Genomic DNA, 57671 nt, shown 5'->3' on the forward strand with positions numbered 1-57671 from the left:
AGATTTTAATATTGCATATTCACCATTGGATGGGACAACAAATAAAATAGGTAAATTATGTTGTACTGCTGTCCACAGGCCTTGAATTGAATATTGTAGCGAACCATCTCCTATAACTACAAGAACCGGTCTATTTCTACCGCTATCTCGTTCCGCTAATGCGATCCCTATACTGGCAGGTAAATTCCAACCTAAACTTCCACTGGCAAAAGTATAAAATGAATCAGGGCTTCCAATTGGCCAGGCTTTATGTAAATCCCCTAAATTAGACGGAGACTCTTCGACCAGTATAGTGTTATCAGGTGTGAACTTACGTAACCCCTGAAATAATTCTAAGGCCGAAAGCGTCTCTCCTTGTGGCTGCACAGAAAACTCAGATTGACGCAGTGGAGAGTAATCTGATGCTTTAGAAGACGTCGTTGATCGTTCTTTCACTAAATTAAATAATGCTTCTAATGCTAATACTGGACTGGATAATAAACTATCACCAACCGGTGCTCTCCCTGCTTCACTCGCATCATCGGTAATATGCAGTAGCTGTAATCCCTGAGGAATATATTCACCCTCAACATAGGGATAATAACGAAATACTGGGGCTCCAATCACAATTGCGACATCATAACCGATTAACTTTTCAGCCAATGGTTTAATGGCGAAAGGCAAGGCACCGGCATAGAGAGGATGGTTCTCTGGAAAAGGTGTAACTTCTGATGCGGGGGCAGCCCAAACATCACAATTTAGTTTTTCCGCCAACTTAATTCCGATATCCCACCCTTGCCCGCGTGCAATTCCTGCGCCGTATATTAATACGGGATTTTGTGCGTTAGATAATTGATCAGCAAATGAAGCTATACGGCAAGGATCAGGGGCGAATTGAGATGACACACTACGAATGGTTGCATCACTCAATGCCGGTTTATCCCAATCATCTAAAGGTATCGACAAAAAAACTGGCCCCGCAGGAGGTTGTACAGCCATCGCATAGGCTCGCATAAACGCCGCAGGAACATCTTCGGCTCTAACGGGCTCATAACTCCATTTAATCCATGGTTTAGGAAGTTCGGTAGGAGACACATTGGTCAACCAAGGTTCCATTAATAGCATTTCACGAGTTTGATTTCCCGCAGTAATAATGAGCGGCGTTTTGTTTTGTGCTGCCGTCATAATATTACTCATCGAGTTACTCAAACCCGCGGAAGTATGCACATTAACGATTGCCGGTTTTCTTGTAGATTGAGCATAGCCATCTGCGGCACCAACAGCAGAAGATTCATGTAGCGTTTGGATATAACGAAAATCTTGCGGGAAGTTTTTTAAAAATGTTTCTTCTGTCGAACCTGGATTTCCAAATAATGTAGTTAACTCAAGTTGACGCAATAGTTCAAAAGTAACGTCTCTAATCGTTTTCTCTGCCATGGAGTTAATTCCTTATGCTGAAAATAAATAGACTGACTCAATTAAAAATTCGACTATTCATAAGATGAGCGGAATTCAATTATCTGGTTATCAATAGATAAATTTATTTAAATCATAGATTTGATCATCAGTCTAATGTAAAAATCTAACTAAATTTCATTTTGAATTATCATCGCTTATTAGCTCATTAGAAATAGTCTTAAATATATTTGGTAGATTATACTGCTTTTTCTGAAGGTAACTTTCTGATAATTATTTAAATTCAATTAAAACTAAACTACATCCAGTTAACTAAAGTAGTTTAGTTATCATTTACACTAAAAACAATCAGTCAATCCAAATAAATAATATTTTATTAATTTTAATAATCACATTAAAAAAACAATCTTATTTTGATAATTAATCATCTGGAAAAATAATATCATATAAAATATCGACTCTTTCTATCTTAAATCTAAAATAGATGAGTCGGTAAAATTGATCATTATTTTTAGTTTATTTATTGAGAAAAAATTCATTTTATTTTACAGCATTTTTTTGATAATTCCGCCCCTAGTAATGCCTAATGATAGCAATGAGATACATTAAATAACTCAAACTGATTAAGCCACACAGAAATAAAAAATGATTGAAATAAATATTAGGCAGTCTTAATTATCTGCCTAATATTAGAAAAAATGATGAACTAGTGAGGGGAAATATATCGCGTTAATACGCAGATTATTTCGGTAAATTAACTAAAGAATCACGCGAGATATCGGCAATAGTTTTGGCTCCAGTTAAGGTCATCGCCACACGCATTTCTTTATCAAATAAGTCCAGCAGATTCGCGACGCCCGCTTCACCGGCAGCGGCTAATGCATAAATAAATGCGCGGCCTAATAATACACTGTCTGCACCTAACGCCAACATACGCACCACATCTAAGCCATTACGGATCCCTGAATCAGCTAAAATGGTTAAATCACCTTTTACTGCATCGGCAATTTCGGGTAGCGCTCGCGCGGTAGATAACACGCCATCTAACTGGCGACCACCGTGATTAGAAACCACAATCCCATCTGCGCCAAATCTGACCGCATCTTTAGCATCTTCTGCATCCAGAATTCCTTTAATCACCATTGGACCGTCCCAGAATTCACGGATCCATTCTAAATCTTTCCAGGAAATCGAAGGATCGAAATTCGCGCCTAACCAACCAATATAATCTTCTAATTTGGTTGGCTGGCCACGATAGGTTGAGATATTGCCTAAATCATGCGGACGACCAAACAGACCAACATCCCATGCCCAACGTGGATGGCCTACCGCTTGTAGAATACGGCGCACCGCGGCATTAGGGCCGCTCATGCCTGAATGTGCATCACGATAACGAGCCCCAGGGGTTGGCATATCCACGGTAAATACTAAGGTTTTTACGCCCGCGGCTTTGGCGCGTTCTAATGCATTTTTCATGAAACCACGATCTTTCAGCACGTATAACTGAAACCACATAGGTCTGTCGATAGCCGGAACCACTTCTTCAATCGGGCACACAGAAACTGTGGATAAGGTAAAAGGAATTCCTTTTTTAGCCGCCGCACGCGCCGCTTGAACTTCACCACGGCGAGCATACATGCCCGTTAATCCGACTGGCGCTAATGCAATTGGCATCGCTAATTTTTCGCCAAATAATGTGGTTTCTAGGCTGAGCTCAGACATATTACGTAACACACGTTGGCGCAAAGCAATATCCGCCAAATCTGCCGTATTACGCTGTAAAGTATGCTCTGCATAAGCGCCGCCATCAATATAATGGAATAAAAAAGGCGGTAATTTAGCTTGTGCTGCGGCCCGATAATCAGTTGATGCGGAAATAATCATAATAAAAATCCTATAACATGCCCGGCTCACCACAGCTCTCGCTGCCTATATATCTCTATATTATGTAAGCTGGGGATACTTATTTATACTAAGCTGACAGTATCAGCGCCATAATTGCGGCAATCACCCCATAAAGCATCATAGGTAAGACTGTCTTTTTGAGGATATCCCCCTCAGATTTAGAGATCCCCAAGATGGTACAAACCGCGATAATATTATTCAGGCACACCATGTTACCCATCGCGCCACCGACCGATTGCAATGCCAGTGTTAGATTGATATTCAACCCTAACGACTGCGCAATAGATTGCTGAATACCACCAAAGGTTAGATTCGATACAGTATTCGAACCCGAGAAAAAGGTCCCTAACGCCCCTAAATAGGAAGAGAACAATAACCAGCTATGCCCGGTAACCCCAGCTAAAGAGCTACCAATAATTATTACCGGAGACAAATTTCCACCCTGCATCATTAAGTTGACCATAATGAGTGCACCAAATAGGGCTATGAATGGTTTTTTAATTTGATTAGCGGTTTGGCTAAACATCTCGCTGATTTGCTGTCTATTCAATCTAAATAAGCCGATTGAAAAGAACACCACCACGAAAAATGGCAGCAAAGCTGGCACATATAAAGTTTTATAATTGGCAGAAGCACCGGTATCAAATACATTACTCAGCTCGAAAATTAACGCCTTACTAATAGTAACATTGCCGAGGAAACCTAAATTGAACTGCCACATCACTGCGGTGCTATTTAATAAATCTTTGATACCTAATTGATGGATACGAGTGATTATCAAAATAACAATTAGTAACAATGTTGGAGTCATTGCTTTAATTATTTTAGCGAAAGGAATATCTTGTTTCTGATGCTTACGTTCACATTTTTTTAACCCAATTCCCATTCTAGCAATTAATACCGACAACATTAAACCAATCGCACCACCGACTAAGGCTGGGAATTCATAATTTATTTGTGCCAGTAAAAAATAAGGTAAGCTGCAACTCACCACACTCAACAAAATATAAACAATATTCTGTTTAATCTGTTGTGTACTAACAATAAAACGTAATGCCACTAACGGAATAATAAAACCGGCAACGAAATGGATCAGCGCGGTATAATGACTAATCGCAAAAATACTGTCATCACTTAATCCTAACATGGCAAAACCAAACCATGTCGGAGTGCCAACCGCACCAAATGAAACCGGCACGGAGTTCATTATTAAGGTCAATAATACCACCCGTATGGGTGGGAATCCAATACCGACTAAAATAGGGGCAGCGATAGCAGCAGGCGTACCAAAACCACTCGCACCTTCAATAGTAAAAGCAAACGCCCAGCCGATAATCATTATTTGCGCCACAGGATTTGGGCTGATATTTTCTAGCCAAGCTCGTAGTGTGTTTTCGGCACCACTAATTTGCATTAATTTATTAAGTAATATTGCCCCTGCTATAATAGAAATCGGGGTTAATACAGCAATAAACGCAGTAATAATATTGGCATTTAATAATACATAGTCATTTTTAAACCAGATTAATTGAATGCCATAAATCACCAACGCGGTTAAAGGTAAAGCAATATAAGATGGTAAACTGCGACGCTTGGTCATCATCCAGATCAGCATGATAATAGGCGTGACACTTAAAAATAGAGACATAGGTTCCCCTGACATTATTATAGTTTTATGTCATATGAGTTAATGCTTAAGTAACGTTTTTTTAACTTAGTTATTTTAATCACAACCCTATAATTAATTCTATGCTTCATTTATTTAACATTTGGATTGTGGGGTTAAAATATCGTATTTAACTTAAACATGGGAGCTGGGGAGATAAATAAATATGTTTTAAAACAATAGATTAAATATTTTATTTATATGACAAAAGCCTAATGTCACATTAATTAAGCGATAAAAATCAAAACATCATGTCTAAAAACGGGGTAATAAAAAATAGATTATAATAAGCTAGCGAGTTTGCTCGCTATTTTCTATATGGCATAGATTGATTAATTGCAAAATAGATAAACTGCCACAACATTTCGGTAGCAGTATTATGATTAACCAAAGTAAGGTTTTATATTTTGATAAGATTCGGTTATATGCTCAATTAATAAGCGTATTTTTAGTGGTAAATTACGAGTGTAGGGATAAACCGCATACACGCCTAATTTTTTCCCCCCATATCCTTTAAGTATTTCGACTAAACTGCCGTCTTCTAAATCTTCGTGCACCATACAACGCGGTACCATTGCGATACCATGTCCACTCAAAATAGCTTTGCGTATACCGCGAGCATTATTCACCGCTAAACTGCCATTAACTTGCAATTCATACACATCATCACTGTCAGGATGTTTAATTAACCAATTATCCGTTCCGCCTTGCTGATAGGTATAAGTTAAACAATTATGTTGCAATAAATCGTCGGGAACTTTAGGTTCTGAGTGAGTGGCTAAATAGACTGGCGAGCTAATAATAACCCAATGCGAATCAATAATATGCCGAGCAATTAAACTGGAGTCATGCATTAATCCGGTTCTAATGGCTAAATCAATACCTTCATTAACCAGATCAACAAATCTATTTTCTAACCGCATCTCGACTTTTACTTTAGGGTATTTTTGGCAAAACTCTGCCACGCTTTCACTTAAAATAAGCTCCCCTGAAATAGTTGGAACCGACATATGAATAAGCCCGGTTAGCTCGTCACTGGTTTCACTAACCGTTTGCAATGCTTGTTGCGTTTGTTCGCTAATTAACTTGGCATGGCGATATAATAAACGTCCATTTTCGGTGACTGATAAACTGCGCGTGGTGCGATACAGTAAACGCGCGCCCAAATCTTTCTCTAATCTACTAATTCGCTTACTTAGTACGGAACTACTAATACCCGCACTTTCCGCTGCTTTACTAAAAGATCCACAATCAACAATTAACGAAAATAGAATTAGATCGTTCGCATAATCATGTGTCGATATCATAAATAATCCCTAATAAACTGATCCAATTTTCAGTCAACTATCAAAATTATACCTCTTTCGCTATTCAAAGGGCATTATCGTTACTCTTGTGACAATAAATCTAGTGGGAGAGTTAAATATTATGATAAAAAACACATAATCTATGGCCAAAAATCACTGGTCTTTGATCAATCTCAGCCCATGCGAGCCCATTATTATTTATACTAGCTTCACGCTATTAAATAGGATAAATAACCGCTATGTCAGACTCACGCGACGCCAATTATTATCGAGCTTTACTGTCTCATCGTAGTGTCAGCCGTCGGGGTTTACTGCGTGGATTATTTGGTGCGGGCAAAAAAATCCAACAACAAATCGATGAGAGTGTGATAAAACGTAGTGATGGTCGCCCTCCCCAAGCTGTCGCTGAAGCGCTATTTATGCATTTATGTAGCGGGTGTGGCGACTGTGTTACCGCCTGTCCTTATGGCATTATTTCCCTACAAAATAATCGCCCGGTACTGAATATTGATTTTAGTGCCTGTGATACGGGCAGTTGTCTAAAATGTACAGAAGCTTGTGCTACTGGCGCCTTAAATTTTGATATTGTCGCAGATACTAGTTTTAACCCTATAATATCAAGTAGTTGCTTTGGTCGACGTGATGCTAGCTGCCGCATGTGTAGCTATAGCTGTCCATCTGAAGCTTTAACATTTGATCCTCTCAATCAACCTATAATAGATGAAACAAATTGTGATGGTTGTGGCCAATGTAAAACTGCCTGCTATCACGGCTATATTAGTCTCGAGCCAGGAATACCTAGATTAACCAATTAAAAATTTTGTTTAAATAACCGTAATTAACTAATATATTATTTTTATCTTTTATTAAACATTTAAATAAAAATAATTATTTACTTAGTAAATATTATTTTTATTAGTGAATATTTACATTAATTACTATTTATATAGATTAATTCTTTTTACGAAATATATTTTATTTTTATAAAAATGATGTAGACCTGTATTTACTCATAATGTGAGCTACCAGACAAATTGCACATTGCCTTATTTATTGAATAACTTCTGTTGATTTTGATCAATAAGTCACTCACCCTCTGATAGGTATGATGAGCCTATCAAAAAGCAAAAACACCCTCTATGCCACCCCTGTATTTGCATCCCTTATGCTATATATCAAGGAGCAGAGAGTAAATCGTATTATTCTTGATTAATTCAGTTTCACTAAATATTGTCTTAGTTAATACAGTCTTACTTAAAATAATTAGCTATAAATTTGTATTAATAGAGATATATACAACATAATAAATTTTTACCCATGTTTATTATAATTTAGCAAACAATTGTTCATTAAAAATAATTATTCATTAATTTGTAACCTACTTAGTTTAACGAGGCAATCATGAAATATAAAATAAATGCCTTGATTGATTATGATCCCGCTGATGGCTCGCTAACATTAAACGATGGCCAGCCCGAAATACGATTAACCATCACAGCAAATTCATTACTGTATTTTTTTATCCAACATCCAGGGATTATTACTCGAGATGAGGTACTTAAGAAAGTTTGGGATGATAATGGATTAGTTTCATCAAACAGTAACCTTAATCAATATTTGAGTTTATTACGTAAAACATTTCGTCATTACGGTATTGATAATATTATTGTTACTATTCCTAAAGGTAAATTAGAATTAAACCCAGACGTTAAATTTGAGCTGATCAATGAGACTACTTTACTCTCAAACACGAATGAATCAACAGAATACCCAGAAAGTAACCAGCCAATACTGCATCAAGATTTGGTACAAGTAGCCGAGAATAGCGCCGATATTCCTTCAGATATTGAGCATATTTCTGACATATCCAATACCCTAAAATCATCGGTAAAACCTGATATTTGCTGGTATCTAGCCAGTGCTGTCTTTCTGGCCTGTACCGCTTTATTAACCCTACTGGTCGTATTTTCTCAACCAGAAATAAAACCTATCCCTCTGTTATCATTAATAGAAAAAAATTGTGAATTGTCATCTACCGAGGAAATGATTAACTCCGTAGTTAAAGAAAACTACACCAATAATTTTAATGCCGTCAAAGATAATTTGGCGATTAAATGTGGAACCGATGAGCGCTTTATCTTTTTCTATGGTGACAAATTACAAACTAACGGGTTAGGCCGGGTTTTCTTGGCTCACTGTGCCAAGCATGAGGATAATCCCTTTAGTTATTGTGATAACTATTTTTATTACTCTTGGAAATATCAATGAAAATAACAGGCAAAACACTCTGTGTTCTATCCATAATTATTTTTATCATCGTGACAATCCCCTGTGTGATGGCATTATTAGAGCGTAATGATGGCGGTATTATGAACTGCTCGACTAAAGCGATTATGCGGTTTGAAAATATGGACAATGAGAATGTAAATGGCAATATTCATTTTAGTTTTGCCAAAAATGGTCAAGGATCAATTGTGGTCGAAGGCTATACAGATTCAGCTGCTGGTTGGTTATATCTTCAGCGCTATGTAAAATTGAATTATACCTCACGCCGTGTTTCACCGACTATTCGCCAATATCATATTAGCCAATGGGAATCTAGCGCGTCCTCTATTGATGAATCGCCCAATGTTATTTTTGATTATTTTATGCGAGAAATGTCAGATAGCCACGATGGGCTGTTTCTTAATGCTCAGCTATTAAATGATAAAACATTGCTATTAAGCTCCTTAAACTCACCGCTGTTTATTTGTACTTTAAAACCGGGCAGCAAATTTAATTAATCGCTCTAGAGCTAGTTCTAATTATGGTTAATAAACTCATTGCTGTTTGAGCTAGCTATCTGCCAGCCTAATAATATTCCTTCTCAATATCAGCCTTTCAACCTTACCTTATCAATATAGCTTCATCACAAAGATGCTACCAATTATATGCCCTCACGGTTATAGGCAGCTGATCCACCGTTCAACTCTCATTATTTATAAGCCATTATTCATCATCAATCAGTGAGTCCCGATTATTACGCTGATTCTTTTCAAGACCAACAAGTGATCTATCTCTCAAAATTTATTATTGATGATTTTCTTATTTTTTAAGCCATTTATTTCCGGCTAAAAAAGGCCAAAAACAGTGAGCCATCGCACACTCTGTCCTCTGCCCTGAACCTATCTGTTTGCATATTTTTAGCAGCTTGTTAACACATTTGCTGGCGTTAATTTTAACGATAAAAACAGCTAATCCAATAAAATATCAACGTATAAAAAAAACCAAAAAATAAGATCAAATAAATAAAAAATATCAAATTAAGATTTATTTTAAAGATTTTTTATCTAAATAATTGATTCTTACGAATTTATATTTTGTTTTATTTTTGCCGGACTATAGTGGCTATGGAACGTAAATCTGCCATCACGTAAATGAATCAACCCAACCGTGATTAGGCAGAAAAAGAAAGAGAGACAGCTATAAAAACAACTGTGAAAACCGACTCCTCGGAGGAAATAAAAATGGGTGATGCATTAGGTCTGATAGAAACCAAAGGTCTGGTGGCCTGTATTGAAGCTGCCGATGCCATGTGTAAAGCCGCCAATGTCGAGCTTATCGGCTATGAAAATGTCGGCTCTGGTTTAGTCACCGCTATGGTGAAAGGCGATGTTGGCGCAGTAAAAGCAGCGGTGGATTCCGGTGTTGAATCTGCTCAGCGCGTTGGTGAAGTTGTCACTTCTCTGGTGATTGCTCGTCCTCATAACGATATCAACAAAATTGTTATTAAACATAAAGCGTAATCGCTTTGGAGAAATCAACGATGGGTGATGCATTAGGATTGATTGAAACTCAAGGTTTAGTGGCTTGTATTGAAGCCGCTGATGCCATGTGTAAAGCCGCCAATGTTGAACTGATTGGTTATGAAAATGTGGGTTCTGGTTTAGTCACCGCTATGGTGAAAGGTGATGTTGGCGCAGTCAAAGCGGCGGTTGATTCAGGTATCGAATCAGCTCAACGCGTCGGTACTGTGGTGACTTCATTGGTGATCCCTCGCCCTCACAATGATATTCAAAAAATCATTGCTCAGTACAAAGTCATTGACTAATAAGGAATTACCTATGAAAGAAGCACTCGGTCTAGTCGAAACTAAAGGTCTCGTTGCCTGTATCGAAGCCGCTGATGCCATGTGCAAAGCTGCCAATGTTGAATTGATTGGTTATGAAAACGTCGGCTCGGGTTTGGTTACTGCCATGGTCAAAGGCGACGTAGGTGCAGTCAATGCTGCCGTAGAGTCTGGCGTTCAAGCTGCACAGCGCATTGGCACCGTGGTGAGTTCGCGCGTTATTGCCAGACCTCATAATGATATTGAGAAAATCGCTGCGCAGCACAAAGCCTAAATATTTGGCTTAAATACTTAGGTTAAATAAATAAAAACAATAAGTTATTCAGCTAAAAACTTTTAACTCCCGCCCGGAGGAAGACCATGGTTGTATTAGATAAGGATTTGCAATCCAGACAGCTTGCCCGTGATTTGGTACGTAATGCCAAAGCCGCACAAGCTATCTTTGCCAAATTCTCACAACAGAAAATCGACAGTGTGGTTAAACACATTGCCATGGAGTCAGCGAAGCACGCAGAAGAATTAGCCAAATTAGCGAATCAAGAAACGGGATTCGGTAACTGGCAAGATAAAGTGCTCAAAAATATTTTTGCCTCAGTGCGTGTTTATGAGCATATCAAAGATATTAAAACTGTCGGTATTATCCGCGATGACCAAATCAACAAAGTGATGGATGTTGGTGTCCCACTCGGCGTAATTACTGCACTGGTTCCTTCGACGAATCCGACCTCCACCATTATTTATAAAACACTGATTGCGTTGAAAGCCGGGAATGCGATTATTTTTTCACCGCATCCCAATGCTAGAAAATGCAGTCAACGTGCGCTAGAAATCGTTAAACGCGCCGCCGAAGAAGCCGGTGCGCCAGCAGGGATCGTTGATGCTGTCACACTATTAACCTTAGACGCCACTAAAGAATTGATGCACAGCAAAGATGTTTCGCTGATCCTAGCTACCGGCGGCGAAGGTATGGTACGTGCCGCCTATGCTTCAGGAACTCCGACTATCAGTGGTGGCCCCGGCAATGGTCCGGCATTTATTGAACGCAGCGCCAATATCCCTCAAGCGGTAAATGACATTATTACCAGTAAAACGTTTGATAACGGTGTAATTTGCGCCTCAGAGCAATCAATCATTGTCGAACGTTGCATTCAAGATGAAGTCCAGCGCGAATTACTGGCGCAAGGGGCTTACTTCATGAATGAAGAAGAAGCCGCCAAAATCGCCGCACTACTGCTGCGCCCTAACGGCACGATTAATCCTGAAGTGGTCGGTAAAACCGCTGTTCATCTTAGCCAAATTGCAGGATTTTCAGTACCGGCGACCACACGCGTATTAATCGCTATCCAAACTACGGTATCGCATAAAAACCCTTATTCGCGCGAAAAACTGTGTCCTATTTTAGGGATGTATATCGAAGAAGATTGGCAAGCGGCTTGTGCGCGAGTGGTTGAACTACTGACCAATGAAGGCCTTGGTCACACATTAGTTATTCACACACAAAATCAAGATGTTATCCGAGAGTTTTCCCTAGAAAAACCAGTTAACCGTATGTTAGTTAATACCCCTGCGGCCTTAGGTGGTATTGGTGCAACCACTAATATTTCTCCTGCCCTAACCTTAGGTTGTGGCGCTGTGGGTGGCGGTTCAAGTTCTGATAATGTCGGCCCGATGAATTTACTTAATATTCGTAAAATCGGCTATGGCGTACGTTCAATTGATGAGCTAAGACACCCTAGCCAAGCCGCACAAGTACCGGTTTGTCAGGCACATCAAACTCACCAGCCACAAACCAGCATCTTTGATGATACTCGCTTCAATAATTATGCACTCACGCCAGTTCATGCTGAAAATACAGCTGCGGATCTGTACGCGCAGGGTGATAACCGTTTTGCAGCATCGGCCACCAGCACCACGGCTCCAGCAGCTTCTCAACGTCAGATTACAGAAGAGAATGTCGAACGCATCATTAAAGAAGTTCTTGGGCGTCTTACTCAGTAATTTTTACTGCGTAGCGTGTTTATCAATTTCTTAAACCATAGGCGACATAACCATGATCTTGGCAAAAGTGGTCGGCCATGTAATAGCAACACAAAAATGCGATGCACTGAAAGGCAGTAACTTGCTGATCCTCAACGCGCTGGGGGACGATCTTACTCCATTAAAAGACCGTACCTATGTGGCTGTTGACTGCGTTGGTGCCGGACAAGATGACATCGTACTGGCTGAAAAATACTTGGCGCTCAATAAAGAGAGTTACAAGGCCATGTCTATTGTCGCCATTGTTGAGAAAGTTTACCGGGATGTTAAGGGATCAAAAACCCATGAGTGAATTTCTGATAAAACCCAAAGTTTATTTCGGCACTGATGCATTGCAGAGCCTAAATACACTCAATGCCCGCCGCGTATTTGTCGTCACGGATCAAGCGATGGTGAAGTTTGGCTTCGCCGAGCAAGTACTTAATTTGCTAGAAAAAAAGGGTATCGAATATCAAGTTTATGCTGATGTCGCATCAGATCCTGATATTTCAGCCATCGTCAATGGCATGAAAGTAATGGATAGCCATTATCCAGATGCGGTAGTGGCCCTTGGGGGAGGTTCAGTCATTGATGCCGCTAAAGCCGTCATGTTCTCCCTTTGGCATACCCGTAAGGACCCATCGCGTCAAAAACCGTGCTTTGTTGCCATCCCGACGACCAGCGGAACCGGATCTGAAGTCACCTCTTTTTCTGTGATTAAAGCTAAATCTGAAAAATGGGTGCTGGTTGATGAATTTATGCTACCCGATATCGCTATTCTTGACCCGGCATTAGTCAAATCGGTCCCCCCAAGTATCACCGCAGATACGGGAATGGATGTGCTATGCCATGCACTAGAAGCCTATGTTTCACGTCAAGCCACCGATTTTACCGATGGATTAGCCGAGAAAGCGGTCAAATTAGTTTTCAGCCATCTCTACGATTGCTGGCGCAAAGGTGACAATCTGTTGGCTCGAGAAAAAATGCATAACGCCTCATGTATCGCGGGCATGGCATTTACCAATGCCTCCCTAGGGATAACTCACAGTTTAGCCCACGCATTAGGTGGTGTATTTAGAGTCCCACATGGTCGTGCCAATACCCTACTTATGACCCACGTAATTGCTTTTAATGCTGATTTTCACGGCAACTGCGATAACGCGATTGCTAAACGCTATGCCGCATTAGCTAAATCACTTGATTTACCTTGCAACACAACACGCGAAGGCGTGCACAGCCTGATAGTCGCCATCGATGTGCTCAAAGAGGAAATGGCTATGCCGGCCAGTATTGCGGATAGCGGTGTGAGCGAAACCGACTTTAACTTACGACTGACTGAAATGGTCAATCAAGCGTTACGGGATAGCTGTACTCCCACCAATCCACGCCATGTCAGAGCACATGACTTGGAAACGCTTTATCGACAGGCATTTTCCGGGGTATCTCACGCTTAATGCCCACGGCGGTTAATAGCACCTACAACTTAAAAATAACGGGCTACTGCCTTGGGGCAGTCAAAGAAGAATATCAGGAGAGCCAATATGGCCAAATACTCTTTAACGCCACGCGTGAAAATGCTGGCAGAACGTTTAGTATCACGTAACAGTTCAATCAGTACCGAACGTGCGAACATTCTCAGTGCCTTCAATGGCGAGATTGCCGGTGTTCCACAGGCTATCAAACCTGCACAACGTTTTTATGAATTAATCAAAAATTTACCGCCTTTTATTGCCCAAGACGAATTGATTATCGGCAGTCAGTCATCCACCCCTCGTGCCGCTATTTTTCATACTGAAGATGAGCTAAAAAGCCCTTCTATCTTTAACTTCCTGGCGGGCGATAATGCCACACCGTCGCCAGACTATATGGCGGTGATCAGCCAAGGCTACGGTGCGATTAAATATCAATTAGAAAACCGTGTCCGCAATATTGGCAGTGCAGTGAATCGTAGCAGTATGGACGAAGCTAATTTGGGTCGCGCGGCAATTTATGCCTGCGATGCCGCCAGCTATTTTGCTCAATCTTTAGCACGCCAAGCTGAAAACCAAGCTAACGCAGAAAGCAATCCATACCGCAAAGCAGAATTACACGATAGCGCGGTGGTATTAGCTAAAATCGCCACAGGCCCAGCAGAAAACTTCAAACAAGCCTGCCAAGCCTTTTACCTGTTCCAATTGATTCTGCACCTCGAAAATGGCAGCTATGCGGTCAATCCTGTCGGCTTTGATAAGGCACTTTATCCTTATTATCAACGTGATATCGATGCAGGCCACTTAACACCCACCCAAGCGTATGAATGGATTGAAAATCTGTGGTTAAAACTGGCAGAGCTTTCTGAAGTGCGTACCACTAAACTGATCGACGGCTATCCGATGTTTGATGCCATGCTCCATGGCGCACACTTGCATGATCCACGTGTTTGCATCAATCCATTGTCTGAAATGCTGTTATCTGCCCAACAAAATTTGGCGATGATCCCCGGCTTACCGCAAGTACGCTTGTACAATGGACACGCTTCTGCTCAGCCTCAATATTCAGCCGCCAACGCACCTTATATTGCCCCCGCACAGACCCCCGATAGCCAACCTTTCAACGTCATGGAAGGGCTAACACCAAGAATGCAGCGCCTGCGTAACAATTATTTAGAAGCGCGCCCAAGTGTTTCTATTTATCGCGCCATAACCTTCACCGAAGTCGTACGTGATAATCCAGGATTACCGGCTATTTTGCTGCGCGCAAAAGCCTTCCGTAAAGCCTGCGAAACGGCACCTATTTTAATTCAAGATGAAGAGCTAATTGTCGGTCATCCATGTGGTAAAGCACGTGCCGGCGCATTCTCGCCAGATATCGCCTGGCGCTGGGTGCGAGACGAATTAGACACCATGAGCACCCGCCCACAAGATCCTTTTATCATTTCAGAAGAAGATAAAAAAGTGATCCGCGAAGAGATCGTCCCGTTCTGGGAAGGTCGTTCTCTGGACGAAATCTGTGAAGCGCAATACCGTGAAGCCGGCGTATGGGCGTTCAGCGGCGAAACCTTTGTCAGCGACTTGTCTTATCACCAAATCAATGGTGGCGGCGATACGTGTCCGGGCTATGACGTGTTGTTATTCACCAAAGGGATGAATGGCATTAAAGCCGAGGCCCATCAAAAATTATCTGAACTCAGCATGGAAAACCCTGAGGATATCGACCGTATTTACTTCTACAAAGCGGCGATTGAAACCTGTGAAGGCGTAGTGGCTTATGCCCACCGCATCGCAGCGCATGCCCGTGAATTAGCCGCAAAAGAAAATGATCCAGTTCGCCGCGCAGAATTATTAACTATTGCCGAAGTTAACCAAAATGTGCCGGCTAATCCACCAAAAACACTGCAAGAAGCTTTGCAAAGCGTCTGGACAGTAGAATCTCTATTTGAAGTTGAAGAAAACCAAACAGGGCTGTCACTTGGTCGCCTCGACCAATATTGCTACCCGATGTATCGCGCCGATATTGATTCAGGCCGCATCACGGAACAGCAAGCGCAAGAAATGATGCAAGCATTCATTCTGAAATGTGCGGAATTAATGTGGATGTCCAGTGAGTTAGGTGCAAAATATTTTGCAGGTTATCAACCTTTTATCAACCTGACTATCGGTGGACAAAAACGGACAGGCGGCGATGCTTGTAACGATTTGACCTACCTCATTATGGACGCTGTACGTTTTATCAAAGTATATCAGCCTTCTTTGGCGTGCCGTATTCATAACCAATCACCACAAAAATATATGGAAAAAATTGTCGATGTGGTGAAAGCCGGTATGGGTTTTCCTGCCTGTCACTTTGATGATTCACATATCAAAATGATGCTGCGTAAAGGCTTTGATTTTGAAGATGCGCGTGACTATTGCTTGATGGGATGTGTTGAACCGCAAAAATCAGGCCGTATTTATCAATGGACATCAACTGGTTATACCCAATGGCCTATCGCTATTGAATTTGTATTAAATCGAGGTCGCATGGTGTTATTTGATAGCTATCAAGGGCTGGATACCGGGGATTTAACTTCTCTGAAAACCTTTGCTGACTTTGATAATGCGGTCAAACAACAGATTGCTCATATTATTCGTCTTTCGGCTATCGGAACGGTGATCAGCCAGCGTGTTCATCGTGATGTCGCGCCTAAGCCATTGATGTCTCTGATGGTTGAAGGCTGTATGGAACAAGGTAAAGATGTCGCTGCCGGCGGGGCAATGATTAACCATGGCCCTGGGCTCATTTTCTCTGGTTTGGCTACCTATGTCGATTCCATGGCGGCGATTCGTAAGCTGGTTTACGAAGATAAAAAATACACTTTAGAGCAAATTCGCGACGGTCTATTAGCCAACTTCGAAGGCTATGAAGAGCTACGCAGAGACTGCCTGAACACCCCGAAATTCGGTAACGATGATAACTATGCCGATGATTTTGCTCTGGATATTACCGAGTGGACAGAAAAAGAATGCCGTAAATACAAAATGCTCTATTCCACCTTGAGCCACGGAACTTTGTCTATCTCCAATAATACCCCGATTGGTGAATTAACCGCAGCAACACCGAACGGTCGTCTGGCTTGGATGCCGCTGTCTGATGGTATCAGCCCAACCCAAGGTGCGGATAAACAAGGTCCAACTGCGGTGATTAAATCGGTCAGTAAAATGAACGTTGAAACCATGAATATCGGCATGGTGCATAACTTCAAATTCCTCAAAGGGTTACTCGATACGCCTGAAGGCCGCAACGGATTAATTACCCTGCTAAGAACCGCATCAATCTTAGGTAATGGTCAAATGCAGTTCAGCTATGTCGATAACGAAGTGCTGAAAAAAGCTCAAGCAGAGCCAGAAAAATACCGCGACTTGATTGTTCGAGTTGCCGGTTATAGCGCCTACTTTGTTGAATTATGCAAAGAAGTTCAGGATGAAATCATCAGCCGTACCGTGATTGAAAAATTCTAACCATCCACAAGGGGCAAGCTATTCGCCCCTATTCTCGCCATTATTATCGCGAGGTTGTACAGGCAAGGATGCCTGATATCGATTAAGGAGAGCTAAAATGGAAGCAGCGCAGGAAACCCAAGGCCGAATATTCAATATCCAGAAATATTCTATTTATGATGGAGATGGAATACGCACCCTGATTTTTTTAAAAGGCTGCAATATTCGTTGCCCATGGTGTGCTAATCCTGAAGGCCTGAGCAGCGATTTCCAAGTGATGTTTTCGCACGACAAATGTGTCAATTGTGGCAAATGTGTCGATGTCTGCCCCGCCGGTGTTCACTACACTACTCTTAACGGCCAAGGTGAAAAAATTCACCAAATCGATCGCGCTGTAGATTGTATTGGCTGCCGTAAATGCGAAGAGGTGTGTATCTCTGGCGCACTCGACATCATGGGCAAAGATATGACCGTCAGCCAACTGATGGACGTCATTATGCAAGATTATGATTTCTATATTTCTTCAGGGGGTGGCGTCACTATCGGTGGCGGAGAAATGAGCTTACAGACTGATTTCGCTGTTGAATTATTTAAAGCCTGTAAAAGCATGATGATCAATACCGCGGTTGAAACCCAAGGGACGACAAATCCAGAAAATTATAAAAAACTCGCCGCCGTCACCGATCTGTTTTTATATGACATCAAACACATCGATAGCCAACAGCATAAACAGTTGTTTGGTATCGGCAATGAAAACGTTCTAAAAAATCTCGACTATTTGGTCAATGCCGGTGCGAATATTGTCGTCCGTATGCCATTGATCCGCGGTTATAACGACTCATATGACGCCATCACTGGGGCATTCGAGCATGTCATTAAGCTGGCGAAAAAAGGCAATATTAAACGTATCGAAGTGCTTCCTTATCATCAGCTTGGTCGCACCAAATATGAAAAGCTCGATATGATTTATCCGATTAAACAAGACTTGAGCTACAGCGATGAAGAATTAGAACAACTAGAACATTTCTTCAAAAATTATGATTTCGATATCCGTCTAATCCGTCACTAAATAGGAGTGAATAATGAATAGCTTGGGCGTCATTGAAACCCGTGGACTCACCGCCGCCATCCATGCCGCAGATGCCGCGTGTAAAGCAGCCAGCGTAGAAATTATAGGCTATCGTAAAATAGGTTCCGGGCTAGTTTCCATCTGTTTTCAAGGAGAAATCAGCGCAGTACGCACCGCCATCGATAGCGGAATTGCCGTGGTTAGCCCGGCGGAATTAGTGGTCGGTAGCTTAGTTATCGCTCGCCCTGAAAGCCACGTGATCCAGCATCTTAACCTGACCAATCAGCATCAATTTTTTGCTCAGCCTGCGTCTCAATCGACGCTCAGTACTGAAAAAAATCCCACGCCTCCAGCACCCGCTGAATTATTTGAATCGGCAGAAATAGCTGAAGTGAAGCCAATAGAGCCTGAACTAATTAAACCCGATCAGCGAGGCAAAGCTGAAGTTCGTAAAGGTAAAAAACAATGATTAATCAATTGCTAATGAGCAAAATTAACGCGCGTTTACCTTTACAACATAACGTTAATATTGCGCAAGGGAAAATCGCCATTCCGGTCGGGATCTCTAATCGACATGTGCATCTTTCACGCCAAGATATTGATGTTCTGTTTGGTCAAGGCTATCAATTAACCCCGCTGAAAGAGCTAAAACAACCGGGACAATATGCTGCAAAAGAGTGTGTTTTAGTCGTGGGCTCTAAAGGTTCTCTGAGCAAAGTTCGAGTGCTGGGGCCCGAGCGTTCAACAAGCCAATTAGAAATTTCAAAAGCAGATTGCTACGCGCTCGGAGTTAAAGCGCCGATACGAGGCTCTGGCGATCTTGCGGGATCTGGCGATGCATTATTAGTCGGTCCTGCGGGGCATACTCATCTCACCTCGCAAGTTATTTGTGCGCAGCGTCATATTCATATGAGCACACTGGATGCACGTTCACTTAATGTCACTGACGGTCAAATCGTGCAGGTAAAAAATGAGGGGCTACGCAGTCTCGTATTTGATCAAGTCGTTATCCGTGTCAGCCCACACTTTACCTTAGAGTTTCATATTGATACCGATGAGGCAAATGCGGCCGGTTTAAGCAACAACGACAGTGTTTTTATTGTTAGTTAATCAGGTGAGGTGCGATGTGGATAATCAACTGTTTGAACAACTGGTTAATCAAATTATGCAGCGCTTTCAGCCCAAAGTATTGTTGGTACTGACTGCCGCCAGCGGTTACCAACATGAGATTTATCAACGCCTGAAGCAATGCAATCGCTGTCATTTTTCGCTGTATATCGCCGAGAATGCCCGCCATATCCATAGCCTAGAGCAATGGGATCAGTTAGGCGAGGTCATAAATCCTGAACAAGCTACCCTGGCCGCCAACCTTGCTCAGTACCAACATTTATTTATTCCTTTTATGGATTTTTCCACACTGGGGGATTTAGCTAATGGGCTATTTAATCGGCAAGAAACACAAATTATTCATACCGCCTTAATGCAAAATATAAACATCATCGCATTAGCCTATAACTGCTCGCCTACGAGTGAATTAAATACACTCTTAGGTATGAATAAAAATACGGCCCATAACCAACTTATCCAGAAAAATATAGAGCAATTAATCTGCTCAGGTATTGATTTTTGTTCGTTACCTGATGCAGAACACAAATTAACATCTCATCAGACTTATTCTGAGAAACCTTATTTTGATAAATCAGGCTACCCTGACCAAAAATCAGAAATAGCGCCAATAACAGAACAACGTTATATCACATTAAACGATGTCATGAATAATCCTGGAGAATATAACTCAACACGTTCAAAACTCACTGACTCGGCGATAGATTATTTAAAGAATTTAAAAAGCAAATCTTAATACTTGGCATAAATACGGTGGCATAAATTAAATAATATATGCCACGTTAAATATAACTAAAAATTCAATAATCAGGAGTAAATGTAATGTCACCCAAAAAGAAAGCTTGGCTGTGGATGCTATTAGTTATTGTTTCTGAAACATCAGCAACATCAACATTAAAAATGTTTGATAATAGTGAAGGAATGACCAAAACATTTTTATTAGGATTAATTATTCTATTATATATAGTCTGTTATTTTTCATTATCAAAAGCAGTAAAAAATATTCCTGTCGGGTTGGCCTATGCGACTTGGTCCGGTACCGGTATTCTGGTGGTATCCACCTTGGGTATGGCATTCTATGGTCAGCACCCTGATACCGCGGCTATCGTCGGTATGGCGATCATTGCCAGTGGCATTGTTATCATGAATCTATTTTCTAAAATGGGTGCTGAAGAAGAAGAGCCTGTCGCTGTCAGCGATGATGTTACTGTCACCCCCGCGTTAAATAAAAAAGCAATTCATTAATTAAAAGGAATATTTTATGTTTACCGGTTTTTTATGGCTTGCACTCTCTATTGGTTCCGAAATTACGGGTACCTCAATGATTAAAAAAACCAATAGTTTCAGTAAACTCGCACCATCTATTCTGGTGGTTATTGCTTATTGCTTATGTTATTTCGCCCTAACTCGCGCAATGGATTATATTCCGGTCGGCGTGGCTTATTCTTTATGGTGTGGTTTTGGTATTGTCGGCGTCACTATTTTATCGATGATTTTATATAAACAAAAACCCGATATTCCTGCTGTATTTGCTATGGCACTTATTATTACTGGCGGAATTATTATGAATGCGTTCTCTACGCTATAATTAAAATTAATAATATACGATATAATATATAAAATTAATTCTACATATAATAAACTTAATATTTATTAATATCGATTAATCGATAGGGATTAATATATTTAAAATAGCGATACCTCCATCAGATATCGCTATTTTTATTTTTAGATTAATTAATATTTAATTCAATTATCGCGAAGCTTTTAATTGCTGAAAATAATTTTCATATAAAATATTTGCATCGCCAACATCATCCTGCCACTCTCCCTGCTCTATAATTGATTGATCAGGATATAACGATTGATCTTGCTGTAATTCTTGCGGCAGCATCGCTTTGGCTTTTTTATTTGGGGTCGGATAACCGATAGACTCAGCTACTTGGGCTGCAATTTCAGGGCGCAGTAAAAAGTTAATCAATTTATGCGCACCTTCGGTATTTTTAGCATTCGCCGGAATAGCTAAACTGTCCATCCAGAAAATACCGCCTTCTTTTGGCCAAATAGTTTCGATACTGGCGCCCGCCTCACGAGCTACAAATGCCGAACCATTCCACAACATTCCCACATCAATCTCACCTTCCATAAAAGGATTGGCCGGGTTATCGGAATTAAAAGCTAATACGTTTGGCATTAATTTTTGTAATTCATGATACGCTTCTTCGATCTGTTTTGGATCTTTAGTATTGCCTGAATAACCCAGTTTTAATAACGCCATCTGAAAAACTTCACGCGCATCATCGGTCAATAGTAGGCTATCTTTATATTGTGGTTTCCATAAATCTGCCCATGAAGTGATACTGGCAGGATCTATTTCACTGTTATTTATACCGATTGCCGTCGCGCCCCAAATATAGGGAACTGAATAATCATTTTGTGGATCAAAATCTTTGTGCAGCAAGCTCGGGTCTAGATTATCAAAATTGCTGAGTTTGCTTTTATCTATTTTTTGCAGCATCCCTTCTTTGCTCATTTTGGCAATAAAATAAGTGGATGGTACCACTAAATCGTAGGCTCCCTCTTTATAGGTTTTCAGCTTGGTGTACATGCTTTCATTGGATTCATAAGTGGAGTAAATCACTTTAATCCCAGTCTCTTTAGTAAACTGTTCAAGCAAACCTGGCGGAACGTATTCAGTCCAGTTATAAAAATACAGCACATTCTTGGCGTTATCATCAGCGGCAGTCGCTGAACCAATACCGACGGCCATGATGCCGGCAGCGAGAAGATAGGACCACTTTTTCATATAACGTTTCCTTCAACGGTTAATAGACTCGTCATGCTCTAGCCTACAGAGTCACACCATAGCGACTTGATATCCTTTGATACCTCATAGGTATCAATCCATGTGATAAACGATAACAAGACGCCCTATCGATTAATGACTTTTCAGCCGATCACGTAATACCCACTGGCTTAATATTACTAATACTAATGACAATAACAGCAAGATGGTGGCTAATGCATTGACCTCTGGCGAGACCCCAACTTTTACCATCGAGTAAATTTTTAACGGTAGAATTTCATAGCTTGGTCCGGTCACAAATGACGAAACCACCACATCGTCCATCGACAATGTAAAACTTAATAACCAGCCGGCAATCACTGCGGGTAAGGCTAAAGGTAAAATTATTTTGCGCAAAATAGTCCATTCCCCCGCCCCTAAATCTCTTGCCGCTTCTAACATCTTCACGTCAAAATCTTTTAAGCGAGAATAAACGGTAACTACCACAAATGGCAGGCAAAAAGTAATATGGGAAAATAATAATGACCAAAAACCCAAAGATATTCCCAATAACATAAACAGTACTAATAACGAAATCGCCATAACTATGTCTGGTGACATCATCACCACAAATAACATCCCGCTGACAAACGGCTTACCTTTGAAACGATACCGATATAAAGCCACTGCGGTCAACGAACCGATAACGGTCGCGAAGGTTGCGGAAAGTACCGCCATGGTTAATGAATGCCCCGCAGCTTGCAGCAGGCTATCGTTATTCATCAATAAGCCATACCACTGGGTTGAGAACCCTTGCCAATTAATACCAAAGCGAGATTTATTGAATGAATTAACCACCAGCAGAATGATGGGAATATACAAATAAGCATAGACGATGGTCATAAAACCACTACGCAAAATACGCCCTATCATCCCATGTCTCCTTTCTTGTGCAGCAATTTACTGGCGCGATAATACACGAACAGTAATAGCCCCATCGCCAGTGTCAGTACTATGCTAGTCGCTGCACCAAATGGCCAATCGCGAATATTTAGGAACTGGCTTTTTATCACATTACCAATCAACAGATTTTTTGATCCGCCCATTAAATCAGAGACATAAAACAGCCCCATCGCAGGCAGCAACACCAATAAACACCCGGCAATAATACCCGGCATAGTGAGTGGAATAATGATACGAATAAAGGTTTGGAATTTATTAGCCCCTAAATCCCTTGCGGCTTCAAGGCAAGGTTTATCTAACTTTTCGAGGCTAGAATATAGCGGCATTACCATGAAAGGTAATAAAATATACACCAAGCCCAACACCACGGCTTCCGAGGTATACATCAAGCGAAATGGTTTGTCGATCAGTCCAATCCATAACAGAAATTCATTCATATAGCCTTTGGTACTGAGGAAGACTTTAAGGCCATAAATACGGATCAGTGAATTAGTCCAGAACGGGACTATCAACAAAAACAGCATCAAGGGTTGCAGTTTTTTCGGTAAACGCGCCAAAATAAATGCAAAAGGATAGCCAATCAGCAAACAACACAGCGTAGCAATTACCGCCATATTCAAGGAATGCAACATCACCTTGCCATATAGAGGATCAAACAATCGCGTATAGTTGTCCCAAGTGAAAATCATTTGCACTAAATTGGCGTCATCACGGGTCAAAAAGCTGGTACCGATAATCATGAGATTCGGCATAAAAACAAACAGCAATAACCAAGTGACCACACCAATAATCACTATATTCTGTAATAGCTTACGTTTATTGAACATCAGCCAACACCACCTCCCAGCTGTCTACCCAAGTCACGGCAATTTTTTGATTCAACGAATGATCAACGTCGGGATCATCTTCATTGAAAAATTCACTGACCATAACCATTTTGCCATTCTCCATTTCAACCACAGAGTCTAGCGTCATGCCTTTATAGTTACGTTCACGCACATATCCAATTAATCCTGGCACATGTTCGCTATCATGAATTTCTTCAACCCGTAAATCTTCCGGTCTTAACAGGACTTTGACCGATTGCCCTGGGGTAACATTCAGCTCCGTGTAGATATCGCATTCATGCCCTTCGACCCGCGCACGGATCTTTTTATCATCAATACGATGCAGAACGGTAGTATCAAAAATATTAATTTCGCCGATAAATTGTGCCACAAACAGGTTTTTAGGCTCCTCATAAATTTCACGCGGTGTGCCATCCTGTTCAATGTGCCCAGCTTGCATCACCAAAATACGATCAGACATAGCCAAAGCTTCTTCTTGGTCATGTGTAACAAATATAAAGGTAATATCGAGCTGACGTTGCAGTGCTTTTAACTCATTCTGCATCTGCTTACGCAATTTATAATCCAGTGCCGATAATGATTCATCAAGCAGCAATACTTTGGGCTTATTAACTACCGCCCGAGCAATCGCCACGCGCTGTTGTTGTCCCCCGGATAATTGGTTCGGTCTACGCTGAGCAAAAGCGTCCAACTGCACCATACGTAAGGCTTCTTCAACCCGAGGTGCAATTTCATGTGCCGGTAATTTTTGCATTTTCAAACCAAATGCAACGTTTTCATACACCGTCATATGTGGAAATAGAGCGTAACTCTGAAAGACAGTATTCACGCAACGCTGCTCTGCCGGAATATCGGTAATATCCTGTCCATCCAGAATAAGTGTACCGCTATCGACATCTTCGAGCCCGGCAATTAAGCGCAAGACCGTGGTTTTACCACAACCGGAGGGACCTAAAATTGTCAGGAATTCACCATGATTAATTTTCAGGTCGAGTTGTGAAATGATATTTTTGCCATCGAACCCTTTGCTAACCGCTTTGAGTTCAACTAGTGGTGTGTGAGAGGTTTTCTCAGTCATTTATGTTATCACTCTATCCCTTACAAGAATGCAGATAGAACCGCTACAGGAAAAAGACTGTAATAAGCTTCGGAGGTGATTAACGCCTCTCCAGAGAAGCCCAAAACCAGTAGCGCCAATAGAATTACTACGAAGCGGGCATAATAAACGCAGTTTGATAAAATTGAAAGCTGGATCACAGAAAACTTGTATTTTTTTAATGTGGTTAACTTATTATTTAGTAATCAATAAACGCATCTAAAACATTAAGTTAAATTAAATAATTATAGAATATAGTCTAAAAAATATTTTTTATTGAGAGACCATAACTATTGGTTAATAATCATCGATGATTTACCGTTTATGATCTAAATAATCTAATAATAAAATTAATTTCTTATTTTAAATCAAAATATTAATTAGAGACTCATCCAATGATGATCTATACGACTGCTAATGAAGATAATTACCGTTTAACTATAAAACATATCTAATTAAAAACTTCATATCCATTTGTTTTAAATCAATTTATAATATTTTATTCTGTCTAAGCAGACATGATGTTTTTATTAGTTACATTTGTATCAGAAAAATAAAATCCCTCTCTATTGTGATCATTAGGAGCGACTATTTTTTATCAAAAAAAATCATATTACTCAAAACACACACATAAAAAAGGGCAGATACTTATCTGCCCTTCAAAAAATGCTTTAAATTAATACGCTATACAATCATCAATTAATAATAATTAATTTTCACCACAGTAGAAGCACTAAAGGGCCCGGTTGTCACTTTACTGACTCTCTTCACCGAAGCAGTATATTTACGAGTAACATCCGTCGAGCCGGTAGGTAAGTTGCCAAAAAATTGGAAGTAATTAAACTTAACTTTATTATTATCGCTATCTAAAATAGTTAAATTAGTCCCATTTTTTAAATCTATTGCCGAATCGCCATTTAACGGATCATTAGTCTCAAAGTTAACATTTAATGAAAAGTTATCCAGACAACCTCTTTTTACCGCTTGAATTTGAAAACTCTTATTAAACGCCTGATTCTGATCTAAATCTGTCACCAGTAATTGGCCAAAATCTATTTGTTGAGTCTCTGGATATACTTTAATATCCGCGCCACATTTAAGGAATCGGATCCCACGTAATCCCGAAACAGAATAACGTAAATTCTTGGCGCCAGGAAGTTTATTCAGCCCTAAACTCCCATCAAATTGAAACACAGTAAATTTATCATCCCCAGTGTAAGTGCCTGATTGGGGTACTTTACCTGTCACTTTAACATACAAAACAAATGTAATAGTAAAGGTAACACTTTGCTTCGGATAAATCGGATTAGTACCGGTACTCACACGCTGTTCATTTTTTTCTAGCTCTTGCCCATTATAACGAGCCCCTAATAATAACCCATCACCCAACGATTGTGATGTCGGGTTAAAATACATATAGACCACATCACCTTTATTGGTTTGTACGTTATTACAATAGACGGTTACCGTCAGCGGGTTTGACTCCCAAATAATCGTACCTGGCTCCATATCAGAGGGAATAGCTAATTGCCCGACAGGAACGGGAGGTTTAGTCACCACATTAGTTCCTGCTTCGACGCAATCTAATGCCATCACGGGTAAACTACATAATAACAATAATGTAGCCGAAAGAATGCTTGTTATATTAATGCGTAATTTTATCATTAGGCCTCATCCCAATTATAGGTAATCAATATTTAGTCTGATCTGACTACGTATATTACCTAGGGTTAATTCATTTTTAGGAAGATAGCTTTCCAGCATGGAATACAAAATAATTTGCTGATTATGATCAAATTTCACCGGATAATTTCGAAACTCTCCATTGGGTATTTCATGTCCTTTTTCATCCAGTAATCGAATACCAAAACCATCGAGTAAACTCTGACCACCAAATAAGTTGGGATCAGTACTTTTTGTTGGCTCCGCAATAAACATTAATCTCACCACAGGTTCACGATCATTCCGTAAATATGATGGAAAAATACAATCATCAAATTTTAATCGTATTTTTTTAGCCGGGCTACGATCGCCAATTTGTTGAAAAAAATTAAGTGAAATAGGCCCTAAATCAATATTTTGATCAAGTGAAGATAAACTTATTTTACAGGGTAATGAAACGATGCTCCCCCTAAAATTAACATCCCCTTTTAACATGCTGCTGTCCGCAAAAAGATATTTTGGACTAAAAAAAAGCATGATAAAAAATAAAGAAATAGGCAACTTTTTCACTTTTACACATCCTATTTATTTTCTGCAGATAACTGACACGTAACTGCAGTACAGTTATAAGTAAGCATTTTCAGTCCGCCATAATCATCCATATAACCAAGGTATAATTTAGCAAACGGTGATGTTGGAACAGTGACTGTTTCTTGAGATAACGGAGAAATCATCACACTGTCAAATCCTGGAAAATTACCTTTTTCATTATTGCTTAAATAACCGAGTGTAATATAAAACTTAGACGGGTTATCTAATGTTAATTTACTACCAGTACGACTAATCTTTAAATCCTTAGCCCAGACTTTATCACTATCATTAATAATCGTTGCTGGTCGATAAAACATTTTTAAACGACTCTGAATAGCAATTTGTACGACATTTTCTTTTTCAGATGTAGGGGGTATCTCACGTACATTTAAATAAAATAGAGATTCTCTATCTTGAGGTAATTGATTAATCCCTTCTGTTTTAATTATTTTAATCTGATTTTTAACGCCAGGTTCAACTCGCTGCATCGGAGGTAGCACGGTAAAAGGTTCAGAGACCTTTTTTCCTTCGCTATTTTCAATCCATGATTGCGCTAAATAAGGTGATGTTTTACTTTGATTATTAATCACTAAACTTACGGACTTATCTTTTCCCGGAAAAATAATCCTTGTGCGATCAATATTAATTGCTGCTGTCGCATATTGTGAGGTCAACAATAAACAGGACAGCAAAAAAGTAGCTATATTTTTATGATGCATAATCTTTTCCATTAATTACAAGGGATTAACAATTTAGAATCCATGTTGTTGGCTAATTCAGCAATATTGAGCTGACACTGATTCTGTTGATTATTCCATTTAATAATATAATTATTATCATGGTTAATACCGGTTAAATAAACAATGCCATTCTCACCAATAATACCCACTTCTCTTCCTGACTCTTTTTCAATAACACTAGTTCCTAATGGAGGATATTTTCCATTGGCTAATCGAATAACAGCAAGAATACGTCGCCCTTGATTAGCATTGATTTTTTGATAGCCAATCGCACCTTCCGTCAAAGTTTTGGCAATCATATTATCGCTAATATCGATATCATCAGGCAGAGTATTCATATCGATATAAACATCTGAGTTAGTAAAGCTATTCAGACTCGTCGCGACACCGATACCAAACTTATTAGTCACAGATTCGTTATTATTGATCGATATACCACCAACACCATCACTATCCACCATTATTCGCGGCTCATTATTAGTCGCATTTCGGTGCAATGCGGCACCGTATTTAGTCATTGTCATCGAGCCATACCAACTTCCGCCCAATGCACGGTAGGAATTAGTATTTTCAGCGCCATTAACATTCAACACCCCATAAGCTGAGGAGTATTGATAATTACCACTAATATTCGGTTCACCACGACCTAATTCACGTTTATCACCACCGGCACGAAGACTCCAATAACTATTATCAATATTTTTACTGTAATAGGCGACTGACTGACCGACTGTTTTACCGCCATCAGAATATTGAGCATCGTAACTCACCGAACTGCCACCTTCTATTGGTAAAGAAAGAGAAAAATATAGCTGGTTGTCGTCGGTTTCTCGGTATTTAATCCTGTTAGCCGATAATGTGGCTGATATATTACGAATATTTCCTAAATTAAATATTTTACTCAAGCTTAAACCAAAGCTAGTGCTGGAGTCGTTATCCCAATATTGATGATGAGATGCATTGAGATATAGCGTAATATCCAGTGGATCGATATATTGATTAAATGATGCCGTATAAACGTTTTTATCTCGACGCATATCTAACTGACCATTAAGTCCATCGATATATTGCGGCATGGTAATAAATTCTTTCTCGGAGAATTTATATCCCGCAAATGTCAGTTGCGATCGTGTAGATTCAAAACGCTTCGAATAATTTAATCGATAACTGTTACCTGAATAATTTCCATATTGGCTAAACTTGGCTTGCGTCCGAGTTATATCAAATGACATGGCGCCAAAATTATTCATATTTTGACCAATACCTAAATTAATCGCACGGTATTTATCATTATCTATAGTCGCAATCAATCCACCAAATAATGAGGTATTACTTAATATCCCATACGAAGCTTCCGCAGCCATAAATCGCGGATCATGTTTATTCGAACGGCCAAAAGGATCAGTTTTTCCTAATGTCAGTTTATACAACAACTGCCCTTGTCGAGTTAAAAAAGGTAATGAAGCAGCTGTAATTTGATAATTTACTTTTGAACCATCTTCTTCTTCAATAGTAACATCTAACGTCCCTTGAACAGCGTCAGTGATATCTTGTATCAAAAACGGACCGGGAGCGACTTTAGTTTGTTTAATAATTCGACCATGCTGTGAGATAACAACGGTGGCATTGGTCTTAGCGATACCAGTCACCTGAGGTGCATAACCACGAAGTGAAGGCGGTAACATTCTATTATCGCTAAATAATGTAGCTCCCAAAAAACGGAAACTTTCAAAAACATCCGTTTTTAAATAGGATTCACCCAGTAAAATTTTAGACCCTATTTTAGGCAAGGCTCTAAAAGCATAAATTTGTGTCCAATCGAACCGTTGGTTAGTCACCGTATTAGAACGATTATATTGATACTGATAATCAGCGCGAAAACGCCAAGCGCCTAAATTAACCCCCGCAGTCCCATTACTGCTCGCACTAAATGTCTCGCTGCTATTTTTAGGCGCAAGGTAATTAAGAAATAAATTGTAATCAAGAATAAAACCTGTAATCCCATTATCCCACTGTGATGGTGGAACCCAATAAGGATCATCATATTCTAACCATGCCTGAGGTATAGAAAAAAGAATACTCTGCGAGGCTTTATCGAAACGGATCTGTATCCCTTCTTTCTCGGTTAAATTTACACATTGACCGTCATTCCAAACTGGAAATTCTTTTTCTATTTCGGGTTTAAGATCAAATAATTTAACAATTTCAGGTGTAATACAAGGCGATGTTTCACCATCTGAATCTTCAATAAAGCGAATTAAATATTGACCTGAAAGTTTGCGTCCATTAAGAGTAATATCAGAAAGATATTCACCCGCTGGAATATAATCAGGATTAGAAAATTGAGTTAAATCGATATTATCTCTATCCTTGGCATCGATAATATTAATATTAAACTCAACTGCTTTTATCGGCATAGATGCCAACATCAATGCCGATAAAACCATACTTGTATTTATCAATTTAGCACGATGTATAAATAGCATAATAAGCCCTGATAAAGAAAATGCAGGAACAAAACAAAGAAATAACAGGCAATATATATTGCCTGTTATTCAGCTTACTAATCTTATAAATAGTTCAGAGCATAAGTTGCTTGAGCAATAATGCTACCAGTTTCAACTTTTTTACCATTAGCTTCAACACGTGCACTAAATGCTAATTTATTTGGACCATCAACTAATGGGATCTCAATACTTGTTCCACCCACAGCCATAGTATTACCATCCGCATTAATTAAACGAACGCCAACACCACGAGAAGTACCAGTATTAACTAATAAATCAGTTTTATCTGCATCTGGTGTACCAGAGAAAGTAACTTTAACTTTGCTTACTGCTGGGAATAAAGGATCAGCACCTTCACCAACCCCTGGAACTTCAGCTAAGTCACAGTTTTCTAGAGCAATATTATATTGAACGCTTTGGCTATATTTATTGCCTGTTTCTAATACTTTATTTGCAACTTGTCCTAAGTCAACATTAACAGTACCATCACCTGGTAATGAGCAAGGCGCATTAATAACTTTACCAGTAAAGTTAATTACACCAGTTCCTTGGTCAACAGTTGCAGCATTAGCAGCAACGGTAGAGAAAGAAGATGCAATAATCGCAGCCAAAGCAATTTTAGAGAATTTCATATTATTTTCCTATTGTAGAAAGACAACTAACGTATTTAATATCTAATAACAACATAACTAACAGATGTTATTAAATAAACTGAGAATAATTAATATAAATATATAATAGACAACTAAATTATATTCATATAAAAACTAACATCTTTACTTTTTTTCTTTTCCAATAAATCATCTTTTTCTAACGATAATTCATTTTCACACAGTAAATAATTCATCGTTGTATCTAAGGCATTAGCTAAAACAAATAAACCTTCTAAGGTAATAGAACACTCTCCACGCTCATAGCGTGAGACTTGCTGTTGACTCATTCCGATAATATTAGCCAACTGAACTCCAGAAAATCCGAGCTCTTTTCTACGCAATCTAATTTTTCTACCTACATATTTATTTATATTTTTCATAATTACGTAGCCTGAGTTAATAAACTGATAAATTTAATTAAAAATAAGACGCCCCATAAAAATATAATTTATGAAAAGAAGCCTAAATAAAATAAATTTTTATTTGTATGAATATGAAATCATATTCACATGTTATTAACATTGAATTTATTTAATATTAAAAATACCCGTCTGAATCAATTTAATTTGATTATAGATTTTAATCTTTGAATGTAAAACTGTTTATATCGATAGATTTATCATCTAATGTTAGGCCTGGACTATCAAAAATAGATCATCGATTGGGGATATCTAAAAATATACTTAGTATAAATAAAAAAGACGGTTATCTAATAAATAGACTATCCAAAGAAAAATATAACCATTTGATAATTAATGATTTAATTTTGAGCATCAATTACTGACAGTATGGAATATATCAGGTTACTCAGGGTATTTACTTAAAAAAGGAGTAAAAAAGGAATTGAAAAAATATCTTATTGATTTATATGAATATAATTTTTATTGATGATTGATAACATTTGATGAAAACTAGCTATAAACTCTATACTACTATTACTACTGGTAATGGTTAAAATAAAACTACGCACTTTTATTTAATTATATAAAAATTTATAGCTACTTATTTGTATAAAAGTAAAAGATAACGCTTCAATAAAGGTGATAAAAAATCAAACCCAAATAATGAGTAAAAATACGTATTAAATATAGACTTTAGGTTAGAAACCTTATTTAACGGCTTAAACAACAAATTACTTATGCTAAATCAAAAGATTAATTTAATTTTTGAAAATCAACTGAAATTTTTTATTGTTTTATTTCAGTAAGATACAATTGTAATTATTCTTCATAAAAGATTTCAAAATGTAAATTTGATAATCTATATGTGATTACTTTTCTATTTATCTTTAATAATAAAACAAAAAAATAACAGTTCTTCATAGATAATTTATAAATATTTAATTCTCAATTCGATTATAATCCCATAAAACAATAATAACTCACATAAATTATATGACATAAAAAACTAATCCGCTAGACTATTTTTAATACAAGTTAAATAAGTAAAATCTTAAAAAAATGTTACATACTTATATAAAAATATAGATCGTTTCTAATAATCAATTAACTCCATAATGTTAAATATAATACATTAAAGTTAATATAATGTATCAAAATAAAAACAAAAAAATTATCCGTTAAATTTTAGTATGTTAACGAATAGTGAAACAAGAAGAGCATCAAATAAAGATGACTCATTAGAGTAAGCCTATTAAAAGATACTAAAAAGCCCCTAAACAATAATCAAATCTGTTTAGGGGCTCATATATTTATCTTCTTATCATATCAATTCAGCTATCCGCAGATATGTGTCACACAAAATATACACTTACTATAAACTTATAAAGCACCATAAATTACAGAGGTAATAGACGCTAATCCACATATAACCGTAAATATTTGAGCGAATGTCGAAGTTCTAAACTTCGCCATTGCAGGCACCTTACGCATAGCAAATACTGGTAAAATAAATAGAATTGCCGCAATCATCGGTGCTCCCATAGTTTCAATCATATCGAGAATACTTGGATTTTTAATTGCAACAAACCAGGTTGTTAGGACGATAAATATCATAGAGCCTTTTTGGATTTTACTCACTGAAGCTGAAGAATGAGATTTAACCAGTCCCACTAAACCTTCATGCGCTCCGAGGAAGTGTCCAAAATAACTTGAAACAATTGCGGCAAAGGCAATAATCGGGCCTAAATAAATAACAATTGGTGAGGCGTGGACATTAGCAATATAAGAAAGAACACTGATATTTTGTTCCTTTGCTGCGATCAACTGTTCAGGCGTTAATGATAAAACTACGGAGAAAACAAAGAACATTACAAAGCCTGTCAGCATCATCGCAGCTCCGCCAGTGATCATATCAGTTTTAATCACCGCTTGATCGCCAAACATTTGACGATGATCTTTTGTAAACTGACTAATAATCGGGCTGTGATTAAATGAGAATACAATTAATGGAATAGCCATCCAGACAATAACAGGTAATGTGCTCCAATCAGGTGTCACTTCCACCATCGAAGTATTCCATTCAGGAATGAGGTACAAAGACAATGCTAATAGAATAAAAACTAATGGATAAACCATCATAGAGGTAACTTTCAGCATTAACTCGCGACCAAAAATAACCCCAGCTGTCATCGCTGAGATTAACACACCAGATAACAACCAGCGAGGTAATGGGTCTAAACCAACTTGGTTAACTAAAAATGAATCAACGGTATTAGTGATCCCTACACCATAGATTAATACGATAGGATAAATAGCAAAGAAATAAGCAAATGTGATGATATTTGCTCCAACTTTACCAAAATGCTCTTCCACAGTATCAGTAATATCTGCATTAGAATTTTTAGCAGATAATACAAATCTAGCCAATCCTTTATGCGCCAACCAAATCATCGGTGTAGCCAGCAAAGCCAAAATAACTAACGGCCAAAAACCACCTGCTCCCGCTTTAATAGGTAAGAAAAGTACACCCGCACCAACAGCGGTTCCAAAGAGAGACAGTACCCATGTAAAATCCTGATAAGTCCACTTCTTTACTGGCTTATTTATCGTTTTCATATCGCTCTATATTAATATTAGTTTAGGTTCTAAAAAAGATTGGGCGATTCTGCAACAATTCGAATCAATAGCACAGATAAATATGAATATTTATAATAGATTTCTGGCTTAGCTCTCAAAAATATATTAATAGTAATCTTTTCGAAAAAAATATAACAGATTGTATTTTTTATAGTTTATAATTTTTTGCTATTATTTAATCCAAAAGTTAAATCAATTGATTAATTAATTTCTAATAATAATCAATATAAACAGCTATTTTAAATTTTTTTATAAAATACCATCTCTAACTCAATAAAAAAGAATAAACAGATAAATAATCGTAAAAAAATGATACCAACGAATTGGCATCATTTTTAGATGCTCTAAATTTAATAATACAATGCAATCAAATCATTATTTAATTCCCTGACATCGACGGGAGTATCGAAAATATCTTCAATAATCTCAGACTTCATGATCTGTCTTGGCGTACCGTGGTAAGATAATTTCCCTGATTTCATGGCGATAATTTGGTCAGAATATACTGAGGCAAAATTAATATCATGAATAACCAAAATAATTGTTTTACCTAACTCGTCAGCTGCTCGACGTAATAATTTCATCATTATCACCGCATGCTTCATATCAAGATTATTAAGAGGCTCATCTAAGAGAACATATTGCGTATTCTGACAAAGCACCATGGCCACATATGCACGCTGGCGCTGTCCACCAGATAACTCATCTAAATAGCGATATCGTAGTTCGGTCAAATTTAAAAATGACAGTGATTCATCAATTTTTTGTTTATCTTCAATATTTAAACGACCTTTGGTATACGGATAACGCCCAAATCCAACTAATTCTTCAACGGTTAAACGGCTAGCAAATTGATTTTCTTGACGTAATACGGACAAACAAGTCGCTAATTTATCACTGGCCGTGGTAACTACATCAAAGTCATTAACTTTAACAAAGCCAGCATCTGCCATTAATAAACGGCCAATAATCGATAATAACGTTGATTTCCCTGCCCCATTCGGACCAATAATAGAAGTGATCCCTCCCTTTTTAATCGTCGTAGTGATGTTATCTAAGACTTTAGTATCTTGATAACTTTTCGATATCTGATTAATTTCAATCATACTAAAACCTTTTTAATACCATATAGATAAAGAATATCCCACCGATAAACTCAATAACTACCGATAAGGTTCCTGCCATATGTAGACCATATTCAAGAATTAACTGACCGCCAATTAACGCAATAACGCCCAATAAAAAAGACACAGGAAGAAGATATCGATGCTGACTACTGCCGCTAATAAAATAGGCTAAATTAGCAACCATAAGACCAAGAAACGTTAATGGCCCCACCAAGGCAGTAGAAATAGCAACTAAAATAGAAATGAGTAATAAAATAACTGTAATTTGTTGCCGATAATTGATGCCTAAATTAATTGCGTTAGCCTGCCCCAATGCCAAAACATCAAAGCAATAGCGCATCCGCCATAATAAAACACCTACCACTATGGTAATGATCAACGTAAATAAAATGAGCTCAGGCGCTGCTCGCGTAAAAGTAGCAAACATACGACCTTGTAAAATTGAAAACTCATTCGGATCCATCAAACGCTGCAACAACGTTGCAGTACTACGAAATAATGTTCCGAGGATAATTCCTATCATTAGTACCATGTTGATATTTAATTTTGCTGAAATAAATAACCAGCGATATAACAATACGGAGAACAAAACTAATAATGAAGATTCGAGCATAAACTTACCGATATTCAGCGCCCATGAAGCTGAGAAGCTGTCGGTATAAAAAATAAATACAGTTTGCAATAAAACAAATAAAGCCTCTAATCCCATAATAGAAGGCGTTAATATTTTATTATTAGCTATAGTCTGAAACAATACTGTCGACACTCCAGAAGCAAAAGCCACCAAGATCATCGTTAATACAATATATCCACGATGTGGCAAAATATAAGCTAAATTATTGCCCAGATTAATGGTCATAAAAAGGACTATCGCCACTATCGCACAAACCAATAAGATGCCTATCCGCTGCTTTGGACTAATATTTTTTTTATGAAATACAGCTAATATATTAACTTTTTGCATGACGTTGTTGCTTTAATAATAAGAAGAGAAAAATAACCGCGCCTAAAGCACCAAGAATAACACTGGCAGGGATCTCAAATGGATAGCGAACTAGACGACCAATAATATCGCACAGCAGTACTAGGCCTCCCCCCGCCAGGCAAATCCATGGCAACGTTTTGCGTATATTATCGCCCATCACTAAGCTAATCAGATTAGGAACAATCAGACCTAAGAAAGGTAAGGCGCCAACAACTACCACCACAACACCACTAATTAAGGCTATAATAGATAATCCAATAGTCATCACCTTACGGTAATTCAGGCCTACATTAATGGCGAATTCACGCCCCATTCCAGCAACAGTAAAACTATCCGCAATCCAACAAGCGATTAAGGTAAGCAACCCAACCAACCATAATAATTCGTATCGACCTTGCAAAATACTGGAAAAATCACCGCTCATCCAAGCGCCAAGAGATTGTAATAAATCAAAATAAAAAGCTGTAAATAACGTCAACGCACTAATCACCGCACCTAACATAATTCCCACTAACGGAACAATTAACGCTGATTTTAAAATGACGCGACGCAATAACAGCATAAATAACATAGTGCCCATTAAAGCAAACAGACTGGCCACTATCATCTTGGTCATAATACTGGCCGCAGGAAATAGTACCATCACCAATAATAACCCTAAGCTGGCAGATTGTGTGGTTCCAGCTAAAGAGGGTTCAACAAACCTATTTTGGGTCAATAGCTGCATGATCAACCCAGCAACACTCATAGCACTACCGGCTAAGATCAAAGACACAGTTCGGGGGATACGGCTGATAAAAAAGATATCCTGCATTTCAGGATCAGTAAATAGATCAACGGGTGAAACATCACCCGCTCCTATAAATAAACTTATCAGCGCTAATATTAATAGGCCAATAATGCCAAAAAATAAATAAAACGTTTTCATAAGCTTATTTTATTTATTTCGCTCTAATGCGTTATTAATATCATCCATCAATTGAGAATAAGTCTGTACTCCACCCGCAATATAAACTGCCGTTGGATCTAAATAAACGACTTGATCGTTCTTCCAAGCAGAGGTTTTTCTCACTAATGCATTATCTAGAATTTGCTGTGCAGGCTGAGCTTCAGATCGACCTATTGCACTATCACGGTCTATCACAAACAACCAATCTGGATTTAATTTTAGTAGTAGTTCGGCATTCACTATATTTCCATGCGTTCCTGTTTCAGCAAATACATATGCAGGTTCGAATCCTAATTCATCAAATAAAAATCCAAAGCGTGAACCCGGGCCATAGGCTGAAATTTTGCCACCACTGACCAAGATCACCATCGCCTTACCCGCATTAGGCGTTTTTTGTTTTATAGTGTTTATTTTTGCATTAAATGCATTTATAACGTCTTCTGCTTGTTTCTCTTTACCAAAAATCATGCCTAACTGTGTTGTACGCTCAGTCAAACTCTTGACGAAATTTTTATTATCGATATCCATGGATATGGTCGGTGCTACACCACTTAATTTATCGTACGCATCACGCGAACGGCCGCCACCCAGAATTAGATCTGGTTGTGCATTACTCAGTGTTTCGTATGCTGGCTCAAACAATGTACCCGCATTAATATAATCACTGGTGGTATATTGAGATAAAAATTGAGGTAATCGTACGTTAGTTTGTGGAATGCCAGCCACCGGCGCACCTAATGCATCCATGATATCCAATGTTTCCATATTCATTACTATCACTTTTTTAGGATGACGAGGGATCTCTGTTTTACCCTGTGCATGTTCGATAGTGATTACCTGTTTCTCTGCCGCTGGGGCAGTTTCTATAGCATTTTTAGGATCGTCACAACCGGTCAATATCCAAGCTGATAGCAATATAAAACCTGAAACTAATGATTTGGCGAACATCTGATTTCCTCAATCTATCTTGACATACCGATAATAAAAATTATCAACGGTTTCATGGTTAAAACAGCTGAGTGACTTATATTTTATCTGCATCTATCTAAGCCACTTGAGTAACAAGTGTTCAGTTGACCAAACCACAATGCGATGACTTAAAAAGAGCTGATACTCAATATTCAATAGCTATGAGCGGTAAGCTATAAGTGGATTTCTATAACCATTCTCATCAGTCATCTAGAAATCATTGTCGGTCATTTGAACTATGCATAGCGTATATTACCTTTTAGTTATCACAAATGATATTAATTTACATTTGCATTCAATTCGATTGAGGTAAAAATAAACAACTACATCTATAGACTAATAGCTAGATAGTAGGCTAATACACCTATGTTCAGCTACTATGCTTAGCCCTCTAATTTATGCAATGATTAACGTAATAATAAGGCTTAACGAATAAGCCTATGATCTCTCAGGCCTAAACTACTAATGTCTCGGTTCGCATCAGCCATTCATAATTTCCAAAAACCTCGCGCTGAGTTAACCAGCGAGATAACATATCTAATAACAACATTACACTGACGTCTTGCTGAGTTTTCTTGCTGTGGTTTTGTGGCATATAACGCACTTGCTGCGCATACGCTTTTTCCGGAGTATATAGCGCCAATGATAAGCATCCATGAGCATAATCGCCGATGGCTAAACCAATACTAGCATGATGATTAATAGCAATATTCTGAGCTCGAGCCAATAACATTAATAACTGTGATTCTTGACAAGCTTTTTTATCCTTAATCATCACGTCACTATTGATAGAACCTTTTTGCTCGCTATAGTTATAAACTCCATCTTGATCGCTAATATCCTCCCCAATAATCTCTCCACCTTTAAAAGGAACCGCAGCCGATTTTAACGTCCAACTCAGTAATCCTTGGCTAAAATATTCACTTACCGCCACCTGCAATTGCTGGCTTATAAGCATGTGACCAATAACTGAGGCTAATCCTTCTGTACCTTCAAATACACAGTTATCACCAACCTCAGCTTTAATCTTCTGCCAAATTTTTTTCATCTCTTGTTGTTGTACTGCCGGTCCAGTGAGTTTCAATTCAATGATAGGCGCAGAGGAGCGATAGCCCATAACACAATCTGTTGGCAGAGTTAAACTATCAAATTGCTGCGCTAAACTACTTTCACTGCGCCCAAAGCAAGTGAGTCGTAAACATACCGGTGGTTCAGGTAATATATAACGCCGACGTAAACGCGGTATGATCTGTTCTGTGACCATCACCTTAAACTCAGAAGGAACACCGGGCGTAAAAAATAGCCAACAATCATTAATCAATAAACAAAAACCACAAGCTGTACCCACAGGATTATCAATTAATTCAGCGTGTTGTGGTAGCATTGCCTGCTTACGATTGCTTTCTGCCATCGTTCTCCCACGGGAAGTGAAATAATCCTCCATTATCGTAATCCACTCTTGATGTTCAATGAGAGGCACACCAGCAGCGGTAGCCGCCGCTAAGGCACTCAAGTCATCACTTGTTGGCCCAAGCCCACCATTGATAATTAGTACATCTGCATGATAACTACGCTCAAGCAATACACGAACTAAGCTGTCTAAACTGTCACCTACTGTTGTTCTACTGCTTAAAGGGATCCCCTGCTGAAAAAAACAGTCTGCTAGCCAAGCGGCATTGGTATCAATGATTTGTCCATGCAGCACTTCATCTCCGGTACTTAACATTTCGATCACGAGCATAGAGTAACTCCTATTGATTTATATTATCTGACCTATAATAAGCTATCTTATTATCATGCTCTCTAAAATAAAAATGTAGTTAATTTATATTTATTATTTTTCCGTTCTCCAATTAGGATATTAATATTTTTATACTTTTAATAAATTAAATAATTGCATCTATTGTGAGTGTTCCCGCAAAAATAAAATCAGTTACATATATTTAACTTTTTATTTGGGAACAAAAGCAAGAATAAAACAAAAACATGATTTATAATATTATTTTAGTTATATACTAACAATGAAAAATAATTATAAATGAAGATAAAATAATTATAAATTCAATAGAATCAATATATGCATCAAATAATAAATATAATTAACACGCATAAATAGAACAATAAGATAAACTCATTTAGTCACATTATTTATAAGAGAAAAATGCCATGAATAAAATAGATTTAACCATAGAGGAACTTTCATCCAAACAGCGGCACTATAAAATAGGCTATCTACCTAATCAAGGTGAACCGAATAAAAAGCCTCAACTAATTCTAAGCGGAAAATGGTTAGCTACCTTAGGTTTTACTATTGGTACCCCCATAAAGATAAGCTTAGAAATGGGCCAATTAATTATTCAACGAGTTGAATTAGAGTAAATATCAAATTAATATCCTGATTCTATTTTATAGAGTAATAATTACTAAATATTTATATTCAAATAATGAGTTAAATAACTAGTAGATTAATTTTCTTTGTTATCAGAAGTAGTTACTAGCAGTATAAATGAATATAGTTATACTTCCTATACAATGTGTTGGTTTAACTCAATGAATAGTTCTATTTAGACTAGCTCAGACAGCACCTGCCTAGTTAGGCTAAATTATATACTATTATAAGTTGGCGCTTAATACTATTAATTCTAAGAAGCTAACATCTGATTAGTCGAATGCTTATAATTAAGCGCCTATTTATTGCACCATATTATTACACTATATTATTAAACTATATACGCTCCCTCCTCTCCTTCGGGATCGGTATATTTAGATAAAAAAGTATACTATTTTAGCGATTCGACGCTCGCGCTGAGTTAATGGATGCGAGAATAACGGATAGAATATTTAACGAATGAAATACAGCCTAAAGGCTATTTAGTCTTAATAACTGTTTTGTCTTAATATTGATAACAGCCTAACAGCGCAACAACGGCCGTAAGCATTAAATGGGTTTATTGCTACCTATTCTATGCCTTGAAGCACACGCTATTTAACGTTGAGGATCAAAAATTCAAATAATTCTTTTGATCAAAAGGTCTCCCTACTAGCTTAACTGACGCTTAATCATTGGCAATAATAATGATCGATTTATTCACAGTAATTCCAGTATTGTTGACTAAAATCTCTATCTGACCAAAGGCAGCAACGGTTTGCTCAATAATTCCTGCGATTTCTTTCTGACGCATTAAGTTTGCGCGGATATCCAGAAAACGCCGGCCTAATTTTTCAATTTTTTGTTTCGTCTCTACTGGTTCAGTAATATTCACAGCCACGATATCACAACCCGCGTTTGCTAATCCCAACGCCATACCTTGGCCTAAACCGATATCACATCCAGTAACAATCGCCACTTTGCCGTCTAATTTGAATGAATTAAGGATCATGATTTTCACCTCATTAAAATTAATTGAAACGGCGCTTTATTTTAACTAGAAATCAATGAGGCTAAACTTAGAAAGATAAACTTAGAAAGGTAAACTTAGAAAGGTAAACGTAGAAAAGTGCAGTTAGCCATAGAATATGGGCGCGAAGACTTTTATCATTAGTATTACTGCTATTAATTTGTTGGCTAAAAGACTATTTTATCTAGGATATCCAGACATTATTTATATAGGCGTTCTCAGCGCTTTGGCAGAAGAGCAAAGTGAAACGCTAAAATTTAGTACTACTTCCCAAACACTGCAATCCGCAGCGACAATTATTGCCACCGAGCCCGAAGCGCTAGTGATATCCCATCAGCGGTAATAAAGCCTATTTGCATGCCTTAATAACCCATAAACCCGCCTCTTTTAAGGGTAAAACCCAGAGCTTTTTCTCAGCCATTATCACAACACTATTCTGATTGTATCGTTTTTCTACAAAGAATCTTTTTGCCATTATCTTCTGGATGAGGGAATTTATTACGTTTTTTATCTATTATTTCCACAGACCATGTGCGCTGTAGTGTGTTTTTTATTATGGAGATTATGACTACGGAGTTTTCTGGATTGAATTGATGATGGATGTCATGTTTTAAAGCTAAACAAAAACGTCAAACACCGCAATATAATAATGCTGAAAGTATGATTGAACTAGGATGATAAAAATCTCCCATTATCGGAAGATTTTTATCATCAATGATTACTCATAATTAATACGTACAATACCTGATTTAGAATAAGTGCCAGGGGTAACCGTGCCAACGTCAGTAATAACAGCCTTTAACGGCGTTCTATCACTTCTGTTTTCATTCAAATACCATCCTGATTTTTCATCTGAATCATTATCAAACATCAATTCAATCGTTAATCCACCCATTTCCATTCTACTGGGTAGTACCTCTAAATCAACCGAGGCATCTGCATTACAATAACCGTTAAGATTGGTTGAGACCGAAGTATAAGCCGCTGAAGTTTGATCAACAGTTCCTAAATTCAATACATTGTCATCAAAATCAAAGTTACAAACAATATCAGGCGTAGGCGGTTCTATAGGATCAGTTGGAATAGGGTCACCTACGGATAAAATAGCCTGATCTCCACATGAAAGCCCATACATATCTGAATATGGTAATACGTTAGGACTTTGCCCATCCCCATGAACATAAACTTCTCTGCCGCTACCAGGCATTTTATAAATCCCTCTAGGCCCGTTAGTAACATAGACTTCAGCCGCTAGGGTTGGACGACTAAACGTTGCAACAAATTCCGGTTTTCCGAGATCCATACCAACCCATCGGGATTGTACACCAACACCCGCTGGAAACGCTGCATCATACAATGCGCCATTTTCCTTATATACAATGCCAGAAATACCGGGTTGCATTACTGTCCATCCGATAAAAATTTGAGCGCTGGGACTATCAATTTCACAATTTCCAATTCTATTGTAAAATGACTCATCAATATCTAAAGAAATTGTGCCTCGATAACTGTACTTCAACGTTGAAACTTGATAACTATTACCATCTGGCCCCACCCCCATCCAAACATTATTGGCATCTTGAACATCGAAGCCCGCTGAATCATGATCAAATGTAATGCCTGAAACTAATCTAGCTTCTCTCGTTACCAGATTAAATACTCTGGATTCATTAGGATAAGGAGCGGCATAGATGAATGGGGAAATGAAAAATAATATAAATAGAATTTTTATTTTCATAACTTACAATTAAACCTCGATGAAATATTTATTCATAACTCAATGTATAAGTCATGATTGCTGTAAAATCCCCAGCCACTAAGCTTTTATTGGCTAAAGCTTGCCGCTCACCCTGCACATAAGCTTTTAAACGGATCAGCATATCTCCATCGGTTAATGGCACAGCATAATCAGTTGTGCCATCAATCGGAATTGAGCGCCCATCTAAATACTCCAACCCAATACCTGCTCCTTTTGCCTCACTCTCTGGGGTAAACTGTAGTAATCCTTCACTATTTACTGGGCCAGAAAAAGAAGCTTTCACGGTACTGCCCAATGATGTATCACAGTCTTTCAATTCAAATGTGATTAATAGGCCGGAAGTACGTGTAAAACGATACAAGGATTTTGTTGGTGTTACCCCTAGATAATACCAAGGGTCTTCAGTACCCGGTTCTATGGTACAAGGCAACGCAATCAATGTTCCTTTGTAGTTAATGGTTGTTGATGATTCAGCCATTACTGCCCACGGTAAAAATAGTAAACTAGATATCAATAAAGCAGCACTACGGTGAAATACTTTTTTCTTTGCCATCACATTCCCCTCATGGATACCGTATTTCTACGGTACCTGTAGCAGTAAATATGCCTTCAAATAAATCTATTGCTGGATCTCTGACAGGTACAGCTGAAAGAGGAACAATGGCCGAACTACCACTGGACATGATTATTGGTATATCATCATTATTCGGTGAGACAACTTGTCCTTGATGGTATAAACGGATCCCTAAACCTCGTAAGCTAGTTTGCACTGCATCATTATCAAATGGTGCATTCATACCGTCATAACCCATATAAAGTTGCACACTATTGCCAAGGTCATTACCACAAGTTACGGTTAAAGCAAAATCCTGCATATAATTGATGCCATCAATCTTGGTAATCCCCACTTCATCAAAATCGACGGTAATAGGATCGTTATCCCCTGTAATATCACAGGGTGGATTACCAATTAAATTGCCTCTAAAGTTCACTTGAGTTGACGCGTAGGTGGAAGAAATTCCAGTACTCATGAGCAATAGTAGGACAACAACACAATAACTTGGCCTATTGAATATTTGAAATTTCATTATTCATACTCCACTGTGAGTAATGCCGAGGCCGAAAACTCACCATCATCGATTCCCTCGGAGCCTCTCGTAACAGGTACCACAGTCAGTGTAGGTTCATTTCCGTAAGTGAAATTAATCCAATCATTAAATGCAAAAGCATTACCATTTTGTTTAACTCGTAGCCCTAAATTAGGCTCACTAGTACGTAATAAATCAGCATCAAAATTTGCGCCCGAATTATTTTCAAAACGTAACTTGAGTGGGGTACTGTTAGTCGCATCATCACAATTTAAAGTATAATCAATAGGTTGCTCATAGGCTGAACCATCAATATTCTTGATGATCATATCACCAAAATCTACTTCAATCGTTTTGTTATCATTTATATCACAGGTTTTTAGCTCAATGCGTACCTTAACGGTAAAACCTAATTGATCTGAACCTGCCATGCTACTTACAGGGCCTCCTATAGCACCGAGCAGTATTAACCATCCGCTACAGACCCATCGTTTTATTGGCTTTTTCCCTTTCATGACCACGATCCTTTATTCATAATACATTTCAAAGGAAATAAGAGCAGAATATGCACCCGGCTGCATCTGTAAAGCTGTACGTACCGGTGATACATAGTAGGTCAGGGTTGATTGACCAGACGGCAACAGTTCTGGGTTACTATTTTCATTCAATGGCAATGTTTGCCCAGCAGTATCACTTAGTACTAAACCCATTCCTTGAATACCCATTACTTTGGCAAAATCAGGCATCCATGGCACGGTTGGCGCGATAAAACGAATTTTGACCGCTGGTTGTGTGCTACTCCATGCGGTTTGCCCAGTACGTGTATTTTGCAATGCGGTGGATACTTCAATACAGTCTTGTAATTCAAGGTGAAAAGCAGTTGGACGTCCTCTATCTCCAATCTTCTTCAACTCAGCCGTTTCTGTATTCCCTAGTTCGACGGCTTGATAAGCAGAGGTCATGGCTAAACGACAAGGACTTTCTGTCAATGAACCGGAAACATATAAGGCTCCATTAGCACCATCAACCTGCCAGTTATCAACCGGACGATATAAACGTGAGTTGTTATCTTCTGCCTGACTGCCCCATGAACAGACAAGTACGCTGCCAAATAGCACAGAGGTGACAGCATGATGTAATAATTTGTGTGTCATCGGTTATTCCTTATCGTCATGATGCAGACAAAACAAATGTGATGGTCTACGGCGTAGCGGGCTTATCGTTTGGAACCACGTGACATTGGTTACCTTGGCACTGGAAAGTTAAGGTTGGGCGTCCACCATAATCATTGATATAAGTCATCACCGGATGCTGGCCTAATGTATTTGCATTCACCCCTAATGTACTTTCACCAAACGGTGCCAACATTACCGGTTTAAATGTTTTTTTATCTTTACTATCCAACGCCTTGGTATTTTCTGCCACATTAATCAACGTGACATAATAAGGGGTTGGGTTTTTCACCAGCGCTGTATCACCTTGTTTTTGTAATATTAATTTTTCTTGCCATGGGGTACCCATTTTTGCGGGTACAATCGCTTTCGGGCGATAAAACATTTTCACTCGTGTTTGTAGGGCAATTTGCAATGTATTCGGTTTGTCACTTTTTGGCGGTATTTCACGCAAATTAAAGTAAAACAGGGTTTCGCGATCTTGTGGCAATGTGCTAATCGCAGGCAGCGCTTCTATTTTTATTTGGCTCGCTTTTCCCGGCTCGACACGCTGAACAGGCGGTAACACCACCAATGGCGAGGTGATTTTTTTGCCTTCTGCATCGTCAATCCACGCCTGCGCTAAATACGGCAATTGTTTATTATTATTGGAAATATTCAGTGACATTGATTTTTGGTCACCGTTAAAAATTACCCGTGTACGATCTAGGCCGATAGCGGCTTGCGCGATATGACTCACTAACATCGTACCGATTAAACCTGCCACTAGTGAGGTATATTTATTTAATTTCATGCTGTTATAACCTTTTTAATTTCATATCGATAACATCAATACGTCACCGAAAAATGGAACCATACGGTGCTAGCTTGTTTTAACGCTGTGCAAGCTGCTCTGTTATCTCTTTAGCTAACGGAGTACACATTAACAATAGTGATGAATTACTGACATCGATATTTTCAGGGAAGGACACTTGGCATCCTTCATCTTCACCCCATTGTATTTTCATTTGTGAATTAGGCTCAATACCACTGATATACGCACTGCCACTATCTCCTACTATGCCGGTGCTTTGACCTTTCGCATTGAGAATTTGAGCTCCAAACGGTGGGTAGCTACCATCCGATAAACGTAGCACTGTCATGGCTTTTTGGCCTGAAACTACTTTAAACTCGCGATATCCTACCGCCCCTTCGGTTAAGGTTACTTGGACCACCGATTGTTGAGCATCTACGTCATCTGGCAGAGCATTTAAATCAATTTGTGCTTTACTACGGTAATAACTGTTTACATCACCAACGATGGCTTTACCAAAATGATTAGTCGTGATTGGCGCGCCAAAACCTTTCACTGGCACATTAGCGACCCCATCAGTGTCTACCATTAAGCGTGTACCACCTGGCATACTCATGCGATGTATTCCCGCACCTTTAGCCGTTAGTGTAATACCACCCATTGCAGATAACCCAAATGCGGTATATTGATTATTGGCATAACTCGCATTACCCGATACACGGGCAGTATCTCCTTGATGAGTTAGGTATGCGGTTCCACTCGCACCTTTACGGTTTGAGCCTACCCCTAATTGATAATTAGTTCGTTCATCAATACGGTCATGGTAGGTCACACGATTTACCGTATCGTAGCGACTGCTGTTTAAGGAATAGCCCATATTGGCACCATTACTCAGCGGGAACGACGTTGATAAATAAATACTGTCATCCGTTACCCCGTTATACATACTGCGGTTTGCCGATAAGTTGACACTGATATTTCTAATTGCTCCAACATCAAAGTATTTGGATAACGTAAGGCTATAATAGTTATTATCTGATCTGTCCCAATAGGTTTGGTGGTTATAATTCAAATACATGGACATACCGACATCACGGAAATTTTTATTCAATGAGATGGTATACAGTTCCTTACTGCCCCCGTAACGAATACCCGTTTCCGTCGCCTGCAAGAAATCTGACATACTCATAAAGTTACGCTCCGAGAAACGATAACCCGCAAATTGAATTTGGCTGTCAATAGCGTCAAAACGTTTTGCATAACTTACCCGATAAGAGCCACCATTAATGGTATTTTCACCGGCTAAACGCGCAAAAGATTGAGTAATATCAAACGATAAGGCACCAAAAGCCAGTAAGTCACGGCCGAGACCGGCTGAAATAGCTTGATAATCTTTACTGCCAATCAATCCACTGAATAGGGACCAACCATTATTTATACCCCAAGACAATTCTCCCGTGACAAAGTTATCACCTTGTTTATTACGATTTACATCATTAGGTTGACCTAATGCCAACTTATATTGGATTTGTCCTGGGCGTGTTAAGTAAGGTAGATTTGCTGTATCAAGCTGATATTCTTGAACCGTCCCGTCTTGTTCTTGCACTTTGACGTCTAAAGTACCACTTATCGCATCACTTAAGTTTTGAATACGAAAAGGTCCTGGTGCTACTTGTTCGGTATAAATTACTCGCCCTTGTTGACTAATGGTAACGGTCGCGTTCGATTGTGCGATACCCGTCACTTCGGGTGCATAGCCTCTTAAATTTGGTGGTAACATATTTAAATCTGAGCGTAAGCTCGCACCAATAAATCGAAATGAGTCAAACATATTGGAATTGAGGTAATCCTCACCCAAAATTAACTTGGCACCAATGGCGGGTAAAGCGCGAAATGCGTAAAAACGATTCCATTGAAAATCACGATTTACCGTTTTATCTGAACCCGTTGCATGATTTAAGCGCCCTTGCCAATCTGCACGAAAACGCCATGCCCCTAAGTTAACGCCGGCTACCCCATTACCGTTTAAGGTATAAGTATTGTGACCTTTATTATGTGGACGATAAGTATTACCGTTAATATTATAATCCAATATAATTGCCGAAATACCTTCATCCCAACGCGATGGAGGATCCCAATTAGGGGAAACATATTCCATATAAGCCTGTGGAATACTCACGTATAATGATGAGGTTGATAAATCACCACGGACTTGAAGGCCAGGAAGACTGTTGAAATTGGCACATTGTCCATCATGCCACCATGTCAATTTGTCCAAGCTATCTGGGGTAAGCCCTAATTGACGTGTAATGTCGGGAGATAAACAAGGTACACTGCCTTGCGGATCATTTTCAGGAGCATAAAACGGAACTTTAACTTCCGGCAGGGCATCATCATTTACTTTTAATACCAAGCTATAAGTTCCCGGCATCATATAACCTGCTCGGGAGAAGTGATCAAGGTTAATATTTTTTTTGTCTTCTACATCCAAGACATCAGTATTGAACTGGATTACATCTGATGACATCGATGCAAATGCCTTTCCACTATCATCTAAGGCAAACGCAATGGACAGCGATAGCAGTGCAAGGCGAAAATAAGTAGCCTTTGATAAAGACATAAAAAATATCCCTCGAGAACAGTCACAATAAAAAGAAGTACAAATAAAATCGATGTCAGAGGCTAGTAATAATCGACTTTAAAGCGGATCAAACTTTGGTAAGATCCAGCTCTTAGTGGCCGAGAGTCGGAGACCAATCGTAATTGATAAGCTAACCGCATAGTAGGAGGCACTATATCTTGTTCAGCAGATGCTTCACCCGGCATCACTTGACGTAATTGTGCGTCTTGCATTAATAATCCCACGCCACGTGCTTCGCCGAAGACTTGGAATAATCCATTATCTGCGGGGCCATCAAATGTCATACGTAATGCACGCCATGTTTGGGATGGATCACTGTGTTTGACCAAATCACAATTTATCAACTGAATTTCAAAATCTTGCTTTGGACCTTGCCCTTCTTGGCGGATAGTACCGATAGGCAACACTCCCATATCAATAATCTGATCACGAGATTCCATGGCAATTGTGCAGGCTGCATCGGTGATTTCACCGTTCATGGTCACCGTACCTGCACCTTGTCCAACTGCATGCACTAAAGGTGAGGTAAAACTTGTTGCGAGGAGTAATAGACTCCCTACGAATACTGCTTGACGCCCCATGGTTTTACCCTCCTTTGAATAGCACAAGATTTTTTCTATTACTCGTACTGCATCGTGAAGTTAGCTAATGCGGTAAATTCGCCAGGAACGATAGTTTGCTTGTCACCTTGCAGATAAGCAGAGAACATCAGACTATTGTCACCATCTTGTAGGGCAATTTTGCCTGCACCCGCAGAACCATCAAGCGTTACAGGTTTACCATCTAGGCCTGTGATGATCACTCCTGCACCTGACGCTGTTCCTTGGATTGCCAATGAATTAGCTAGGTTAGGATTAACACCGCCAGTAAAAGTTACATCTGCGATAGCCTTAATGCTTGTATCACAATCGACCAGCTCAATAGTAAATGGTACTGGGCGAGAGGCGCCACCAGCTGCTAATTGAGCAGATGCGACTTGGCCTAAATTTACAGTTTGGTCTGTAGATTCTGGTGAAATACCACATGCTGCTTCGATGATTGAACCGTAGAAAGTTACAGTACCTTGACCTGCACTGACTGGCGCTGCCATTGCAGATGCACTCATTGCGCCAGAAATTAAAACTGCTAAAATAACTTTTTTCATATTTGCCTCAATATAGAAAATTTAAATAAATGATATATACGTAATCACACACAACATCGCGATAAAATAATAAATTAAAACCACTAATTTAATACGGTTTTCATTCCATTAGTTAAAATAAAAAAAACGATCAATTAATAAAATCGTTTTTTTTATTAAAATACATTTATTATTAAATTGTATAAATATTAAAAATAATGAATGATATTTTTATATATTTTTAAAAAATTACTTTTTAAGAGCATTGAGGTATTATAAAAGAATTACCTAATGGATCTACTAAAGAACTTAATCCTTAAATAAAAATAGCTACACCTATTCGATATATTACACGTTATAATGCGAGATTTGTTATTAAAACCTCACTAATTAATTTACCCGTGTTTTTCAGTTAATCCTAAAAATTTCGGGTTAAATAAATTTGACGCGTTGTTGATGTAAACGAGTATAAAGTCTATAAAAATAAAATCAAACTTCAAAAAACCTATAAATTCAGCAATTAATGTGAATTTCACACATTATAATTGTAATTTAAATATAAAAAAAACAGATAAAACAAGTCACTACCCAATCAATCTAATTGAAATAATCTTATAAGGATGGATAATTAAACTAAAAAAATCTTTTTGTGATTATAAGATAGAAGTAAAATACTTAAATTTACAAATATGCATACATTCAGAATTAATTACTGAAAAAATTTATCAATTTTATTTATTTCATTATATCTTCATTAAAAATCATTTGTTTTCAATTAGTTATTAATTATAAGTTTAATCTTTTTTTGTTACAATTTTCTTACTTTAGTATTATTCTAAATAACAAATCAAATTATGAGATTCTTTTTTGTATCTCGTAATAATAGAAACTATCCGTTTTAATTTTTAATCTATTATTATTTATACGAGCAACTTATTTAAAATAGTTATACTTTAATAAAGCTTCGCTCTTTAACTGACTAGTTATAAACTTGGTAGATATCTTTAAGATAGAAAAAATAGCAAAAAGAGACTAGTCATTTCTTATTAGTGGATATCAATCACGAGCAACTTTCTCGAATGTATTAAATTCCTTTTACTGCTTTTCTTTAAATCTTTGCATTTTTCGCTGGGATCAAAACCATTAGCAATTAACTTTTTGGCGGTATCTCTTTTTTCTCTGGCTTCTGCAAGCAAGATGTCAGGATAAACACCCAGAGCTAACATTTTTTGCTTATCGCCAAAGGGATACTGTAAACGCCAATATTTTGAGCCGTTGGGGTGAATATGAAGAAACAAGCCATCACCATCTGTCAGTATATAAGCTTTTTCGTCTGGTTTAGCTGCACGAACTTTCATATCGGAGAATGCCATATTCTTTATCCTCTCACCTTTGAGCAAGCATATACTCTAAATAATTCGGATTACATGTAGGCGGCAAGTGAAGATAGCCGAGGAGCATAGATAACTATGTGACTCGGATAGCTGAGCGAAGCCAACACCCATGTAATTCGAAGTATGACGAGTATACAAACTATTATCGAATCGAGAGATACCAACAGTAGATACTTAATATGGGTTGAATTCAGTATGCTGAGGAAGAATGAATAATTAGCGGCAACAAAATAACTTGAGGATTTTCAGGCATAAAAAAAGACGCGTTAGCGTCTTATTTTTACTTCTAAGTGGTGCCGAAGGCCGGACTCGAACCGGCACACCCGAAAGCGGTTGATTTTGAATCAACTGCGTCTACCAATTCCGCCACTCCGGCACAGAAGTGATGTTCTCTTTGGAAAACGTGGTCATTATACTTGGGTTTGACGGCTGAGCAAGATTTATTATGTGGTTTTAGACTGTTCGCTTAAAAAATCCGCAGTGAAGCGCGGGTAACTGTGGGATCTGTTCTCTTTTTTAGTAATAAATCGCTTTTTATCTATGCTATCTTGCAGTTAAGTTAAATGCCGTGGTTTTATAGCGCTTTATTGCGTGGTTATTGGTAGTGGTTATTCATCCTGGCTAATTGCGCTAATTATTTGCATTGGCTATTTGCGCTAGTGATTGGTAATAGCTATTGAGCATGGTTACTCGTAATAATGATGAGTGATAGAGCTAGGAGCTTAGGCTAAATTTTGCTAGCTTATAGGCAAACTTTCGGGAAAATTAAAGGTTATTGTATGGGCTTTGTAAGCTGGGTAGTGGTTGGTGTGTGTATTGGCGTAGCCGTCGGTGCGTTAATCAAAATTTTCGGCAATAAGAACAGTAATAAGAAATAAGGTAAGCTCGAATGAGCGGGTTTCATAACTATGACGCGGTTGATTGATTAACATGCACAAATCATTACTAAAAATAGTCGCTGTTTCAGCATTGGCTCTGGCGTTAACGGCGTGTTCAACGCCGACAAAGAAGACAACGAAATTTTTGCATTCGGAGCCGCAAGTTTCGACTGATTGGCAAATCTTTGAGGGTGATCGTCGAACCTATGAGCGGATCAATAAAATTGTCGATCTCTATGCTAATCGTATCTTTAATGAGAGTAATGCGCGAGGTATGGCGATTGTAGTTATCGATAATAATCAAACGTTGACGCGTTACTATGGGGAAACCGCGCCGGGAAATCATCAAAAGCCGGGCCCAGATTCACTGATCCGTATCGCGTCAGTCAGTAAACTAATGACCAGTGAAATTTTAATTAAGTTGGAGCAAGATAAAAAGTTACTGATTACTGATCCGTTGCAAAAATACAGTTATTACGGGGTTAATGTGCCGAATAATGGCTCAGCTAATCCGATCCGTCTGTTCCATTTAGCCAGTCATACCAGTGGATTACCGCGTGAACAACCGGGAGGCAAATGGGGACGTCCAGTATTTATTTGGCCAACTCAAGATAATCGCTGGAATTGGTTAAAAACCGGTAAGTTGGATGCCACGCCGGGGACAGTCGCTTCGTATTCTAATCTGGCCTACGATTTATTGGCGGATGCGTTAGTTAAGGCGTCAGGTAAGCCTTATCCACAATTGTTTAAGCAGTATGTGACTGCTCCGGCCAAAATGTACAACACTACTTATACGCCAAATGCGACACAATGTGCGCGCTTAATGGTGGGCTATAAGCCCAGCCCTTGCCATAATACGCTAGCAGCAGCAGGCAGTGGTGGGGTGTATTCGACCCCGGCAGATATGCAGAAGTGGATGCAGGAGTTTCTTTCGACAGATAAGCAGTTGCGCAAACGTACCGCCACACGTGAACAGGCAATCTATTTTAAACGCCAGCAGCTAAATGAGATCAAAGGGATGGACGTCGCCGGTCTGGCCGATGGTCTGGGATTAGGTTGGGTGTATATGCAGCCGAGCAATGGAAGGCCGGGGATTTACCAAAAAACTGGCGGCGGCGGTGGATTTAATTCGTATATGGCGATGATCCCCCAGCAAAATATTGCGGTGTTTGTGGTGATGACTCGGAAAGAAAATAGTAAGTTCAGTAAGTTGACCGTGGGTGTGAATGAGTTAGTCGCGGCTCTTTCAACCAATCATGCGTATGGAAAACATTGAAAGCGTACCACCGACGCTTGGCAAGCACTGGTGAGTTACTCTGCAACGATGGAAATCGCCGCATCTCGGGTGCTTAATCTGCTGATACTGTAGTCGTGCTTTACGCTATGCCCTCCGGCATTAGCACAAGCATTAGTAGCGATAAAAAACAGCACGCTATTTTCTGATGTTGTATCTCCGGTCGTGAATAATAGCGTGAAATTTATAACTGTATAGGGTCATTGCAGATAGCGGCTTTTTTATAACTTGATGTTTTTTATGATGCCGCTACCGACTCGCCATAATAAGCGTTGATCTCGCTGGCTATGGCTGAGTCGGATTTATTGGCGCTATGACTAGATACCACCCGAATCGGATTATTTTCGTTTAACCAGTAATACAATACTGACAATCAAGAACAGTAAGCTTGGCAACAAGGCGGCCAAAATTGGCGGCACCGAATAGACCAAGCTTAAGCGGCCAAATCCTTCGTCTAGCAAATAGAATAAAAATCCGCCGGAGATGCCAAACACTACGCGAACGCCCATCGGTACGCTGCGTAACGGGCCGAAAATAAAGGATACCGCCATCAGCATCATCACAGCGGCGGATAACGGCGACAGCAGTTTTTTCCACAAGCTAAGCTGATAAACCGCAGCCACCTGCCCACTCTCTTTTAAGTAGCTGATATATTGGTATAAACCACGAATCGATAATGAACTTGCCTCGAGTGACACTATGCCGAGCTTTTCAGGAGTCAGATTAGTTTTCCAATCCATTGATAACCGTTGTGAACCCGTAATTTTTTTCTCGTTACCTAAGATAGATTCATCAACCTGAGACAATTCCCAAGTTTTAGACTCGGGATTATAGATTCCTGAGGAGGCGAACAAAACCGATTGCAGTTGATGCTGCGGGGTAAATTTATAGATAGAAATTTCTTTAATCGATTGTTCGTTATCAATACGTTGGATATGAATAAAGTCGTCGCCGTCTTTGGCCCACATTCCACGATCGGTGGCAACTAATGAGCTGCCAACAATTTTTTCAGCACGATAATTTCTAGCCCATTGTTCACCGGCGGGAGCTATCCATTCACCGATAAACATCGCCACAATCACCAATGGGATAGCGGTTTTCATTACCGACAGTGCGATTTGTAAGCGAGTAAAGCCAGAGGCTTGCATCACGACTAATTCGCTGCGGGAGGCTAACCCGCCCAGCCCGAGCAAGGCACCGAGTAACGCTGCCATCGGAAAGAAAATATCGATATCTTTTGGTACGGTGAGCAAGGTAAATACGCCAGCACTGAGCGCGGTATAATCGCCGTCGCCAACTTTACGCAACTGTTCGACAAACTTGATGATGCCTGAAAGCGAAACCAGCATAAACAGGGTCATTAAAATCGAGTTGAGGATAGTGCGCCCAATATATCGGTCTAATACTCCAAACATTAGGCGACTCCTTGACTAAATTTGGCTCTAAGTTGACGCATAGGTAAGGTATTCCAAGCATTTAAGACAATGGCTAATCCTAGATAACCGAAGTTTACCAGCCACATAGCAATTTTGGGGTCGACTTCGCCTTTTTCTGCGCTATTTCTTAAGGTGCTTTGCAGTAAGAAGAAAATCAAATACAGCAGCATGGCAGGCAACATGCTTAATACACGCCCTTGACGAGGATTAACTTCGCTGAGCGGAACCACCAAAATAGCCATGATAAGCACTGAGAAAACAATAGTTAAGCGCCAATGGAATTCAGCGTTTGATTCAGGATCGTTGTCTTTCCACAGTTGGTACATGTTTTTCTGTTCAACTTTATCGTTGCGGACTTCGGATTCTTGGTGGTCGATAACCGCCTGATAGTTATTGAAATCAGTGATCCGGAAATCGCGCAGTAATGCAGTTCCTTCGTAGCGGGTGCCTTTATCCAGCACTACAATCTGTTCACCTTTGGCGTTTTCTCTTAGATATCCAGTATCCGCCACCACCACAGAGGGACGCTGTTCATTGGCGGGGCGCAGCTGGGCCATAAAGATATTGCTAAATTGGTGCCCTTTGACATCGCCGATGTACAACACAATATTGCGGTCTTTGGTGGTTTTAAATTGCCCTTCGACCATAGCGGCGAGCCCAGGGTTGGCTTTAGCATCGGCCAATACTTGTTCTTGGTATTGAGATGACCAAGGTAGCATCCACGCAATATTAATCACTGCCAATGTCGCGGTAAAGAAGGCCAATACCAGCGCCGCTTTTACTAGCACGCTTTTGCCCAAACCGCAGGCGTGCATAACCGTGATTTCACTTTCAGTGTATAATCGGCTGTAAGTCATCAGCAGCCCGAGAAAAAGGCTGAGAGGCAAAATAAGCTGAGCCATTTCTGGCACGCCAAGCCCAAGCAAGGGTAAGACTAAGTTGGATGGAATATTCCCTTGGACAGCTGCACCAAGGACATCAATTGATTTTTGACTAAAAAAGATCAGCATCAATACAAAAAGTATCGCAAACTGGCTCTTTAGTGTCTCACGTACCAAATATCTAATAATAATCACGCTTATTACGCCTGTGAAAACTTGTCTTTTTGGTGGAAAATGGCTAACTTCGTCCTATATCTACCATTTATTAACATATGCTTGGTTTCCTTATCGACTAGAATGATATAAAAGCATTACTTATACTGGTTTCCCAATCAGAACATGCTTAATTCATTAATGGAATATTAGCAAACCATTCGCTTAGCTTAGCATAAAGAGTTTATTCTCTATGAGGTAGATTATGCGGAATGCTAATTTTAGCGAGAGCATCGGTCTTTGTCTTTAAGATTCAGGAGAACGCATGGAGTTTAGTGTAAAAAGTGGTAGCCCGGAAAAGCAGCGCAGCGCATGTATTGTTGTGGGTGTATTTGAACCTCGCCGCCTGTCCCCAATTGCAGAGCAACTGGACAAAATTAGTGATGGTTATATCAGCGCCCTGCTACGCCGCGGTGAGCTAGAAGGTAAAGTAGGGCAATCCTTACTGCTTCATCACGTTCCTAATATCTTGTCAGAGCGTATATTACTCATCGGCTGCGGTAAAGAGCGCGAGCTGGATGAACGTCAATATAAGCAAATTATTCAAAAAACAATTAGTACCTTGAATGAAACTGGCTCAATGGAAGCTGTGTGCTTCTTAACCGAACTGCATGTTAAAGGTCGTAATAATTATTGGAAAGTTCGTCAAGCGGTAGAAACAGCGAAAGAGTCGTTGTACGTTTTTGATCAACTGAAGAGTAATAAAACGGAACATCGTCGTCCGCTGCGTAAATTAGTGTTTAATGTGCCAACCCGCCGTGAATTGACCAGCGGTGAACGTGCTATTCAGCACGGTTTAGCCATTGCAACCGGTATTAAGGTGGCGAAAGATTTAGGTAACATGCCGCCAAATATCTGTAATCCGGGCTATTTAGCCTCGCAAGCGCGCCAACTGGCAGATCATGCGAGCAACTCGTTGCTAACAACTCGAGTTATCGGTGAGCAACAAATGAAAGAGCTGGGCATGAATGCTTATCTGGCGGTGGGTCAGGGTTCACAAAATGAATCGCTGATGTCCGTCATGGAATACAAAGGGAATCCTGATCCTGACGCTCGTCCTATTGTGTTGGTGGGGAAAGGCTTAACGTTTGATTCCGGCGGTATTTCAATCAAACCTGCGGACAGCATGGATGAGATGAAAT

At 39.1% G+C, this 57671-nt stretch carries 52 protein-coding genes, 1 tRNA gene and 1 pseudogene (2 of these 54 cut by a window edge); 20 read left to right on the forward strand and 34 right to left on the reverse strand.

Annotated elements, in window-relative coordinates:
* The 4 genes from mdlC to M992_RS01265 all read right to left on the reverse strand — a co-directional run.
* Positions 1-1416, reverse strand: partial view of a benzoylformate decarboxylase gene (gene mdlC, locus M992_RS01250; protein ID WP_053907033.1) — the 5' portion only. 207 nt of this gene lie to the left of the window's left edge; only the first 1416 of its 1623 coding nucleotides appear in the window; its start codon is at positions 1414-1416; the stop codon falls past the left edge of the window.
* Positions 1417-2136: 720 nt separating this feature from the next.
* Complete coding sequence (gene lldD, locus M992_RS01255) at positions 2137-3279, reverse strand: FMN-dependent L-lactate dehydrogenase LldD (RefSeq protein WP_053907034.1); 1143 nt, start codon at positions 3277-3279, stop codon at positions 2137-2139.
* An 88-nt stretch (positions 3280-3367) separates the two neighbouring features.
* Positions 3368-4948, reverse strand: a complete 1581-nt coding sequence (locus M992_RS01260; protein ID WP_053907035.1) for an L-lactate permease — start codon at positions 4946-4948, stop codon at positions 3368-3370.
* 401 nt (positions 4949-5349) lie between these two features.
* Positions 5350-6273, reverse strand: a complete 924-nt coding sequence (locus tag M992_RS01265) for a LysR family transcriptional regulator (protein ID WP_053907036.1) — start codon at positions 6271-6273, stop codon at positions 5350-5352.
* 239 nt (positions 6274-6512) lie between these two features.
* Between M992_RS01265 and M992_RS01270 the strand changes: the two genes are divergently transcribed.
* The 16 genes from M992_RS01270 to M992_RS01345 all read left to right on the forward strand — a co-directional run bounded on the left by M992_RS01270 (position 6513) and on the right by M992_RS01345 (position 21134).
* The gene (locus M992_RS01270) at positions 6513-7088 is read left to right on the forward strand and encodes a 4Fe-4S dicluster domain-containing protein (RefSeq protein WP_053907037.1); all 576 of its coding nucleotides are present in this window, start codon (positions 6513-6515) and stop codon (positions 7086-7088) included.
* A gap of 586 nt (positions 7089-7674) precedes the next feature.
* On the forward strand, positions 7675-8541 hold the full coding sequence (locus M992_RS01275) for a winged helix-turn-helix domain-containing protein (RefSeq protein ID WP_053907038.1): 867 nt from the start codon (positions 7675-7677) through the stop codon (positions 8539-8541).
* On the forward strand, positions 8538-9056 hold the full coding sequence (locus tag M992_RS01280) for a FidL-like protein (protein WP_053907039.1): 519 nt from the start codon (positions 8538-8540) through the stop codon (positions 9054-9056). Before M992_RS01275 ends, M992_RS01280 begins: the two co-directional genes overlap by 4 nt.
* Positions 9057-9779: 723 nt before the next feature.
* Positions 9780-10058, forward strand: a complete 279-nt coding sequence (locus M992_RS01285; protein ID WP_004249182.1) for a BMC domain-containing protein — start codon at positions 9780-9782, stop codon at positions 10056-10058.
* Positions 10059-10078: 20 nt separating this feature from the next.
* Positions 10079-10363, forward strand: coding sequence for a BMC domain-containing protein (locus M992_RS01290; RefSeq protein ID WP_047256001.1), 285 nt, complete (start codon positions 10079-10081; stop codon positions 10361-10363).
* Positions 10364-10376: 13 nt separating this feature from the next.
* Positions 10377-10655: a BMC domain-containing protein gene (locus tag M992_RS01295; protein WP_047256000.1), complete on the forward strand. Its 279-nt coding sequence runs from the start codon at positions 10377-10379 to the stop codon at positions 10653-10655.
* Between the two features lie 86 nt (positions 10656-10741).
* Complete coding sequence (locus M992_RS01300) at positions 10742-12379, forward strand: acetaldehyde dehydrogenase (acetylating) (RefSeq protein WP_053907040.1); 1638 nt, start codon at positions 10742-10744, stop codon at positions 12377-12379.
* A 52-nt stretch (positions 12380-12431) separates the two neighbouring features.
* Positions 12432-12710 (forward strand): EutN/CcmL family microcompartment protein, encoded by a 279-nt coding sequence (locus tag M992_RS01305; protein ID WP_047255998.1) that lies wholly within the window; start codon positions 12432-12434, stop codon positions 12708-12710.
* Positions 12703-13851, forward strand: coding sequence for a 1-propanol dehydrogenase PduQ (locus M992_RS01310; protein WP_053907041.1), 1149 nt, complete (start codon positions 12703-12705; stop codon positions 13849-13851). The genes M992_RS01305 and M992_RS01310 overlap by 8 nt, the downstream gene beginning before the upstream one ends.
* An 87-nt stretch (positions 13852-13938) precedes the next feature.
* Positions 13939-17373 carry a choline trimethylamine-lyase gene (gene cutC / locus M992_RS01315; RefSeq protein ID WP_053907042.1) on the forward strand — a complete coding sequence of 1145 codons (3435 nt, stop codon included), beginning with the start codon at positions 13939-13941 and terminating at the stop codon, positions 17371-17373.
* 97 nt (positions 17374-17470) lie between these two features.
* Complete coding sequence (gene cutD, locus M992_RS01320; protein WP_053907043.1) at positions 17471-18421, forward strand: choline TMA-lyase-activating enzyme; 951 nt, start codon at positions 17471-17473, stop codon at positions 18419-18421.
* Positions 18422-18434: 13 nt separating this feature from the next.
* On the forward strand, positions 18435-18890 hold the full coding sequence (locus tag M992_RS01325; protein WP_053907044.1) for a BMC domain-containing protein: 456 nt from the start codon (positions 18435-18437) through the stop codon (positions 18888-18890).
* A complete protein-coding gene (locus M992_RS01330; protein WP_053907045.1) occupies positions 18887-19531 on the forward strand; it encodes a phosphate propanoyltransferase in 645 nt (214 codons plus the stop codon). The genes M992_RS01325 and M992_RS01330 overlap by 4 nt, the downstream gene beginning before the upstream one ends.
* A 16-nt stretch (positions 19532-19547) precedes the next feature.
* On the forward strand, positions 19548-20282 hold the full coding sequence (locus M992_RS01335) for a hypothetical protein (RefSeq protein WP_053907046.1): 735 nt from the start codon (positions 19548-19550) through the stop codon (positions 20280-20282).
* An 86-nt stretch (positions 20283-20368) separates the two neighbouring features.
* Positions 20369-20791, forward strand: a complete 423-nt coding sequence (locus M992_RS01340) for a DMT family transporter (RefSeq protein WP_053907047.1) — start codon at positions 20369-20371, stop codon at positions 20789-20791.
* A gap of 16 nt (positions 20792-20807) precedes the next feature.
* The gene (locus M992_RS01345) at positions 20808-21134 is read left to right on the forward strand and encodes a DMT family transporter (protein WP_053907048.1); all 327 of its coding nucleotides are present in this window, start codon (positions 20808-20810) and stop codon (positions 21132-21134) included.
* A 165-nt stretch (positions 21135-21299) separates the two neighbouring features.
* Here the strand turns inward: M992_RS01345 and potD are convergent, their stop codons facing one another.
* From potD to M992_RS01425, 16 genes are all read right to left on the reverse strand, one after another.
* Positions 21300-22352: a spermidine/putrescine ABC transporter substrate-binding protein PotD gene (gene potD, locus M992_RS01350; protein ID WP_047255989.1), complete on the reverse strand. Its 1053-nt coding sequence runs from the start codon at positions 22350-22352 to the stop codon at positions 21300-21302.
* Between the two features lie 132 nt (positions 22353-22484).
* On the reverse strand, positions 22485-23264 hold the full coding sequence (gene potC / locus M992_RS01355) for a spermidine/putrescine ABC transporter permease PotC (RefSeq protein WP_047255988.1): 780 nt from the start codon (positions 23262-23264) through the stop codon (positions 22485-22487).
* Complete coding sequence (gene potB / locus M992_RS01360) at positions 23261-24121, reverse strand: spermidine/putrescine ABC transporter permease PotB (RefSeq protein ID WP_047255987.1); 861 nt, start codon at positions 24119-24121, stop codon at positions 23261-23263. Before potB ends, potC begins: the two co-directional genes overlap by 4 nt.
* Positions 24111-25220 (reverse strand): spermidine/putrescine ABC transporter ATP-binding protein PotA, encoded by a 1110-nt coding sequence (potA, locus tag M992_RS01365; RefSeq protein ID WP_053907049.1) that lies wholly within the window; start codon positions 25218-25220, stop codon positions 24111-24113. Before potA ends, potB begins: the two co-directional genes overlap by 11 nt.
* A gap of 717 nt (positions 25221-25937) precedes the next feature.
* Positions 25938-26903, reverse strand: coding sequence for a fimbrial protein (locus M992_RS01370; protein ID WP_053907050.1), 966 nt, complete (start codon positions 26901-26903; stop codon positions 25938-25940).
* Between the two features lie 15 nt (positions 26904-26918).
* A complete protein-coding gene (locus tag M992_RS01375; RefSeq protein WP_248842475.1) occupies positions 26919-27470 on the reverse strand; it encodes a fimbrial protein in 552 nt (183 codons plus the stop codon).
* Positions 27471-27481: 11 nt separating this feature from the next.
* Positions 27482-28210 carry a fimbrial biogenesis chaperone gene (locus tag M992_RS01380; RefSeq protein WP_053907165.1) on the reverse strand — a complete coding sequence of 243 codons (729 nt, stop codon included), beginning with the start codon at positions 28208-28210 and terminating at the stop codon, positions 27482-27484.
* Between the two features lie 11 nt (positions 28211-28221).
* A complete protein-coding gene (locus M992_RS01385) occupies positions 28222-30717 on the reverse strand; it encodes a fimbria/pilus outer membrane usher protein (protein ID WP_072165906.1) in 2496 nt (831 codons plus the stop codon).
* Between the two features lie 83 nt (positions 30718-30800).
* On the reverse strand, positions 30801-31370 hold the full coding sequence (locus tag M992_RS01390; RefSeq protein ID WP_053907051.1) for a fimbrial protein: 570 nt from the start codon (positions 31368-31370) through the stop codon (positions 30801-30803).
* A gap of 113 nt (positions 31371-31483) precedes the next feature.
* Positions 31484-31771, reverse strand: a complete 288-nt coding sequence (locus tag M992_RS01395; RefSeq protein WP_053907052.1) for a helix-turn-helix domain-containing protein — start codon at positions 31769-31771, stop codon at positions 31484-31486.
* A 1401-nt stretch (positions 31772-33172) separates the two neighbouring features.
* Positions 33173-34408: an aromatic amino acid transport family protein gene (locus tag M992_RS01400; protein WP_053907053.1), complete on the reverse strand. Its 1236-nt coding sequence runs from the start codon at positions 34406-34408 to the stop codon at positions 33173-33175.
* A 371-nt stretch (positions 34409-34779) separates the two neighbouring features.
* Positions 34780-35535, reverse strand: a complete 756-nt coding sequence (locus tag M992_RS01405) for an iron ABC transporter ATP-binding protein (protein WP_053907054.1) — start codon at positions 35533-35535, stop codon at positions 34780-34782.
* Between the two features lies 1 nt (position 35536).
* On the reverse strand, positions 35537-36520 hold the full coding sequence (locus M992_RS01410; protein ID WP_053907055.1) for an iron chelate uptake ABC transporter family permease subunit: 984 nt from the start codon (positions 36518-36520) through the stop codon (positions 35537-35539).
* On the reverse strand, positions 36507-37469 hold the full coding sequence (locus M992_RS01415; RefSeq protein WP_053907056.1) for an ABC transporter permease: 963 nt from the start codon (positions 37467-37469) through the stop codon (positions 36507-36509). Before M992_RS01415 ends, M992_RS01410 begins: the two co-directional genes overlap by 14 nt.
* Before the next feature lie 9 nt (positions 37470-37478).
* Positions 37479-38438 carry a siderophore ABC transporter substrate-binding protein gene (locus M992_RS01420; RefSeq protein ID WP_053907057.1) on the reverse strand — a complete coding sequence of 320 codons (960 nt, stop codon included), beginning with the start codon at positions 38436-38438 and terminating at the stop codon, positions 37479-37481.
* A gap of 475 nt (positions 38439-38913) precedes the next feature.
* On the reverse strand, positions 38914-40200 hold the full coding sequence (locus M992_RS01425) for a nicotinamide mononucleotide deamidase-related protein YfaY (protein WP_053907058.1): 1287 nt from the start codon (positions 40198-40200) through the stop codon (positions 38914-38916).
* A 425-nt stretch (positions 40201-40625) separates the two neighbouring features.
* Between M992_RS01425 and M992_RS01430 the strand changes: the two genes are divergently transcribed.
* Positions 40626-40838: a SymE family type I addiction module toxin gene (locus M992_RS01430; RefSeq protein WP_053907059.1), complete on the forward strand. Its 213-nt coding sequence runs from the start codon at positions 40626-40628 to the stop codon at positions 40836-40838.
* A 677-nt stretch (positions 40839-41515) separates the two neighbouring features.
* Here M992_RS01430 and M992_RS01435 read toward each other — a convergent pair.
* On the reverse strand, positions 41516-41839 hold the full coding sequence (locus tag M992_RS01435) for an SDR family NAD(P)-dependent oxidoreductase (RefSeq protein WP_053907060.1): 324 nt from the start codon (positions 41837-41839) through the stop codon (positions 41516-41518).
* Between the two features lie 136 nt (positions 41840-41975).
* Here M992_RS01435 and M992_RS01440 point away from each other — a divergent pair, with 136 nt between their 5' ends.
* Positions 41976-42200, forward strand: a complete 225-nt coding sequence (locus tag M992_RS01440; RefSeq protein WP_053907061.1) for a hypothetical protein — start codon at positions 41976-41978, stop codon at positions 42198-42200.
* Between the two features lie 375 nt (positions 42201-42575).
* Here M992_RS01440 and M992_RS01445 read toward each other — a convergent pair whose 3' ends face one another.
* The 11 genes and pseudogenes from M992_RS01445 to M992_RS01495 all read right to left on the reverse strand — a co-directional run bounded on the left by M992_RS01445 (position 42576) and on the right by M992_RS01495 (position 52203).
* Positions 42576-43595 carry a hypothetical protein gene (locus tag M992_RS01445; protein WP_053907062.1) on the reverse strand — a complete coding sequence of 340 codons (1020 nt, stop codon included), beginning with the start codon at positions 43593-43595 and terminating at the stop codon, positions 42576-42578.
* Positions 43596-43623: 28 nt separating this feature from the next.
* Positions 43624-44169: a fimbrial protein gene (locus M992_RS01450; protein ID WP_053907063.1), complete on the reverse strand. Its 546-nt coding sequence runs from the start codon at positions 44167-44169 to the stop codon at positions 43624-43626.
* Between the two features lie 10 nt (positions 44170-44179).
* A complete protein-coding gene (locus M992_RS01455) occupies positions 44180-44608 on the reverse strand; it encodes a fimbrial protein (RefSeq protein ID WP_248842476.1) in 429 nt (142 codons plus the stop codon).
* Positions 44609-44703: 95 nt separating this feature from the next.
* Entirely contained in the window at positions 44704-45219 is a 516-nt protein-coding gene (locus tag M992_RS01460; protein ID WP_053907065.1) for a fimbrial protein, read from the reverse strand.
* A gap of 12 nt (positions 45220-45231) precedes the next feature.
* Positions 45232-45858, reverse strand: a complete 627-nt coding sequence (locus M992_RS01465; protein ID WP_053907066.1) for a fimbrial protein — start codon at positions 45856-45858, stop codon at positions 45232-45234.
* 46 nt (positions 45859-45904) lie between these two features.
* Positions 45905-46669, reverse strand: a complete 765-nt coding sequence (locus tag M992_RS01470; protein WP_053907067.1) for a fimbria/pilus periplasmic chaperone — start codon at positions 46667-46669, stop codon at positions 45905-45907.
* Between the two features lie 79 nt (positions 46670-46748).
* A complete protein-coding gene (locus tag M992_RS01475) occupies positions 46749-49289 on the reverse strand; it encodes an outer membrane usher protein (protein WP_053907068.1) in 2541 nt (846 codons plus the stop codon).
* A 62-nt stretch (positions 49290-49351) separates the two neighbouring features.
* Positions 49352-49891 (reverse strand): fimbrial protein, encoded by a 540-nt coding sequence (locus M992_RS01480; RefSeq protein ID WP_053907069.1) that lies wholly within the window; start codon positions 49889-49891, stop codon positions 49352-49354.
* 38 nt (positions 49892-49929) lie between these two features.
* Positions 49930-50454 carry a fimbrial protein gene (locus M992_RS01485; protein ID WP_053907070.1) on the reverse strand — a complete coding sequence of 175 codons (525 nt, stop codon included), beginning with the start codon at positions 50452-50454 and terminating at the stop codon, positions 49930-49932.
* Between the two features lie 1038 nt (positions 50455-51492).
* A pseudogene (locus M992_RS01490) lies at positions 51493-51806 on the reverse strand (Arm DNA-binding domain-containing protein); the annotation flags it as partial.
* A 312-nt stretch (positions 51807-52118) separates the two neighbouring features.
* A tRNA-Leu gene (locus M992_RS01495) sits at positions 52119-52203 on the reverse strand.
* Positions 52204-52757: 554 nt separating this feature from the next.
* Between M992_RS01495 and ampH the strand changes: the two genes are divergently transcribed.
* A complete protein-coding gene (gene ampH, locus M992_RS01500; protein WP_053907072.1) occupies positions 52758-53981 on the forward strand; it encodes a D-alanyl-D-alanine-carboxypeptidase/endopeptidase AmpH in 1224 nt (407 codons plus the stop codon).
* A 356-nt stretch (positions 53982-54337) separates the two neighbouring features.
* On the opposite strand, the gene lptG is transcribed toward ampH, so the two are convergent.
* A complete protein-coding gene (gene lptG / locus M992_RS01505; protein ID WP_053907073.1) occupies positions 54338-55414 on the reverse strand; it encodes an LPS export ABC transporter permease LptG in 1077 nt (358 codons plus the stop codon).
* Positions 55414-56511 (reverse strand): LPS export ABC transporter permease LptF, encoded by a 1098-nt coding sequence (gene lptF / locus M992_RS01510; protein WP_047257479.1) that lies wholly within the window; start codon positions 56509-56511, stop codon positions 55414-55416. Before lptF ends, lptG begins: the two co-directional genes overlap by 1 nt.
* Positions 56512-56794: 283 nt before the next feature.
* Between lptF and pepA the strand changes: the two genes are divergently transcribed.
* Positions 56795-57671, forward strand: the 5' portion of a protein-coding gene (pepA, locus tag M992_RS01515; protein WP_047257480.1) for a leucyl aminopeptidase. It continues 638 nt past the right edge of the window; the window shows 877 of its 1515 coding nt (coding positions 1-877); it begins with the start codon at positions 56795-56797; its stop codon lies off the right edge, out of view.

Origin of the sequence: Moellerella wisconsensis ATCC 35017 (assembly GCF_001294465.1) — a bacterium.
GTDB classification, from domain to species: Bacteria; Pseudomonadota; Gammaproteobacteria; order Enterobacterales; family Enterobacteriaceae; genus Moellerella; species Moellerella wisconsensis.

Excerpts from the sequence above, each read along its gene's own strand:
- M992_RS01325 (WP_053907044.1), top strand. The coding sequence starts at position 18,435 with ATGAATAGCTTGGGCGTCATTGAAACCCGTGGACTCACCGCCGCCATC.
- M992_RS01460 (WP_053907065.1), bottom strand. The coding sequence starts at position 45,219 with ATGAAAGGGAAAAAGCCAATAAAACGATGGGTCTGTAGCGGATGGTTA.
- M992_RS01420 (WP_053907057.1), bottom strand. The coding sequence starts at position 38,438 with ATGTTCGCCAAATCATTAGTTTCAGGTTTTATATTGCTATCAGCTTGG.
- M992_RS01470 (WP_053907067.1), bottom strand. The coding sequence starts at position 46,669 with ATGAAATTAAATAAATATACCTCACTAGTGGCAGGTTTAATCGGTACG.
- M992_RS01295 (WP_047256000.1), top strand. The coding sequence starts at position 10,377 with ATGAAAGAAGCACTCGGTCTAGTCGAAACTAAAGGTCTCGTTGCCTGT.
- M992_RS01270 (WP_053907037.1), top strand. The coding sequence starts at position 6,513 with ATGTCAGACTCACGCGACGCCAATTATTATCGAGCTTTACTGTCTCAT.
- M992_RS01380 (WP_053907165.1), bottom strand. The coding sequence starts at position 28,210 with ATGCATCATAAAAATATAGCTACTTTTTTGCTGTCCTGTTTATTGTTG.
- M992_RS01410 (WP_053907055.1), bottom strand. The coding sequence starts at position 36,520 with ATGCAAAAAGTTAATATATTAGCTGTATTTCATAAAAAAAATATTAGT.
- M992_RS01340 (WP_053907047.1), top strand. The coding sequence starts at position 20,369 with ATGTCACCCAAAAAGAAAGCTTGGCTGTGGATGCTATTAGTTATTGTT.
- M992_RS01415 (WP_053907056.1), bottom strand. The coding sequence starts at position 37,469 with ATGAAAACGTTTTATTTATTTTTTGGCATTATTGGCCTATTAATATTA.
- M992_RS01480 (WP_053907069.1), bottom strand. The coding sequence starts at position 49,891 with ATGGGGCGTCAAGCAGTATTCGTAGGGAGTCTATTACTCCTCGCAACA.
- M992_RS01485 (WP_053907070.1), bottom strand. The coding sequence starts at position 50,454 with ATGAAAAAAGTTATTTTAGCAGTTTTAATTTCTGGCGCAATGAGTGCA.
- M992_RS01400 (WP_053907053.1), bottom strand. The coding sequence starts at position 34,408 with ATGAAAACGATAAATAAGCCAGTAAAGAAGTGGACTTATCAGGATTTT.
- M992_RS01390 (WP_053907051.1), bottom strand. The coding sequence starts at position 31,370 with ATGAAATTCTCTAAAATTGCTTTGGCTGCGATTATTGCATCTTCTTTC.
- M992_RS01290 (WP_047256001.1), top strand. The coding sequence starts at position 10,079 with ATGGGTGATGCATTAGGATTGATTGAAACTCAAGGTTTAGTGGCTTGT.
- M992_RS01370 (WP_053907050.1), bottom strand. The coding sequence starts at position 26,903 with ATGATAAAATTACGCATTAATATAACAAGCATTCTTTCGGCTACATTA.
- M992_RS01300 (WP_053907040.1), top strand. The coding sequence starts at position 10,742 with ATGGTTGTATTAGATAAGGATTTGCAATCCAGACAGCTTGCCCGTGAT.
- M992_RS01260 (WP_053907035.1), bottom strand. The coding sequence starts at position 4,948 with ATGTCTCTATTTTTAAGTGTCACGCCTATTATCATGCTGATCTGGATG.
- M992_RS01310 (WP_053907041.1), top strand. The coding sequence starts at position 12,703 with ATGAGTGAATTTCTGATAAAACCCAAAGTTTATTTCGGCACTGATGCA.
- M992_RS01450 (WP_053907063.1), bottom strand. The coding sequence starts at position 44,169 with ATGGCAAAGAAAAAAGTATTTCACCGTAGTGCTGCTTTATTGATATCT.
- M992_RS01395 (WP_053907052.1), bottom strand. The coding sequence starts at position 31,771 with ATGAAAAATATAAATAAATATGTAGGTAGAAAAATTAGATTGCGTAGA.
- M992_RS01305 (WP_047255998.1), top strand. The coding sequence starts at position 12,432 with ATGATCTTGGCAAAAGTGGTCGGCCATGTAATAGCAACACAAAAATGC.
- M992_RS01265 (WP_053907036.1), bottom strand. The coding sequence starts at position 6,273 with ATGATATCGACACATGATTATGCGAACGATCTAATTCTATTTTCGTTA.
- M992_RS01405 (WP_053907054.1), bottom strand. The coding sequence starts at position 35,535 with ATGATTGAAATTAATCAGATATCGAAAAGTTATCAAGATACTAAAGTC.
- M992_RS01445 (WP_053907062.1), bottom strand. The coding sequence starts at position 43,595 with ATGAAAATAAAAATTCTATTTATATTATTTTTCATTTCCCCATTCATC.
- lldD (WP_053907034.1), bottom strand. The coding sequence starts at position 3,279 with ATGATTATTTCCGCATCAACTGATTATCGGGCCGCAGCACAAGCTAAA.
- potC (WP_047255988.1), bottom strand. The coding sequence starts at position 23,264 with ATGATAGGGCGTATTTTGCGTAGTGGTTTTATGACCATCGTCTATGCT.
- potA (WP_053907049.1), bottom strand. The coding sequence starts at position 25,220 with ATGACTGAGAAAACCTCTCACACACCACTAGTTGAACTCAAAGCGGTT.
- M992_RS01345 (WP_053907048.1), top strand. The coding sequence starts at position 20,808 with ATGTTTACCGGTTTTTTATGGCTTGCACTCTCTATTGGTTCCGAAATT.
- potB (WP_047255987.1), bottom strand. The coding sequence starts at position 24,121 with ATGTTCAATAAACGTAAGCTATTACAGAATATAGTGATTATTGGTGTG.
- cutC (WP_053907042.1), top strand. The coding sequence starts at position 13,939 with ATGGCCAAATACTCTTTAACGCCACGCGTGAAAATGCTGGCAGAACGT.
- M992_RS01280 (WP_053907039.1), top strand. The coding sequence starts at position 8,538 with ATGAAAATAACAGGCAAAACACTCTGTGTTCTATCCATAATTATTTTT.
- M992_RS01435 (WP_053907060.1), bottom strand. The coding sequence starts at position 41,839 with ATGATCCTTAATTCATTCAAATTAGACGGCAAAGTGGCGATTGTTACT.
- M992_RS01330 (WP_053907045.1), top strand. The coding sequence starts at position 18,887 with ATGATTAATCAATTGCTAATGAGCAAAATTAACGCGCGTTTACCTTTA.
- lptG (WP_053907073.1), bottom strand. The coding sequence starts at position 55,414 with ATGTTTGGAGTATTAGACCGATATATTGGGCGCACTATCCTCAACTCG.
- M992_RS01475 (WP_053907068.1), bottom strand. The coding sequence starts at position 49,289 with ATGTCTTTATCAAAGGCTACTTATTTTCGCCTTGCACTGCTATCGCTG.
- M992_RS01465 (WP_053907066.1), bottom strand. The coding sequence starts at position 45,858 with ATGACACACAAATTATTACATCATGCTGTCACCTCTGTGCTATTTGGC.
- M992_RS01285 (WP_004249182.1), top strand. The coding sequence starts at position 9,780 with ATGGGTGATGCATTAGGTCTGATAGAAACCAAAGGTCTGGTGGCCTGT.
- potD (WP_047255989.1), bottom strand. The coding sequence starts at position 22,352 with ATGAAAAAGTGGTCCTATCTTCTCGCTGCCGGCATCATGGCCGTCGGT.
- cutD (WP_053907043.1), top strand. The coding sequence starts at position 17,471 with ATGGAAGCAGCGCAGGAAACCCAAGGCCGAATATTCAATATCCAGAAA.
- M992_RS01275 (WP_053907038.1), top strand. The coding sequence starts at position 7,675 with ATGAAATATAAAATAAATGCCTTGATTGATTATGATCCCGCTGATGGC.
- M992_RS01385 (WP_072165906.1), bottom strand. The coding sequence starts at position 30,717 with ATGCTATTTATACATCGTGCTAAATTGATAAATACAAGTATGGTTTTA.
- ampH (WP_053907072.1), top strand. The coding sequence starts at position 52,758 with ATGCACAAATCATTACTAAAAATAGTCGCTGTTTCAGCATTGGCTCTG.
- M992_RS01430 (WP_053907059.1), top strand. The coding sequence starts at position 40,626 with ATGAATAAAATAGATTTAACCATAGAGGAACTTTCATCCAAACAGCGG.
- M992_RS01425 (WP_053907058.1), bottom strand. The coding sequence starts at position 40,200 with ATGCTCGTGATCGAAATGTTAAGTACCGGAGATGAAGTGCTGCATGGA.
- M992_RS01440 (WP_053907061.1), top strand. The coding sequence starts at position 41,976 with ATGGGCGCGAAGACTTTTATCATTAGTATTACTGCTATTAATTTGTTG.